Source organism: Streptomyces sp. NPDC001920 (assembly GCF_053594495.1).
In genome coordinates this window covers 286,883-335,669 of record NZ_JBSFEP010000012.1, presented here as the reverse complement: position 1 = coordinate 335,669, position 48,787 = coordinate 286,883, and the positions used below count along the sequence as shown (strand labels likewise).

Below are 48,787 nucleotides of genomic sequence, written 5' to 3'. Positions count from 1 at the left end.
AGCGACCAGCACCCGTGGTTCCAGGAGTCCAGGAAGGACCCCGACGGCCCCTACGGCGACTACTACATGTGGGCCGACGACGACAAGCAGTACGGTGACGCCCGCATCATCTTCGTCGACACCGAGGTCTCCAACTGGACCTTCGACCCGGTCCGCAAGCAGTACTTCTTCCACCGCTTCTTCTCCCATCAGCCGGACCTGAACTACGAGAACCCGGCCGTCCAGGAGGAGATCCTTTCCGCGCTGAGGTTCTGGCTGGACCTGGGAATCGACGGTTTCCGGCTGGACGCCGTGCCCTATCTGTACGCGGAAGAAGGCACGAACTGCGAGAACCTCCCGGCCACGCATGAGTTTTTGAAGCGGGTGCGGAAGGAGATCGACGCCCACTACCCGGACACGGTGCTGCTGGCGGAGGCCAACCAGTGGCCGGAGGACGTCGTCGACTACTTCGGCGATTTCCGAAGCGGCGGCGACGAGTGCCACATGGCGTTCCACTTCCCCGTGATGCCGCGGATCTTCATGGCCGTGCGGCGGGAGTCGCGCTACCCGGTCTCGGAGATCCTCGCCAAGACCCCGGCCATCCCGTCGGGCTGCCAGTGGGGCATCTTCCTGCGCAACCACGACGAGCTGACCCTCGAAATGGTCACCGACGAAGAGCGCGACTACATGTACGCGGAATATGCCAAGGACCCGCGGATGCGGGCCAACATCGGCATCCGCCGCCGGCTCGCCCCCCTGCTGGACAACGACCGCAACCAGATCGAGCTGTTCACCGCCCTGTTGCTGTCGCTGCCCGGCTCGCCGATCCTCTACTACGGCGACGAGATCGGCATGGGCGACAACATCTGGCTCGGCGACCGCGACGCCGTCCGCACGCCCATGCAGTGGACGCCCGACCGCAACGCCGGCTTCTCGTCGAGCGACCCGGGGCGGCTGTTCCTGCCCACGATCATGGACCCGGTCTACGGCTACCAGGTCACCAACGTCGAGGCGTCGATGTCCTCGCCGTCCTCTCTGCTGCACTGGACGCGCCGGATGATCGAGATCCGCAAACAGAATCCGGCGTTCGGACTCGGTTCCTACACGGAACTCCAGTCGTCGAATCCGGCGGTGATCGCATTCCTGCGTGAATACGAGGACGATCTCGTCCTGTGCGTGAACAACTTCTCGCGGTTCGCGCAGCCGACGGAACTGGATCTGCGCCGGTTCACCGGGCGACATCCGGTCGAGCTGTTCGGCGGGGTGCGATTCCCGGCCATCGGTGAACTGCCGTACTTGCTGACCCTTGGCGGGCACGGCTTCTACTGGTTCCGGCTGCGCAAGGAAGCCGCCTGAGACCCCGGGCGGGGCGGTTTCCTCCGCCCCGCCCGGGGCACGCATCAGTAACACCCCGACCGGCCCGGGGAAAGGACGCGACGCCATGTCGGAAGCCGTCACCCGTACCTTTACGACCTCTCCCGGTCTCCTTCCCTCGTTGGAGCCGCTGCTGCGGGAGTGGTTGCCACGACAGCGCTGGTTCGCGGGCAAAGGGCGTCCGGTCACCGGGTTCTCACTGGTGGCGGCCACCGAGCTGCTGCCGCCCGGCGGCAGGCTGGGCCTGTACCACCTCCTGGTGCGCGCCCATCAGCCACTCGCGCCCGTGCCGGGCGCCGCCGAGCAGCCCGCGGACTGCTACCAGCTCCTCATAGGCGAGCGCGAGGCGTTGCCGCCGCGGCTGGCGCCCGCGCTGATCGGACACGTCGCCGACGGCCCGCTCGCCGGACGCACGGTGTACGACGCGCTGTACGACACCCGCCCCGCCGAGCTGCTTCTCGAGGCGCTGCGCTCCGAAGCCCGGATCGGCGGTCTGCGGTTCGAGCGGGACGGGGGTCGGGAGATCCGGTCCGGTCTGGTGCCGCGCCTGGTCACGTCCGAGCAGTCGAACTCGTCGGTCGTGTACGGCGATACGTTCATCCTGAAGCTGCTGCGTCGCGTCGTACCCGGCGTCAACCCCGACCTGGAGCTGCCGCTGGCGCTGGCCCGCGAGAGCTGCGACCGGGTGCCCGCGCCGACGGCGTGGATCCGGGCGGAGCTGGCAGGCGAGCCGTACGTCCTGGGCGTCCTGCAGCCCTTCGTGCAGGGCGCGACGGACGGCTGGGAGCTGGCGCTGCGCGAGCTGGCCAAGGGCGAGGACTTCGCCGCCGCGGCCCGGGCGCTCGGCCGCGCGACGGCGGAGGTGCACATGGCCCTCGCCCGCACGCTGCCGACCGTGACCCTGCAGCACGCGCAGGTGCAGCAGCTGGTCGACGGCATGGTCGAGCGGCTGGACGCGGCCGCGCAGGCGGTGCCCGCGCTGCGGCCGTACGCGCCCGACCTGCGGTCCGCCTTCGCGGCGCTGGCCGACCTCGCCGCCGAGGGCTGCACCTGGACCGCCCAGCGCATCCACGGCGATCTGCACCTCGGGCAGTGCCTGCGCTCGCCCGCCGGACAGTGGTGGCTGATCGACTTCGAGGGCGAGCCGTCGAAGCCGCTGGCCGAGCGCCGGATGCCGCAGCCGCCGGTGCGCGACGTCGCCGGGATGCTGCGCTCCTTCGACTACGCCGCCCACTCGGCCGACCCGCCGGTACCGGGCTGGGCGGACGCCTGCCGGGCCGCGTACTGCTCCGGGTACGCGCAGGTCGGCGGAGTCGATCCGCGGACCGATCCGGTGCTGCTGCGCGCGTACGAGACCGACAAGGCGATCTACGAGGTCGTCTACGAGGCCCGTCACCGGCCCGACTGGCTCCCGGTACCGCTGTCGGCGATACGCCGCCTCGCCGCGGACGACGGTCCCCCGGCGCCCGCGACTCCCACCCCCGTATCCCCACCCTCGCCTAGGAGGCCCCGCCCGTGACCCCCCGCACCACTTCTTCCAGCGGTTCGGATCCGCAGCTGACGGCCGGCGCACCGGCCGTGGAGACGACCGAGGAGAAGGCCGAGAAAAGCGTCGCGAAGAAGGTGACGACAAGGGCCGCCGAGAAGGCCGCGGAGGCCGTGAGGAAGGGGACGGCGAAGAAGGCGGCCACGAAGACCGCCGCGGCCGGGAAGACGACCGCGAAGAAGACGACCGCCAAGAAGGCGGCGGCGAAGAAGGCCACGGCCAAGAAGACCGCCGCCGAGAAGGCACCGGCCAAGAAGACGGCAGCCAAGAAGACGGCAGCCGCGAAGACCCCCGCGCAGAAGACGGCCGCCAAGAAGGCACCGGCCAAGAAGGCGACCGCGAAGAAGACCGTCGCGAAGAGCACGGCTGCCGAGAAGGCCGCACCCGCGGGCAAGGACGCCAAGAAGATCCCCGCTCAGAAGGCCACCGCCAAGAAGATCCCCGCGCAGAAGGCCACGGCGGGCAAGGCCGCCGCGCCGTACTCCGCCCCGCCGCCGAAGACGCCCGTCGCCGTCTCTGCCGCCCTCGGCGCCTGCGCCCTCGACGCATCCGACCGCGACCGCCTCCTCGGCGGCACGCATCACGACCCGCACTCCGTCCTGGGCGCGCATCCGGCACCCGGTGGTGTCGCCTTCCGTGCCTTCCGGCCGTACGCCCTGTCGGTGACCGTCGTCGCCGGAAGCCTGCGGGCGGAACTGCACGACGACGGGGAGGGCTTCTTCTCGGGGCTGTTGCCGCTGCGGGAGGTGCCGGACGGCTACCGGCTGCTCGTGGCGTACGAGGGGACGGTCCAGGAGGCCGAGGACGCGTACCGCTTCCTGCCCGCGCTGGGCGACCTCGACCTCCATCTGATCGGCGAGGGCCGGCACGAGCAGCTGTGGCGGGCGCTCGGCGCCGAGCCGATGACCCACCAGGGCGTGACCGGAACCCGCTTCACGGTGTGGGCGCCGAACGCACGTGGCGTGTCCCTCGCCGGCACCTTCAACTACTGGGACGGCACGGGGTACCCGATGCGCTCGCTCGGCGGCACCGGCGTCTGGGAGCTGTTCGTGCCCGGCATCGGCGAGGGCGAGCTGTACAAGTTCGAGATCACCCGGCCGGACGGCTCGAAGACCCTGCGCGCCGACCCGATGGCCCGTCGTACGCAGGCCCCGCCCGAGACGTCGTCCATCGTGCACGCCTCGCACCACGAGTGGGGGGACGACGAGTGGCTGGCGCGACGCGCGGAGCGGCCCGCGCACGAGGCGCCGTTCTCGGTCTACGAGGTCCACCTCGCCTCCTGGCGACCCGGGCTGACATACCGTCAACTCGCCGAGCAGCTGCCCGCGTACGTCAAGGACCTGGGCTTCACCCACGTCGAGCTGATGCCGGTCGCCGAGCACCCCTTCGGCGGTTCCTGGGGCTACCAGGTCACCGGCTTCTACGCGCCCACGGCCCGCCTCGGCACCCCCGACGACTTCAAGTACCTGGTCGACTCCCTGCACCGGGCCGGCATCGGCGTGCTGATGGACTGGGTGCCGGCGCACTTCCCGCGCGACGAGTGGGCGCTGGCTCAGTTCGACGGGCGTCCGCTGTACGAGCACGAGGATCCGCTGCGGTCCGCGCACCCGGACTGGGGCACGCTGGAGTTCGACTTCGGCCGCACGGAGGTGCGCAACTTCCTGGTCGCCAACGCCCTGTACTGGTGCGAGGAGTTCCACATCGACGGCCTGCGCGTGGACGCGGTCGCCTCCATGCTCTACCTGGACTACTCGCGTGAGCCGGGACAGTGGGTGCCGAACGAGCACGGTGGGCGGGAGAACCTGGACGCGGTGGCATTCCTGCAGGAGATGAACGCCACGGTGTACCGGCGGGTGCCGGGGGTCGTCACCATCGCGGAGGAGTCCACGGCCTGGGACGGCGTGACCCGCCCGACGCATGTGACCGGGCCTGGCGGCTTCGGGGGCCTCGGCTTCGGGCTGAAGTGGAACATGGGCTGGATGCACGACTCGCTTCAGTACATGGCCAAGGAGCCGGTGCACCGCAAGTACCACCACAACGAGATGACGTTCTCGATGGTGTACGCCTACAGCGAGAACTACGTCCTGCCCATCTCCCACGACGAGGTGGTGCACGGCAAGCGGTCACTGGTCTCCAAGATGCCCGGCGACTGGTGGCAGCAGCGCGCCAACCACCGCGCCTACCTGGGCTTCATGTGGGCCCACCCGGGCAAGCAACTGCTGTTCATGGGGCAGGAGTTCGCGCAGGGCGCCGAGTGGTCCGAGGCGCACGGCCCGGACTGGTGGCTGCTGGATCCGGCGTACGGGGCGGAGGCGGACCACCGGGGGGTGCGGGACCTGGTCCGCGACCTCAACACGGTCTACCGGCACACGCCGGCGCTCTGGCAGCGGGACACCGACGCGTCCGGGTTCGAGTGGGTGGTCGGGGACGCGGCCGACGACAACGTCTTCGCGTTCCTGCGCTACGACGCGGAAGGGGCTCCGCTGCTGGCGGTGTCGAACCTGTCTCCGGTCGTCCGGCACGACTACCGGCTGGGCGTTCCCGACGACGTGCCTGCCTGGCACGAGGCGCTGAACACCGATGCGGCGAAGTACGGGGGCAGTGACGTCACCCATCCCGACCCCATCAAGCCGGAGGCCCAGCCTTGGCACGGCCGCACGGCCAGCATCACGCTGACCCTGCCGCCGCTGGCCACGGTCTGGTTGCGGCCGGCCTAGCGCAGTCGTTCGCCCATCCTGAAGGGGCTGCCGCCCTTTCGACCCCCGTTCCTCGAACGCCGGGCGGGCTGGCTTCCAGCCCGTCCGGCGTTTCGAGGACGAGGCCCCTTCAAGGGCCGAAGCGGCGCGTCCGGGGGCGACAGCCCCCGTCGACGGGAAGGGGCAGGGGCGGCGGGGGCGAAACCCGGTTCAGGTGGTGACCAGCGCCTTCGGCAACCGTCCCGTGTGCAACACCCCCAGCCGTTGCGTGGCCCGTGTCAACGCCACGTACAGATCACTCGTGCCGTACAACCCCGGCTCCACCACCAGCACCGAGTCGAACTCCAGCCCCTTCGACTGACGCGGGTCGAGCAGCACGACGGTCCGTGTGAGGTCGGGCTGCTCCCCCGCCGTCACCCCGTCCAACCCCGCCGCCAGCCTGCGGTGCAGATGGCGCGGCGCGATGACCGCGAGCCGGCCCTCGGCCGGGGTCAGTTCCCCGACCGCCTCGGCCACGGCGCCGGGCAGGTCGTCGGTGGCCCGTACCCACGGCCGTACACCGGTCGAGCGCACCGAGCTCGGCGGCTCGAAGTCGGGGTCCTCGGCGCGCACCACGGCCGCCGCGAGCTCCATGATCTCGGCCGGGGTGCGGTAGTTGACGCCGAGGCGGGTGTGGTCCCAGCGGTCCTCGACGTAGGGCGCGAGGATCTTCGACCACGAGCCGACGCCCGCGGCTTCCGCCGTCTGGGCCGGGTCGCCGACCAGCGTCATGGAGCGGGTCGGGCAGCGCCGCATGAGCAGCCGCCAGGCCATCGGCGACAGCTCCTGCGCCTCGTCGACGATGATGTGCCCGAACGCCCAGGTCCGGTCGGCCGCGGCCCGCTCGGCGGCGCTGCGGTGGTCGTCCTCCTCCTGGCGTTCGGCGAAGCGCTCGGCATCGATGATGTCGTGCGCGGAGAGGACCTCGGAGCCGTCGGGGTCGCCGTCCTCCTTGTCCTCGAACTCGTACGTCCGGGAGGCGTACGACACGTCCAGCACGCCCTGCGCGTAGGCGATCTGCGTCTGGCGCTCGCGCTCGGCCCGTGCCCGCGCCACCCGGTCGTCCTCGCCGAGCAGCTCGGCGGCCTCGTCGAGCAGCGGCACGTCGGCCACGGTCCACTGCCGCGTGACCGGGCGGCGGACGGCGGCCGCGTCCTCGTCGGGGAGGTAGCCCACGGGGTCGGCGAGGAAGTCGGCGACCAGCCGCTGCGGCGTCAGGCGCGGCCACAACTGGTCGATGGCGGCCCAGACCTCGGGGTTCTCGGCGATCTCGTCCCGGATCTGGGTGATGTCACTGGCGTCCAGCAGGTTGGTGCCGTCGTAGGGGTCGGTGCCGACGCGTTCGGCGTACAGCTCGGTGAGCGTGTTGAGGATGTGGCCCTCGAAGTGCTCGCGGGCGACGTTGTGCGGCAGCTTGGCGGCGCGGGTGCGCTCACGGGCCACTCGTACGAGGTCGTCGTCGAGCATCAGCACCTCGCGGTCGTGCTCGATCGCGATCACCGGGTCGGGCAGCGCCTGCCAGTCGCGGACGACCTCGGCGAGGACGTCCGCCATGTCGGCACGGCCCTTCACCGCGGCCGCCTCCCGGGTGTCGGTCGCCGTGGCCCGTACGCCGGGGAACAGTTCGCCGACCGTGGCCAGCAGCACGCCGGTCTCGCCGAGCGAGGGCAGCACCTCGCCGATGTAGCCGAGGAAGGCGGGGTTGGGTCCGACGATGAGGACCGCCCGTTTGGCCAGCAGTTCCCGGTACTCGTACAGCAGGTAGGCGGCGCGGTGCAGGGCGACGGCCGTCTTGCCGGTGCCGGGGCCGCCCTCGACGACCAGGACACCGCGGTGGGGTGCCCGGATGATCTCGTCCTGCTCGGCCTGGATGGTCTGCACGATGTCGGTCATCCGGCCGGTGCGCGCCGAGTTGAGCGCGGCGAGCAGGACGGCGTCGCCGGTCGGGTCCTCGTGGCCGGTCCTCTCCTGGTCGCCCAGGTCGAGGATCTCGTCGTGCAGAGCGGTGACCGTACGGCCGCTGGTGGTGATGTGCCGCCTGCGCCTGATGCCCATCGGGGTGTGGCCGGTGGCCAGGTAGAAGGGGCGGGCGACGTCGGCGCGCCAGTCGATCAGGATCGGCGTGCGCTCGGCGTCGTCGGTGCGCAGGCCGATTCGGCCGATGTGGTGGTGGACGCCCGAGGACAGGTCGATCCGGCCGAAGCAGAGCGAACCGTCCACCGCGTTCAGCGCGGCGAGCAGCCCGGACCGCTCGGCGACCAGGATGTCCCGCTCCAGCCGGGCCTGCATGGGCTTGTCACCCTGGGCGAGCGCGTCCGTGACACCGGCCTCGGTGTCACCGCGCAGGGCGTCCACGCGCGCGTACAGGCCGTCGATGAATTCCTGCTCGCGCCGCATTTCACCGTCTTGGAATTCGGTGTTTGACAATTCCGCTCCCGCCCGGATATACTGTGCTCACTGAACTTTTCCGCGACCGGCCATCGCGAAGTCGCGAACCATTGAATATACCTAAAGAAATCCCCCGAGCGCAATTGCTCGGGGGATTTTCTGTATTCCGGTTCCGGTGGGTCGAGAGCGCGTCGGATCAGACCACGTCGGACAGTTCCTCCAGCAGCCGCCGCTTGGACCGCGCCCCCACCATCGACAGCACGGGCTCACCGCCGCGGAAGACCATGAACGTCGGCATCGACAGCACCTTGTACGCGTTGGTGGTCAGCGGGTTGGTGTCCACGTCCAGCTGGACCACCTTGAGCCGCTCCCCCTCCTCCTCCGCGAGTGCGCTGAGCACCGGCCCCATCTGCCGGCACGGCGGGCACCAGTCCGCGGTGAACTCCACCAGTACCGGCAGCTCCGCCCCGATCACCTCCGCCCCGAAATCCGCGTCCGTCACCTCGGCCACACCCGCCGCCCTGATCACAGCTCCCGCCCTCCCAGTTCGCACAACGGCTCCGGACCACCCGGAACCAGCGCGTCGGCGGCCAGTTCGTCCCGCGCCGCCTCCGCGCGCGCCAGCTGCGCCCGGACCTTCGTCCGCACCGTCTGCAACTCACCGATCAGCGCGTCGAGTTCGTCCAGCTTGCGCCGGTAGACAGCGAGCGACGCCGGGCAGGAGTCGCCCTCCGGATGCCCGGCCCGCAGGCACTCCACGAACGGCCGTGTCTCCTCCAGCTCGAACCCGAAGTCCTGGAGCGTCCGGATCTGGCGGAGCAGTTCGAGATCGCTCTCGTCGTAGGTCCGGTATCCGTTCTCCCCGCGCCGCGCGGGCAGCAGCCCGCGCGCCTCGTAGTACCGCAGCGCCCGCGTCGTGGTCCCGGCCCGTGCGGCCAGCTCGCCGATTCGCATACGTCGAACGTAAGCCTTGACGCCGACGTCAGGGCAACAGCGGTTTTCGCTCCACCGGGGAGGTGAGCACGATCGAGGTCGTCGTACGCCCGAGCGCGGAGATCTCCTCCAGGACATGCTCCAGGTGGACGGTGTCCCGGACGGCGACCTTGAGGATCCAGCAGTCCTCGCCGACCACATGGTGCACCTCGGTGATCTCCGGGCGCTCGATGAGCTCCAGGGTCCTCGGGTGCTTGAGGTTGTAACCGCCGTGCGGATTGACCCGGATGAAGGCCTGGATGCCGTAGCCCAGCCGGGCCGGGACGACATGGGCGCCGTAGCCGGTGATCGCACCGGACGCCTCCAGTCTGCGCACCCGCTCGGTGACGGCGGCCGGGCTGAGCCGCACCCGGCGGCCCAGCTCGCTCAGCTTGATCCGGCCGTCGGTCTGGAGCAGCTCCAGGATCTGCCGGTCCAGCGCATCGAAGGCCGCCGATGTTTCGCTGGCGGTGGCCCGAAGATGCCGTGGTTCTTTCGGTGCGGTGGCCTGAACTCCCATGGTTCCCCCTTCAGGACGCCGTGGTGCGCCAGGAAGATTATGGTCATGGAAAAGGCACGGGAAGTACTGGTCATCGGCGGCAACCGCTATTTCGGCAAGCGGCTCATCGCGCGTCTGCTCGCCGCCGGGGACCGGGTGACGGTCCTGAACCGGGGGTCGTCGCCGCCACCGCCGGGGACGGTGCATCTGGTCGCCGACCGCGACGACGAGAAGTCCCTGACGGACGCCCTCGGTTCGCGCGTCTTCGACGTCATCGTCGACCAGGTCTGCTACACCCCGCGGCAGGCGGACGTCGCCCGCCGGATCTTCACCGGCCGCACCGGCCGCTACGTCATGACCTCGACCGTCGAGGTGTACGAGTACGAGGACGCGACCACGCTCGTGGGCGAGGGGGCCGTCGACGCGCGCACGGTCCACGTCGACCTCGACCTCCCCTGGACGGAACCGGAGTTCCTCGCGGCCCACTACGGCGAGGGCAAGCGCCAGGCGGAGGCGGTGCTCGCCGCGGACCCCGCGTTCCCGTACACGGCCGTGCGCGTCGCCCACGTCATGGGCGGGGACGACGACTTCACCGGCCGGCTGGACCACTACGCCGAACGGATCGGCAGCGGCACGCCGATCTCCGTGCCCGTCGACAACCGGCCGGCCACCTACATCCACGTCGAGGAGATCGCCGACTTCCTGTTCTGGGCCGCGGGCGAGGACTTCACGGGCCCGGTCAACGCGGCCTCCCACGGGCTGCTGACCACTCAGGAGCTGTGCGACGCGGTGGCCGCGCACGTCCCCGGCGGCAAGGCGGTGTTCCGGGCCGTCGAGGTCGGCGAGGTCTCCCCGTTCTCCTTCCGCCGCTCCTACGGCATGGACAACTCCCGGGCCGCCCGGCTCGGCTTCCCCTTCGGCCGGACCCGGCAGTGGCTGCCGCGGGCCGTCGCCGAGACCCTCGGAAAGGGCGACTGACATGCGGTACCGCACACTCGGCGACGTACCGGTGAGCGCCGTCGGGCTCGGCGCGATGCCGCTGTCCATCGAGGGCCGGCCGGACGAGGAACGCGCCCTGGCCACCGTGCGCGCCGCCCTGGACGCGGGCGTGACGCTGCTGGACACGGCGGACTCTTACCACCTGCCCGGGGCCGGGCCCGGCCACAACGAACGCCTCGTGGCGCGCGCGCTCAAGGGTGCCGCCGCCGGCGTACTGGTGGCCACGAAGGGTGGCCGCGGCCGTCACGCCGACGGCGGCTGGACGGTGAACGGCGATCCACGCCATCTGAAGTCGGCCGCCGAGGGCTCCCTCAGGCGGCTCGGCGTCGACACCATCGACCTCTACCAGCTGCACAAGCCCGACCCTGCCGTGCCCTTCGAGGAATCGGTGGGCGCGCTGCGCGAGCTGCTCGACGAGGGCAAGATCCGACGCGCCGGCATCTCCAACGCGGACGTGGGGCAGATCCTGGTGGCCCGCGAGATCCTGGGCGACCGACTGGTCTCGGTGCAGAACCGGTACTCACCCGCCGTGCGCGACAGCGAGCCGGAACTGCGGCTGTGCGCCGAACTGGGGCTCGCGTTCCTGCCGTGGAGCCCGCTGGGCGGCATCTCCCGCAGCTCCCTGGACGGACCGGCACCGGCCGAGGGCGAGGTGCGCTTCGGCGCCTTCCACGCGGTGGCGGCCGCACATGGCGTCAGCCCTCAACAGGTCTGCCTCGCCTGGTTGTCGGCGAAGTCACCCACCGTCATCCCGATCCCGGGCGCTAGCCGGCCCGAGACGATCCGGGACTCGGCCGGCGCGACGGAGCTGGAGCTGAGCCCGGCGGAGCTGACACTGCTGGACGGCGACGGGACCACTCGGACGAGCTGAACACCCGACCAGGGCGGACCCCGCACCCGGACCCGCCCCTGTCACTCCCCCGGCGCGGCAGCACCGTGCGCCTGAGGCGCGGTCCTGGGATGCGGGGCGACGAACGCCGACCGGGCGGCTGCGCGACGGGGGAGCGTCTCAGCCGCCCGGAGGGCGATGGCCGGGTGCCCGGCCCCGGTTCAGGCGGGGCCGGGCACCCGGAGCGGGCGGGGCCGGAGGTCAGGCCTCAGGCCTTGGCGAGTTCCTTCTCGCCGCCCTGTTCGGGCACCTCGGCCGGGGCGCCGTGACCGTGGTCGTCGTCCAGGAGCGTCGTCTCGTCGAACGGCAGCTGCCCGGCGAGCACCTGGTTGACCTTCTCCTTGTCGATCTCCTTCGTCCACGTGCCGATCAGGACCGTGGCCACCGCGTTACCCGCGAAGTTCGTCAGGGCGCGGGCCTCGCTCATGAAGCGGTCGATGCCGACGATGAGGCCGATGCCGTCCACGAGGGCGGGCTTGTGCGACTGGAGACCGCCGGCCAGCGTGGCCAGGCCCGCGCCGGTGACACCGGCGGCGCCCTTCGAGGCGACCAGCAGGAACAGCAGCAGCGGGATCTGCTCGCCCACCGACATCGGCGTGCCCATGGCGTCGGCGATGAACAGGGACGCCATGGTCATGTAGATCATGGTGCCGTCGAGGTTGAAGGAGTAGCCGGTCGGGACGGTGATGCCGACCACCGGCTTGCTGACGCCGAGGTGCTCCATCTTCGCGATGAGGCGCGGCAGCGCGGACTCCGAGGAGGACGTCGACAGGATCAGCAGGAACTCACGGCCCAGGTACTTGAAGAGCGTGAGGATGTTCAGGCCGGCGACGAGCCTCAGCAGCGCGCCGAGCACGATGAAGACGAAGAGGAAGCAGGTGACGTAGAAACCGAGCATCAGGATGGCGAGCTGCTTGAGCGCGTCCAGTCCGGCCGACCCGGTGACGGCGGCGATGGCACCGAAGGCGCCGATCGGGGCGGCCCACATCACCATGCCGAGGATGCGGAAGACGAGGCGCTGGATGTGCTCGATCCCGCGCAGGATCGGCTCCCCGGCCGAGCCCATGGCCTGCAGCGCGAAGCCGGCGAGCAGGGCGACGAGCAGGGTCTGCAGGACCGACTCCGAGGTGAAGGCGGAGACGATCGTGGTCGGGATGATGCCGAGCAGGAACTCGGTGGTGTCCTTGGCCTCGGCGTCGACCTGCGCGTGCCCGGCGTCCTTGACGGCGTCGGTGACGGCGAGCCCGGTGCCCGGCTCCAGGATGTTGCCGACGACAAGACCGATACCGAGTGCGACCAGCGACATCGCCAGGAAGTAGACCATCGCGATACCGCCGACGGCGCCGACCTTGGCGGCCTTCCGTACCGAGCCGATACCCAGCACGATCGTGCAGAAGATGATCGGCGAGATCATCATCTTGATCAGGTTCACGAAGCCCGTACCGATGGGCTTCAGCTCCACCGCGAAGTCGGGTGCGACCAGACCCACGGTGATACCGAGGGCCACCGCGATGATCACGGCGATGTAGAGGTAGTGCGTGCGGTCCCGCTTGGCGACGGGTGCGGCAGGTGCCGTATCGGGGGAACTGGCGGCGGCCACGGCTGCCCTCCTTGACGTCTTCGTCGGCATCACCGGCGTGCGGCTCACGTCCGGGGTGGGGGTTCGCTGAGCGGGTGCCGCGCCCCGGTCCGGGGACGACGCCCTGGGGACGGGGGTCGTATTCAGCGATGCGGTGACTATCTCCCGCTGTGTGAGGGCGGTCACCCTTCCGTTCATTTAGTTCACAATCGGCCAGGGAGGCAGACTGACGGCATGCGCATCCCCGTCCCGAGACCCCGCAGCCTGGCCGGCCAGCTCTTCGCCATGCAGGCGGTGCTGATAGCGGTGCTCGTCGCCGGGTACGCGGTGTTCACGTACGTCAGCGACCGCGGCCAGGCCGAGGACGCCGCCGGAAGGCAGGCCATGGCCGTGGCCCAGTCGATCGCGGACGCCCCGTCCGTGCGGGAGGCGATCCGCACCCCCGATCCGACGGCCGAGCTCCAGCCGTACGCCCTGCGGGTCCAGCGCGACGCCGAGGTCGACTTCGTCACGATCATGAACCCGGAGGGCATCCGCTGGACGCACCCCGACCCGAAGCAGATCGGCCAGCACTTCCGCGGGCACACGGAGCGCGCCCTGCGCGGGGACCCCTTCACCGAGACGTACACCGGCACGCTCGGCTCGTCCGTGCGCGCCGTGGTGCCGATCTACGACGGCGACACGGCACCGAGGAGCATCGTCGGGCTGGTCAGCGCGGGCATCCGGGTCGAGGAGATCAGCAAGCGGGTGCAGGACCAGCTGACGGCGCTGCTCGGGGTGGCGGCGGGCGCGCTGGCGCTGGGCGCGATCGGCACGTACGTCATCAACGCCCGGCTGCGGCGGCACACCCACGGCATGAACGCCGCCGAGCTGAGCCGGATGCACGACTACCACCAGGCCGCGTTGCACGCCGTGCGCGAGGGGCTGCTGATGCTGGACGGGCAGTACCGGGTGGCGTTGATCAACGACGGCGGGCGCGAGCTCCTCGGGGTGCCCGCCGACGTGGTGGGGCGGTCGGTCGCGGAGCTGGGGCTGCCGGCGCCGCTGACGGGGGCCCTGCTGGCCTCGGAGCCACGGGTCGACGAGGTGCATCTGGCGGCGGAACGGGTGCTGGTGGTCAACACCTCGCCGGTCTCCGGCGGTGAGCGGCGGGGCACGGTCGTGACCTTGCGGGACGTGACCGAACTCCAGTCGCTCATGGGAGAGTTGGACTCGGAGCGGGGTTTCACCCAGGCGCTGCGGTCGCAGGCGCACGAGGCGGCGAACCGGCTGCACACGGTGGTCTCGCTGATCGAGCTCGGACGGGCCGACGAGGCGGTGGAGTTCGCCACCGCCGAACTGGAGCTGGCGCAGGCCCTGACGGACCAGGTCGTCGCGGCGGTCAGCGAGCCGGTGCTGGCGGCGCTGCTGCTGGGCAAGACGGCCCAGGCCAACGAGCGGGGCGTGGAACTCGTCGTGTCGCAGGACAGCCGGCTGGACGACCGGCTGCTGCCGCCGTCGCTGCCCGCCCGGGACCTGGTGACGATCCTCGGCAACCTCATCGACAACGCGGTGGACGCGGCGCAGGGGAGCGTGCGGGCGCGGGTGACGGTGACGGTGTACACCGAGGACGCGGAGCTGGTGCTGCGGGTCTGCGACACGGGGGCCGGGGTGGACCCCGCACACGCGGACGCGGTGTTCGAGCGCGGCTTCTCCACGAAGCCGGCGGGGCCGGGCGGGCGCGGGCTGGGGCTGGCGCTGGTGCGGCAGGCGGTGCATCGGCACGACGGTGCCCTGGCGGTCGCCGGGGCCGCCGAGGGCGGGGCGGAGTTCGAGGCGCGGTTGCCGTTGGGCGAGGGCGGCCGTGGTGCCGTGAGTGACGGCCCGGAGGGCGACGGCGCTGTGAGTGAGGACGCGGGGCGCCCGTCGGCGGGCGAGCCCGTGCCGGGCGGCCGGGGTGCGCGGCGGGCGGGGTCCGCGCCGGGCGCCGAGGGCGCGGCGGTTTCGAGAGGTGACGTATGACGGCGGCCGAGCAGGCGATTCGCGTCCTGGTCGTGGAGGACGACCCGGTGGCGGCGGACGCGCATGTGATGTACGTGGGGCGGGTGCCGGGATTCGTCGCGGTCGGCAAGGCGCACACGGGGGCGGAGGCTCGGCGCGCCCTGGAGCGGACGCCGGTGGACCTGCTGCTGCTCGATCTGCATCTGCCGGATGTGCACGGACTGCAACTGGCCCGGTCGTTGCGGGCGGCCGGGCATCACGCGGACGTGATAGCGGTGACGTCGGCGCGGGATCTGGCCGTGGTGCGCGAGGGGGTGTCGCTGGGCGTCGTGCAGTACGTCCTCAAGCCCTTCACCTTCGCAACGCTGCGCGACCGGCTGGTGCGGTACGCCGAGTTCCACGCGGCCGTGGGGGAGGCGAGCGGACAGGACGAGGTGGACCGGGCGCTGGCGGCACTGCGCGCCCCCGGACCGGCGGCGCTTCCCAAGGGGCTCAGCGCACCCACGCTGGAACGGGTGACCGGGGCGCTGCGGGAGGCCGAGGAAGGGCTCACGGCGGCCGGGGTGGCCGAGGCGGTGGGCATCTCCCGGATCACGGCCCGGCGCTATCTGGAGCATCTGGTGGAGGCGGGCAGGGCCGAGCGCAAGCCGGTCTACGGGCAGGTGGGAAGGCCGGAGTTGGTGTACCGGTGGGTTCCGGGCACGGGTGCTGGCCGGTAGCCGGCACCCGCGTCCCGTCCTTGCGCGCGGACTCCTTGACCTGACCAGCCCAATCCTTCGCAGACGCATTGACCTGACCTGACCACCCAACCTACGTTCACCAGGCAGCCATCCCCGCGCCACAACGACGTGCGCCCGCAGGAGGTCATGCCCGTGCGCCCCACCGCCGCCCTCCCCACACTCCTCGCCCTCACCCTTGCCGCCGCAGCCACCCTCACCGCCTGCGGCAGCGGATCGGGAAGTGATCCGGACACCCTCAAGGTCTCCTTCAAGCAGTCCACGGACAACTCCATCAAGGTGATGGACACCTACCTCGCGGACATCAGGAAGCAGTTCGAGGAGGCGAACCCCGGCAAGAAGGTCGAGTTCGTACCCATCAAGGCCCCGGACTCGGAGTACTACACCAAGCTCCAGCAGATGATGCGCTCCCCCAAGACCGCCCCCGACCTGGTCTACGAGGACACCTTCCTCATCAACTCGGACATCACCAGCGGGTACTTGAAGCCCCTCGACCCCTATCTCGCCCGGTGGAAGGACTGGGGGCGGTTCATCGACACGGCGAAGGCCGCGGCCAAGGGCGAGGACGGCAGGACGTACGGCGTCCCGGACGGTACCGACACCCGGGGCCTGTGGTTCAGCAAGGACGTCTTCGCGAAGGCCGGTCTGCCCGCCGACTGGCAGCCGAAGACCTGGGAGGACGTCCTCGACGCCGCCCGTGCCGTCAAGCAGAAGGTCCCGGACGTCATCCCCCTGAACATCTACACCGGCAAGCCCGTCGGTGAGGCCGCCACCATGCAGACGTTCGAGATGCTGCTGTACGGCACGAACGACGGCACCTCGGATCCGCTGTACGACAAGGGCAGCAAGAAGTGGATCGCCGGCAGTCAGGGCTTCGAGGACGCCCTGGCCTTCGTGGAGACCGTCTACAAGGAGAAGCTCGGCCCCGAGGTCTCCGACGCCCTCGACCCCAACGTCATGACCCGGGTCCGCGGCGAGTGGCTCCCGCAGGGCAAGCTCGCGATCGCCCTCGACGGCTCCTGGCTCCCGCAGGACTGGCTGCCGGGCAGCGGTCACGAGTGGCCCGAGTGGTCGAAGGAACTGGGTCTGGCCGCCATGCCCACCCAGAAGGGCCAGGCACCCGGCAAGGTGAGCATGTCCGGCGGCTGGACCTGGTCGATCCCGGCGAAGGCGGGCAACCCCGACCTGGCCTTCGAGTTCATCAAGACCATGCAGACGAAGGCGAACGCCCAGAAGTGGTACATCGCCAACTCGGGCATCGCGGTCCGCGAGGACGTGGCCTCCGACCCCGCGTACGTGAAGGCCCAGCCCGGCATCGCGTTCTTCACGGACCTCGTCGCCAGCACCCACTACCGGCCCGCCTACCCGGCGTACCCGAAGGTCTCCACCGCCGTCCAGGAGGCGATGGAGGGCGTGACGACGGGGGACATGTCGGTCGAGGAGGCGGCCGCGGGCTACGACGAGGAACTGCGGGCGGCCACGGACGGCCAGGTGACCGAGAAGTGAACCGGGCCGTGGACCGGGACGTGAGCGGCTGCGAGGGCCGCCCATGACCGCCGAAGCACGGCACGCGGTGGACCCGGCGTCCACCAAACCCCCATCCGGTGCGCCGCGTTCGCGCCCCGGTTCCGGCACGCGCGGCGCGGGCCGCCGCGCCCTCGGCCGGGCCCTGCCCCTCTCCCCCGCCCTGGTCCTGCTGCTCCTCTTCCTCGCCGGCCCCATCGCGTACTGCGCCTACATCGCGTTCACCGACCTCCAACTGACCGGTCAGGCCGAGGAGTCGTTCGTCGGCTTCGACAACTTCCGTACCGCCTTCGCCGACGAGGCGTTCCTGAACGCGGTGTGGCTCACCCTCGTGTTCACGGTCGTCTCGGCCCTGATCGGCCAGAACACGCTGGGCCTGGCCCTGGCCGCGATGATGCGGCGGGCGTCGAAGCCCGTGCGCACGGTGGTGGGCGGCATCGTCATCACCGCGTGGGTCCTGCCGGAGGTCGTCGCCGGATTCCTCCTCTACGCCTTCTTCCGCCGTGAGGGCACCCTGAACGCCATCCTGGACTGGCTGCACCTGCCCACCCAGAACTGGCTGTTCACCCTCCCGATCCTGGCGGTGTCCTTCGCCAACGTGTGGCGGGGCACGGCCTTCTCGATGCTGGTCTACTCGGCGGCCCTCGACGAGATCCCGAAGGAGATCACGGAGGCGGCTGAGGTCGACGGCGCGGACGGCCCGCGCCGCCTGTGGCACATCACCCTCCCGATGATCCGCCGTTCCATCGGCACCAACCTCATGCTGATCACCCTCCAGACCCTGTCCGTCTTCGGTCTGATCTGGGTGATGACCAGGGGCGGCCCGGGCGGCAGGAGCCAGACGCTGCCGCTGTTCATGTACGAGGAGGCGTTCCAGAAGAGCATGATCGGCTACGGCACGGCCGTAGCCCTGCTGCTCCTGGTGGTGGGCTCGTTGTTCTCGGTGGTGTACCTGCGGCTTCTGCGAACGGAGGTGTGACGCCATGCCCCGGCCGCTCGCGTCCCGCCGGACGACGCACCGCCTGGCCGCGGACGCGGGCCTGCTGGCTGTGGCCGCCGCGTTCGTGCTCCCCCTGGCATGGGTGATCCTGTCCTCGCTGGACACGGACGCCGACCTCCGGGTGAAGGTCCCCGAGGGAGTGACCCTGGACAACTTCGACGCGGTCCTGACCCCGGACATCACGTTCACCCCGCTGCTCAACAGCCTCCTCCTGTGCGGCGGCGGTACGGCCCTGACGGTGGCGTGCGCGGCCCTGGCCGCCTACCCGCTGTCGCGGTTCCGGTCCCGCTTCAACCGGCCGTTCCTGCTCACGATCCTCTTCGCGACGTGCCTGCCCATAACGGCGATCATGGTGCCGGTGTACGCGCTGTTCGTGCGGGTGAACCTGATCGACACCATGCAGGGCACGGTCTTCTTCTTCGCCGCCTCCCAACTGCCGTTCGCCGTCTGGCTGATGAAGAACTTCATGGACGGAGTACCGAAGGAGCTGGAGGAGGCGGCCTGGACCGACGGGGCGTCGTCGCTGCAGTCGCTGGTGCGGATCGTGCTGCCGCTGATGGGGCCGGGCGTGGCGGTGGTGACGGTGTTCTCGTTCGTGATGATGTGGGGCAACTTCTTCGTCCCGTTCATGCTGCTGCTCACACCGGACCAGATGCCGGCGGCGGTGAGCATCAACGAGTTCTTCGGGAACCGGGGCACGGTGGTCTACGGGCAGCTGGCGGCGTTCTCGATCATCTACTCGACGCCGGTGATCCTGCTGTACGTGATGGTGGCGCGGCGGCTGGGCGGGGGGTTCGCGTTGGGCGGGGCGGTCAAGGGGTGAGGGCTCGCGGGACGCCGGAGCGTCGGGATCGAGCCGCACCCCGCCCGCTCCGGCACCCCGATCCGCGGCCCCGGGTGCCGCACTCGTCTTCGACGACCGGTCGTGCGGGCGATCCCCGCGCGAGCCGTTCGGCGTCCGCCCGGACGGGCCGGACCCCGTACCGGAATCGGAAGCCTTCGCGAATATGCTCCGTGACCTTGCCGTTCACCGGACGTGACGAGCAGCCTGAGCCGCCGCACCACCACCCCGGCACCGGCCTCACCTCCGGCCCACCCGGCGGCGCGGGCGATCCCCCTGCCGACGAACCGGCGAGTAGCCGTATCTTCCTACAATCCGTGATCCTGGCCGAACAGACCGTAGTCACCACGCGCCGCTCGCCCTACGTTGTGGCCCGTGCGCCGACCCCCAGCTCAACCGAACCAGCCGAACCGCTCCGGCCGGACCAGCCGGTCCGGTCACCGGACCCCGCCCACTCCCCCGTTCGACGCCCCCGCCGCCCGCCGACTCCGCACCGCGCTCAACATGGGGCCCGAGCACGTCGCCTACGGCATGCGGGCCTCGTACGGACTGCCCTATGTCACCCAGGACCTGATCGTCGCGTGGGAACGTGAGATCGCCGCCCCGACCAGCACCGAACTCACCGCGCTCGCGGGTGTGCTGTGGTGCTCGCCCAGCGAGCTCCTCGGCAAGCCCCGCACCCTGCGTGAACACCGCATCGCCCGCGGCCTGGCGCCCGAGGACGTCGCCCGGACCGTCGGGCACGAGCCGGCCGCCTATCTCCACATGGAGGAGCACGACGACTGGCGCGGCACCGATCGCCAGTCCGCCGCCCTGGCCGAGGTGCTCGGCCTGTCGATCCCCGACCTCATCACCGTCACGGGGCGCGACGGCAGGCTCGCCGAACTGCTGCGCAGTGCCGTGACGACGCGCTGGCAGGCGTACGTCCGCCCGGTCGGCAAGATGGTGCCCCTGGACCGGCGCGTTCTGGAGACCGCTCTGCAGGAGCTGCACCAGGACTACCAGGGGCAGATGACCGCCACTTTGAGCTGGGGCGGCGGCAACAGCGAGACCAGCGCGGCCGGCCGGGAGTTCCTCGACCGGATCGTGGAACGCTTCTGGACCAGGGTCCAGCACGGCACCGGCTAGAAGACCGACTCGGCCTCGTCCATCCGGTCCTTGGGCACCGTCTTCAGTTCGGTGACCGCCTCGGCCAGCGGCACCATCACCACGTCGGTGCCCCGCAGCGCGGTCATCCTGCCGAACTCGCCCCGGTGCGCGGCCTCCACCGCGTGCCAGCCGAAGCGGGTGGCGAGGACGCGGTCGTACGCGGTCGGTACGCCACCGCGCTGGACGTGGCCGAGGATGACCGGCTTGGCCTCCTTGCCGAGGCGGCGCTCCAGCTCGAACGCGAGTGCCGTGCCGATGCCCTGGAAGCGCTCGTGGCCGTACTGGTCGATCTCGCCCTTGCCGTAGTCCATCGTGCCGTCGGCCGGGTGGGCGCCCTCGGCGACGCAGATCACCGCGAACTTCTTGCCGCGCGAGAACCGCTCCTCGACCATCTTCACGAGGTCGGCGGGGTCGAACGGGCGCTCCGGGAGGCAGATTCCGTGTGCGCCGGCCGCCATGCCGGACTCCAGCGCGATCCAGCCCGCGTGCCGGCCCATGACCTCGACCACCATCACACGCTGGTGGGACTCGGCCGTCGTCTTCAGGCGGTCCATGGCCTCCGTGGCGACACCGACCGCGGTGTCGAAGCCGAACGTGCGGTCGGTGGACGAGATGTCGTTGTCGATCGTCTTGGGGACGCCCACCACCGGCAGGCCCGCGTCCGACAGCATGCGCGCCGCCGTCAGGGTGCCCTCGCCGCCGATCGGGATCAGCGCGTCGATACCGAAGTCCGCGACCATGTCCTCGGCCCGGTCACAGGCCTCGCGCAGGCGGTCGCGCTCCAGCCGGGAGGAACCGAGGATGGTGCCGCCACGGGCCAGGATGCCGCTCACGCTGTCCAGGTCCAGGGCGCGGTAGCGGCCGTCCAGCAGGCCCGAGTAACCGTCCTCGAAGCCGATGACCTCGTCGTCGTAGTTGTCCACCGCCCGGTGCACGACCGACCGGATCACGGCGTTCAGGCCGGGACAGTCGCCGCCTGCGGTGAGAACTCCGATACGCATCGTGCTGTGTCTCCTGCTCGCTGTTGATACCGGTGAGCCAGTCCGATTGTTTCATGTCCGCACGGACGCTGTCGCTCCCCTACTGACGGGCGCCTTATCCACAGCCGGGGGTATTGTCAAGAGGGTTTCGCTCACCTCACTGGGCGATTTTGCGGCCCCGGTGACGACGGCGGACGAAGACGACGGACATCAGACGAAACGGAGAGCACGCGTGACGCGCAGCGTGTACGTGACCGGCATCGACCGCGGCGACGGCCGCCAGATCGTCGAACTGGGGGTCATGGAGCTGCTGACCCGGCAGGTCGACCGGGTCGGGGTGTTCCGGCCGCTGGTGCACCACTCCCCGGACCGCTTGTTCGAACTGCTGCGCGCCCGTTATCGCCTCTCCCAGGAGCCGTCCACGGTCTACGGCATGGACTACCACGAGGCGTCCGCCCTGCAGGCCGAGCGCGGGACCGACGAGTTGGTGTCCACGCTGGTCGACCGGTTCCTCGTCGTCGCCCGTGACTACGACGTCGTCCTCGTCCTCGGCACCGACTACGCCGACACCCAGCTCCCGGACGAGCTGTCCCTCAACGCCCGGCTCGCCAACGAGTTCGGCGCCTCCGTGATCCCGGTCGTGGGCGGCCGCAAGCAGCCCGCCGAGTCCGTCCTCGCCGAGACCCGCAACGCCTACCGGGCGTACGACGGGCTGGGCTGCGACGTGCTCGCCATGGTCAGCAACCGGGTCGCCCGGGAGGACCGGGACGAGATCGCCGAGGCGCTCCGCTCCCGGCTGCCCGTGCCCTGCTACGTCGTCCCCGACGAGCCCGCCCTGTCCGCGCCGACCGTCGCGCAGATAGCTCAGTCCCTGGACGCCGAGGTCCTGCTCGGCGACGACTCCGGGCTCGCGCGCGACGCCCTCGGCTTCGTGTTCGGCGGTGCGATGCTGCCGAACTTCCTGACCGCGCTGACCCCGGGCTGCCTGGTCGTCACCCCGGGCGACCGGGCCGACCTGGTCGTCGGGTCGCTGGCCGCGCACAGCGCCGGCACCCCGCCGATCGCGGGTCTGCTGCTCACCCTGAACGAGCGTCCCGGCGACGAGATCCTCACCCTCGCCTCCCGCCTCGCCCCGGGCACCCCGGTGCTCTCGGTGCCGGGCTACAGCTTCCCCACCGCCGAACAACTCTTCGCCCTGGAGGGGAAGCTGAACGCGGCGACGCCCCGCAAGGCGGAGACCGCCCTCGGCCTGTTCGAGCGTTACGTCGACACCGGCGACCTGCTGAAGCGGGTCTCGGCGCCGAGCAGCGACCGGGTCACGCCGATGATGTTCGAGCACAAGCTGCTGGAGCGGGCCCGCTCGGACATGCGCCGCATCGTGCTGCCCGAGGGCACCGAGCCCCGCGTCCTGCACGCCGCCGAGGTGCTGCTGCGCCGCAACGTCTGCGACCTCACCCTGCTCGGGCCGGTCGACCGGATCCGCAAGCAGGCCGCCGATCTCGGCATCGACCTGGGCGACAGCGAGCTGATCGACCCGGCGACCAGCGAGCTGCGCGACTCCTTCGCCGAGAAGTACGCCAAGCTGCGCGCCCACAAGGGGGTCACGGTGGAGCTGGCGTACGACGTCGTCTCCGACGTGAACTACTTCGGCACGCTGATGGTGCAGGAGGGGCTCGCCGACGGCATGGTGTCCGGCTCCGTGCACTCCACCGCCGCGACCATCCGGCCGGGGTTCGAGATCATCAAGACCAAGCCTGGGGGTCCCCCCTCCGGGGGAGCCTCCATCGTGTCGTCCGTCTTCTTCATGTGCCTCGCCGACCGGGTCCTCGTCTACGGCGACTGCGCCGTGAACCCCGACCCGAACGCCGAGCAACTGGCCGACATCGCCATCCAGTCGGCGGCGACCGCCGCGCAGTTCGGCGTGGAGCCGCGGATCGCGATGCTGTCGTACTCGACGGGTACGTCCGGTTCGGGCGCCGATGTCGACAAGGTGCGCGAGGCGACCGAGCTGGTGCGGGTGCGGCGGCCCGACCTGAAGATCGAGGGGCCCATCCAGTACGACGCCGCCGTGGAGCCGTCCGTCGCGGCGACCAAGCTGCCGGGGTCGGAGGTCGCCGGGCAGGCGACGGTTCTGATCTTCCCGGACCTCAACACCGGTAACAACACCTACAAGGCCGTGCAGCGCTCGGCCGGCGCGATCGCCGTCGGACCCGTCCTGCAGGGCCTGCGCAAGCCGGTCAACGACCTGTCCCGCGGCGCCCTCGTCCAGGACATCGTCAACACCGTCGCCATCACGGCGATCCAGGCCCAGTCCCCCGCCCCGTCCCTCAACGAGAAGGCCAGCGCCCAGTGAGCCCGACCCGTGTCCTCGTCCTCAACTCCGGCTCCTCGTCGGTGAAGTACCAGCTGCTCGACATGCGCGACAGCAGCCGCCTGGCCGCGGGCCTCGTCGAGCGCATCGGCGAGGAGACCTCCCGGCTCAAGCACACGCCGCTCGCCGGCGGCGGCGGCGGCGAGAGCCGGGAGTGGACCGGGGCGATCGCCGACCACGAGGCCGCCCTGAAGGCCGTGTCGGCGGAACTCGCCCGGGACGGCCTCGGCCTCGACTCGCCCGAACTGGCCGCCATCGGCCACCGGGTGGTGCACGGCGGCAAGCACTTCACCGAGCCGACCGTCATCGACGACGCCGTCCTCGCCGAGATCGAGCGGCTGATCCCGGTCGCCCCGCTGCACAACCCGGCCAACCTCACCGGCATCCGCACCGCCCGCGCGCTGCGCCCGGACCTGCCCCAGGTCGCCGTCTTCGACACCGCGTTCCACACGACGATGCCGGAGTCGGCCGCCCGCTACGCGATCGACGTCGAGACCGCCGACCGCCACCGCATCCGCCGCTACGGCTTCCACGGCACCTCGCACGCGTACGTCTCCCGGGCCACCGCGAAGCTGCTGGGCAAGGCGCCCGAGGACGTGAACGTCATCGTGCTGCACCTGGGCAACGGCGCGTCCGCGTCCGCCGTGCGAGGCGGTCGGTGCGTGGACACCTCCATGGGGCTGACGCCTTTGGAGGGGCTCGTGATGGGTACGCGATCCGGTGACATGGACCCGGCCGTCATCTTCCATTTGATGCGTGTCGGCGGAATGTCCACGGACGAGATCGACACTCTTCTCAACAAGAAGAGCGGGCTGATCGGACTGTGCGGGGACAACGACATGCGGGAGATCCGCCGCCGGATCGAGGAGGGTGATCAGCAGGCCGCTCTCGCGTTCGACATCTACATTCACCGCCTGAAGAAGTACATAGGCGCCTATTACGCGGTGCTCGGCAAGGTGGACGCGATCGCCTTCACCGCCGGGGTCGGTGAGAACGCGGCGCCGGTGCGGGAGGCGGCCGTGGCGGGCCTGGAGGAGCTGGGCCTGCTGGTGGACGGCGGGCTGAACGCCGTACGCAGTGACGAGCCGCGGCTGATCTCGCCGGCGCACGCGCGGGTTGCGGTGGCCGTGGTGCCTACGGATGAAGAACTGGAAATCGCGACACAGACGTATGCGCTGGTCGAGGAAAGCAACTGAGCGGTAACCAGAACTGAGCAGTAACCGCAACTGAGCGAGGTTCCGCCCATTTGTATCTTCCGCCAGACGGAATATTCCGTAGCGAAACAAACCGATAGGATCGCCCCATGCGCCGTTCGAAAATCGTTTGCACTCTCGGCCCCGCGGTCGACTCCCATGAACAGCTTGTCGCACTGATCGAGGCGGGCATGAATGTCGCCCGCTTCAACTTCAGCCATGGCACGCACGAAGAGCACCAGGGGCGGTACGACCGCGTCCGGGCCGCCGCCGCCGAGACCGGCCGCGCGATCGGCGTCCTCGCCGACCTCCAGGGCCCCAAGATCCGTCTGGAGACCTTCGCCGAAGGCCCGGTGGAGCTGGAGCGCGGTGACGAGTTCGTCATCACGACCGAGGACGTCCCGGGTGACAAGTCCATCTGCGGGACCACCTACAAGGGCCTGCCGGGCGATGTCACGCGCGGCGACCAGATCCTCATCAACGACGGCAACGTCGAGCTGAAGGTCCTGGACGTCGAGGGTCCGCGGGTGAGGACGATCGTCATCGAGGGCGGCGTCGTCTCCGACCACAAGGGCATCAACCTGCCCGGCGCGGCCGTGAACGTGCCGGCGCTGTCGGAGAAGGACGTCGAGGACCTGCGGTTCGCGCTGCGCATGGGCTGCGACCTGGTCGCCCTGTCCTTCGTGCGGGACGCGAACGACGTGCAGGACGTGCACAAGGTCATGGACGAGGTCGGCCGCCGCGTCCCGGTCATCGCCAAGGTGGAGAAGCCGCAGGCGGTCGCCAACATGGAGGACGTCGTGATGGCGTTCGACGGCGTGATGGTGGCCCGTGGCGACCTGGCCGTCGAGTACCCGCTCGAAAAGGTCCCGATGGTGCAGAAGCGGCTCATCGAGCTGTGCCGCCGCAACGCCAAGCCGGTGATCGTGGCGACCCAGATGATGGAGTCGATGATCACCAACTCCCGCCCGACCCGCGCCGAGGCCTCCGACGTGGCCAACGCGATCCTGGACGGCGCGGACGCCGTCATGCTGTCGGCGGAGTCCTCGGTCGGCGCGTACCCCGTCGAGACCGTCAAGACGATGTCGAAGATCGTCACCGCGGCCGAGCAGGAGCTGCTGAGCAAGGGCCTGCAGCCGCTCGTCCCCGGCAAGAAGCCCCGCACCCAGGGTGGTTCGGTCGCCCGCGCCGCCTGCGAGATCGCCGACTTCCTCGGCGGCAAGGGCCTGGTCGCCTTCACCCAGTCCGGCGACACCGCCCGCCGTCTGTGCCGCTATCGCGCCGCCCAGCAGATCATCGCGTTCACCACGGACGAGGAAACCCGCAACCAGATGACGCTCAGCTGGGGCGTGGAGCCGCACGTGGTGCCGTTCGTGGGCAGCACCGACGAGATGGTCGAGCTGGTGGACCAGGAGATCGTCAAGCTCGGCCTGTTCAACGAGGGCGACATCGTGGTCATCACGGCCGGCTCCCCGCCCGGGGTCCCCGGCACGACCAACATGGTCCGGGTGCACCACCTGGGCGGAGGCGCGCGGGACTGACCGCAGCGCCGCGACGAAAGGGCTGTGGCCCGGCCCCTCGATCACGAGGGACCGGGCCACAGCCGTGTGCGGCTCCCGGACGGGCTCTTGGCCGGGCTCAGTCGGTGATGTACTGACGCAGCCCCGGCACCGTCAGCGTGCCGCCGAACTGGCCGGCCTGCGTGACCTTCACCTTGGTGAAGTGGATGAACGGGATGTTCAGCGGCGGCGGGTGCTCCGGGTCGAACGTCACCGGGATCAGACCGAGCAGGTTGCCGGAGATGCTCTCGGTGTACATCACCGTCTTGCCGTCGGTGATGGTGGACTTGGAGCCCTTGGCCGCCTGCACGTGGTGCGTCTTGCCGGACTGCTTGTCCTTGACGAGCTGGTGCAGGTCGCCGATCTCGGTGCCGTCGGAGATGACGTACTTCAGCACCTTCTTGGTCTTGCCGCCGGCGGTCTTCACCTCGACGATGCCCTGGTAGTCGGCACCCCTCAGGGTCAGCGAGCTGGCCTCCAGGAACCAGGGGTCGTCGGGCACCAGGATCTTGTTGTCGATCCCGCCCTCGTCGTCCGTGGCGGCGGGGCAGTCCTCGGGGTCCGGTGTGGCGCTCTCGGACGGGCTCGGCGAGGCAGTGGCCTCGTCGGCCGCCTCCTCGGCCGCCTCGGAAGCGCCCTCGGCCGCCTCGGACACCGTCCCGGTCGTGTCCCTCACGGTGTCCTCCACCGTGTCGGTGACCTTGCCGGCGGCGTCGTCGGCGGTCTCCTGGGCGGTGTCGGAGGTGTCCTCGCCGTCCTCGGACGGCGACGGCTCGCTCGCGCTCTCGGACGCCGAGGCGGACGGCGTCGGGCTCGGGCTCTCCGTCTCCTGCTCACCGCCGGTGAAGATGCCCGTGATCGCGTCGCCGATGTCCTCCAGCAGGTTGCCGCCGCTCTCGGACGCCGACGGCGCCGGAGTGGCCGCGTCGCCGGACTGTGCCTCGCTCGACTTGCTCGGGGAGGGTGCGGGCGCGGGCTCCGCCGCGTCGTCGGAACCTGAATCCGACGAGGAGGAGTCACCCGAAGCGCCCGAGGAACCCGAAGTGCCCGTGGAGTCCGAGGAGTCCGAGGAGTCCGAGGAGTCCGAGGATCCGGACGAATCCGAGGATCCGGACGAATCCGAGGATCCCGCGGAGGCCGACGGTGACGGGGTCGGCCCCGCCGCTTCGTCTGCGGACTCGTCGGCCTCCGGAGACGGTGACGCGGACGCGTCGCCCTCCAGAGCCGCCACGCAGTCCTTGTACTCGTCGGCCGTCAGGCTGTTGGCGAGCGGCGTCGGCTGCTCGTCGGCCAGGGCCAGCGTCGGCGTGAACCCCATGCCCATGAGAACCGCGGTCGGCATCGCCGCCATGGCTATCGCTTTGCCGGCCGGCATCTGCAGTCTGGTGAACAGCGGCTTCTTGGGCGCCGCGTGGCGGGGGCCCGTTCTCGCCCGTGCCGGGGCCGCAGGGATCTGCTCGCGGTCCGCTTCAGCCGACACGGTTCCCTCCGATACGGTCCTCGACCCGCAGGCCGTCCCCCTCGCCGTCGTGGCCGGGGCCGGAGTCGGCGGGCGTGTGGTGCGGCGGGAACGGCTGTCCCGGCTCCACGGCGGTGCCCTCGGCACCGGGGAAGGGGGCGCCCTCGCCCGTCGGGCCCTCTTCGGCGTCCTGCGGCCCGGTCGCCCCGGGCAGGCCCTTGGCCGGCACCCACGAGACGGCGAGCGCGCCCCCGATCATCGACAGCAGGAAGCCGATGAGGAAGCCTCCGATGTTGGAGACCACCAGCGACACCAGAGCGAGGATGATCGCCGCGACACCGGCGAAGACCCGCGTGACCTGCTGGAACCACATGGTCAGGCCCAGCGTGATCAGCAGGACCCCGATGATGAGGGAGCCGGCACCCGCGGTGGTCGCCATGGTGAGCGACATGGTTCCCAGCTTCAGGGTGGCGTAGGGGAAGTAGGCGATCGGCACCCCGCCGAGGATGGTGAACAGCCCTGCCCAGAACGGCCGACTGCCCCGCCAGTCACGGAATCGCCGACGCAGCCGGGTGAAGGTCCCGGCGCTCTGGACCGGAGTCTCGGCACTCATGGAAAACAGCTCCCTCGGTCCGGTGGAGGTACGTACCGGCTCGGCCGTAGGCGTTCAGAAGCCGGAAGGTGTGAGTCTGTGATGATGGGCCCGGCAAAAACGGCCGGGCCGGGACCGCGGGGCGGGGAAACCGTGACTTCCCCGCCCCTGCGGGACGGCTCAACCGCCCCGCGGTACCCGTGACAGGGAGGCTGTCAGAAGCACTCCATGTCCTTGTCCGTGCCAAGACGCATCGACAGGCCGTTGAGCGTGAAGGTGCCCGCCGTGGTCGCCCACGCCGTCTGCTCCACGTTCGTGAGCGTCGCCTTCCTGGCCTGCTGGGCGAAGCCGCCCGGCAGCACGCTCTCGCCCTGCTTGACCTCGGGGCCACGGGTCTTGTCCTTGACCGCGACGCCGATGTCGATGTCCTCGAACTTCGCGTCGGCGTCGAGCTGGGCGACGTCGATGTAGAGGTTCTCCGCCGTGACCGGCTTGCTCTTCCCCGCCTCAAGGCGGAGATAGATGGTGCCTATGCCGGGGATCGGCGTCGCCACCGACTGGCACATGTTGGTGATCTTCGCGTCCTTGAACGACGAGATCGCGACCGGGACCTTCTTCTGCTTCTTGCCCTCGACCGTCTCGTAGGCGGTGTCGATGCCGCCGTACTGGGCGAAGCCCGTACCTTCGAGGTGACCGGCCTTCACCTTGAACTGCTGGCCGGAGACACTGAACGACGCGGCCAGCGCACCCTGCGCGAGCCCGACACCCACCGCCGCGGCCGCGGCGACGCTGGGCACCATGACCACAGCGAACCGCTTCCATCTGGTCCCGCCACGCACCTGGGACTCCATATTTCCTCCTTCTCGGACGTACATCTCCTGGTCCCGGCTGCCGCAGAACGCTCGACGGCTCAGCCGGGCAGGGATGGGAGAAGTGCTACGTCCTCGGGAAGGAGAGCGCCCGCGCTCGGTGGCGCGCACCGCGCCCGAATCACCGGCGATCACCCCCGAGCGACAACCACTGGTCGCGCCTGACACGCATCACGCACAACCTTGCTGGACAGGCTTCGCCGGATGAGCGAAGACCCCCCTGCCCAAGAGCCGGCGCCACTGCCGCCGACTCTGCTCGGTGGGGACCCAGGAACTCCCGTGACCCGACCGGCTGTCGGGGTGCGGGAATGGACCGAGCGTGGCCGATCGTGGTGCATTCTCGCCGCCCGCACAAGGGGCTTCGTTACTCGGTAGTAACGGCCGGATAACCGAACAACGACCCGCCGGTCTCGAACCACGACGCAGGGTTGCGTCTAGCGACCGGATAAATCCAGGTTTCAACGGACAGAATCCGGCAGAACGACGCCCATGACTTACCCGCAGTAACTGCGGCCGCGATTACCAAGATTTGGTAAAGCGCGGCCGCAGAGACACTCTTTCGGAAGGTTCTTTCACTCGGGTAACACGCGCGATCGCGTTTAGTGACTGGTCAGAACAGTGCTCGGGCCAGTGCCCTGCGTGCCGCCGCCACCCGCGGATCCTCGGCGCCCACGACCTCGAACAGCTCCAGCAGCCTCAGTCGTACGGTGTCCCGGTCGTCACCCACCGTGCGCTGCACGGTCTCGATGAGCCGCCCGAAGGCGTCCTCGACATGCCCGCCCACCAGATCCAGGTCGGCGGCGGCGATCTGCGCCTGCACGTCGGCGGGCTTCTCGGCGGCGTCCCTGCGCGCCTGTTGAGGGTCGAGCCCCTGCACCCGCTGGAGCAACTCGGCCTGGGCGAGCCCGAGTTTGGCCTCGCTGTTCGCCGGGTCCTCACTCAGTACGTTCTTGTAGGCCTGGACGGCGCCGCCCAAGTCGCCCGCGTCCAGGGCCTGTACGGCGGCCTCCAGCAGCGCGTCGTACGGCCCGGCCGGCGTGGCCGGAGCGGGCTGGGCGCCACCCGGCTCGGCGTCCGGATCGACGGCGAGACCGGTGAGGCCGAAGCGCTGTTCGGCGACGGTGACGAGCTGGTCGAGCGTCTGACGGATCTGCGCCTCGCTCGCCGCCCCCTGGAAGAGCGGCAGCGCCTGCCCGGCGACGACGGCGAACACGGCGGGGATGCCCTGCACGCCGAACTGCTGCATCAGCATCTGGTTGGCGTCGACGTCGATCTTGGCGAGGAGGAACCGGCCGTTGTACTCGACGGCCAGGCGCTCCAGCACCGGGCTCAGCTGCTTGCAGGGCTGGCACCACTCGGCCCAGAAGTCGATGACGACCGGCACCTCGGCGGAGCGCTGCAGGACCTCCCGCTCGAACCCGGCCTCATCCACATCGATGACGAGGTCCGCGGGCGACACCGCCCCTCCCCCGCCCTGCCGGGCGGTCTCGGCACGCGCCTGCTCCGCCTTCGCCTTGGCCTCCTGGGCCGCCTTCACCGCGGCGAGGTCGACGACTCCGCTCATGGACATGTTCCGTGGCTGCATGCGTCTATCCTCCCCCGTTCGGTGCGCACTGTGAAAAGCGGTGTGGAAGCCGGGTCGGTCATGTGTGGTTCGACGCCGGGTCCCCACCCCGCGTCAGTGGTCATCGCTTTCGCTACGAGTCGTAGCGTAATGGCAGCGCGGGTCCCGGGGACACCCCCCTCCCGTGATCTCCCTCACGGCGCCGCACAAACCCCACGCGCTTATGGTCGGGGCATGCAGAGCCGTCCCGCCGTCACCCGCCCCGGACGCCCGCGCAGCGCCGCCGCGGACGCCGCGATCCTGGCCGCGACACGGCAGGCGCTGGTCGAACTGGGCTGGTCCAAGCTCACGCTGGGAGACGTGGCCACCCGCGCCGGGGTTGCGAAGACGACGCTCTATCGCCGCTGGTCGGGCAAGAACGAGTTGGTCGTCGACGCGGTGGCCGAACTCTTCGACGAACTCCGGCTGCCCGACCGGGGCACCCTCGCCGCCGACATCGAGGGCGTCGTCCTGCAGTTCGCGGCGATCCTGGCGCGCCCGGAGGCGAAGAGCGGTCTGATGGCGGTGGTCTCGGAGTCGACGCGGGACGACGCCCTGCGTCAGCGCATCCGCGAGTCGATCGTGAACCGCCAGAAGGGCCTGGTCCTGGAGGGCCGGAGCAGAGCCCAGGCCCGCGGTGAGCTGCCGCCCGAGTCGGACCCGTCGGAGTCGGCGCGCACGGTCGACCTGATCTTCGACGTGATCGCGGGCGCGGTGGTGCACCGGGCTCTGGTGAGCGCCGAGCCGGTCGACACCGACTGGGTCACCGCCTTCACCCGGCTCCTGCTCAACGGCCTCACGGCATCAGCGGCCAGCTGACGGCTGTCCAGGGTCACGGCCGTCCCGAGTCACGGCCGGCGCAGGTCACCGAACCGCACGCGCCGCGCACAGCATTGCGGGCGCGGGGAGGAAAGGCCTCCTCCCCGCCTGATGTCACCCGGTCGGCTCAGAACCCCGCCGGCTCCGTGTACACCCCCCACTCCTCGCGCAGCACCCCGCAGATCTCACCCAGCGTCGCCTCGGCGCGTACGGCGTCCAGCATCGGCTCGATCATGTTGGCGCCCTCGCGCGCCGCGACGAGCATCGCGTCCAGCGCGGCCCGTACGGCTCGGTCGTCCCGGGCCTCCTTGCGCGCGCCCAGCACCCGTACCTGCTCGCGCTCCACCTCGTGGCTCACCCGCAGGATCTCCAGGTCGCCGGTGACGGAACCGGTGTGGGCGTTGACCCCGACGACCTTCTTGTCGCCCTTCTCCAGCGCCTGCTGGTAGCGGAACGCCGACTCGGCGATCTCCCCGGTGAACCACCCGTCCTCGATCCCGCGCAGGATTCCGGAGGTGATCGGCCCGATCGGGTGCTGCCCGTCGGGGTGTGCCCGCAGCCCGCGTTCCTTTATCTGCTCGAAGATCTTCTCGGCGTCCGCCTCGATCCGGTCCGTCAGCTGCTCGACGTACCAGGAACCGCCCAGCGGGTCGGCCACGTTGGCGACGCCGGTCTCCTCCATGAGGACCTGCTGGGTGCGCAGGGCGATCTCGGCGGCCTGTTCGGAGGGGAGCGCGAGGGTCTCGTCGAGGGCGTTGGTGTGCAGCGAGTTCGTCCCGCCGAGCACCGCCGCCAGCGCCTCCACCGCCGTACGCACCACGTTGTTGTACGGCTGCTGGGCGGTCAGCGAGACGCCCGCGGTCTGCGTGTGGAAGCGCAACCACTGCGCCTTCTCGCTCTTCGCCCCGTACACCTCCCGCATCCACCGTGCCCAGATCCGGCGCGCTGCGCGGAACTTGGCGATCTCCTCGAAGAAGTCGACGTGCGCGTCGAAGAAGAAGGACAGGCCGGGGGCGAACACGTCCACGTCCAGCCCGCGCGACAGGCCCAGCTCGACGTACCCGAACCCGTCCGCCAGCGTGTACGCCAGCTCCTGCGCGGCCGTCGAACCGGCCTCGCGGATGTGGTAGCCGGAGACGGACAGCGGCTTGTAGGCGGGGATGCCGGCCGCGCAGTACTCCATGAGGTCACCGATGAGGCGCAGGTGCGGCTCGGGCTGGAAGAGCCACTCCTTCTGGGCGATGTACTCCTTGAAGATGTCGGTCTGCAGCGTGCCGTTGAGCACACCCGGGTCGACGCCCTGACGCTCCGCCGCCACCAGGTACATGCAGAAGACGGGTACGGCCGGGCCGCTGATGGTCATGGACGTGGTCACATCGCCGAGCGGGATGTCCTTGAACAGGACCTCCATGTCGGCGGCCGAGTCGATGGCGACACCGCAGTGCCCGACCTCGCCGAGCGAGCGCGGGTCGTCGGAGTCGCGGCCCATGAGCGTGGGCATGTCGAAGGCGACGGAGAGACCGCCTCCGCCGTTGCGGAGGATCATCTTGTAGCGCTCGTTGGTCTGCTCGGCGTTCCCGAACCCGGCGAACTGCCGGATGGTCCACGTCCGCCCCCGGTAGCCGGTGGGATACAGCCCGCGGGTGTAGGGATACTCGCCGGGCCACCCGATCCGCTCGAAGCCCTCGTACCTGTCTCCCGGCCGGGGCCCGTACACCGGCTCCACGGGATCCCCGGAGAGCGTCGTGAAGTCCGCGTCGCGCTTGCGTGCGGAGTCGTACCGGGCCTGCCAGCGGCGGCGGCCCTCCTCGATGGCGTCAGCGTCCATACCCTCGAATTTACTAGGACGTCCTAGTAAATGTCGATGGGAGAACCGCCGTACGCGTGCGTACGGCGGTTTCGTCAGGCCTTGGCGACGGCCGGGGCCGGCTCACCGATCAGCGGTTCGACGCTGCGCGTGACCTTGCGCTCGACGAAGAAGGCGGCGAAGGGGATCGTCCCGGACAGCAGCACCCACAGCAGCTTGCCGAACGACCACTTGGCCTTGGAGCCGAGGTCGAAGGCGAAGATCAGGTAGATGATGTAGAGGAAGCCGTGCACCTGGGAGACGGCGAAGGTGACGTCCTCGCCCGTGTCGAAGCCGTACTTGAACACCATGCAGGTGCACAGCACGAGCAGCATGACGGCGGTGACGTAGGCCATCACCCGGTAGCGGGTCAGGACGCTCTTCTTCATGCGTACGAGCGTAACCACCCGTTCCGGAAGATCTTGCCCCGGCCCCGGGTCAGCCCTCGTCGAAGTCGTGGGCCGCGATCCTGAGCGGTCGCAGCATCGCGAAGATCTCCGCGCACTCCTCGGCGTCGTACACGCCGAGGCCGAAGTCCATCGCCATCAGGTCCCGGGTGGCCGCCTCGACGACCTCGCGGCCCTTGTCGGTGATGGAGGCGAGGGTGCCGCGCCCGTCGTTGGGGTTGGGCCGCTTGTCGACCAGGCCCGATCTGACCAGCCGGTCGACGGTGTTCGTCACCGAGGTGGGGTGCACCATGAGACGCTCGCCGATCTTGGACATCGGCAGTTCGCCGGCCTTCGAGAAGTTGAGCAGCACCAGGGCCTCGTACCGCGCGAACGTCAGCCCGTACGGCTTGACCACCGCGTCGACCTCGGCGAGCAGGATCTGGTGTGCGCGCATGATCGAGGTGATGGCGGCCATGGACGGCACATTGCCCCAGCGCTGCTTCCAGAGTTCGTCGGCGCGGGCGATGGGATCGAAGGGAAGACTGAGCGGCTTCGGCACGGGACTGACCTTACCGGCCGGTCACATGGTGGTCAGCCCCGTCTCGCCCATCGGTCGCACCCTTACCCCGGCACCGTCTCCCGCACCTCGAAGACCGCGGTCCACCGGTCGTCGTGCAGACAGGCGTTCATCGGCTCGACCAGGGCCGAGTGGTCGGGGTCCGTCCGCCACCGCTTGACGGCCTCCAGGCTTTCCCACTCGCTGGTCAGCAGCCACCGGGCCGGGTCGTCCAGCGAGCGGCACAGCTGCTCACCGAGGTGGCCGGGAAAGCGCAGGGCGCGCCGGAGCACGCCCTGATAGGACTCGACGAAGTCCGCCTCCCTGCCGTCCCGCACCCGCAGCAGCCGCACTACACGCACGCGTTCCATGGCGCTCCCGTCAGGACGGGTCGAGGACGACGGGGAGTTCCGCGAGGCCGCGGAAGGCGGGGAACGGCACCGTCAGCCACCGCGCGTCCTCGGGCGCCACGTCCAGGGTCATGCGGGGGAAGCGTCCGAACAGCGAGCTGAGGGCGGTGTGCATCTCCAGGCGGGCCAGCGGCGCGCCGATGCAGTAGTGCGGGCCGTACCCGAAGGCCAGGTGCGTGGCCTGGACGTTCTTGCGCCGCACGTCCATCTCGTCGGGCGCGGCGAACATCTCCGGGTCGCGGTTGGCCCCGGTGATGGAGATCTGCACCAGCGCACCCTTGGGGATGAGCTGGTCGCGGAGCACGATGTCCTCCTTCGCCCAGCGGAAGGTGGAGTTCTCCACGGAGGTCTCGAAACGGAAGATCTCCTCGATCGCCGAGGTCAGGGATGTCGCGTCGCGGAGCGCCAGTTCCTTCTGGTCGGGGCGGCTGAGCAGGTGGTAGACGGCGTTGCCGATCTGGTACGCCGTCGACTTGTGGCCCGCGAAGAGCAGCACCCACGCCGTGGACACGAGCTCGTGGTCGGTGAGGGCGCCCTCCTGGTCCTGGGCGGTGACGAGCGCGCTGAGCAGGCCGCCGTCGGGCTCGCTCCTCTTGCGTGCGCACAGCCCCACCAGATAATCGCGCAGGTTTCCCTCCGCGATTTCCAGCGCCTTTCTCGCTTCCGGTCCGAATCCGGTCTGAGCGACGGTTGCCGACCATTCCTGAGCCTGTTTGCGCTCGTTTTCCGGGACGCCCAGGAGCTCGCAGATCACATGCATCGGGAGCGGGAAGCAGAACTCCGGGAGCAGGTTCACCGGGCCCGATGTCGGGCATTGGTCCAGGAGATCGTCGGTGATCTGCTGGATACGCGTCCGCAGTGATTCCACCCTTTTCGGCGTGAAGGTGCTTCCGACGATCCTGCGGAGCCTGGTGTGTTTCGGCGGATCCGAGAACAGCATGTTGTCGTCCAGCGCGATCGACGAGTCACCGAAGATGCGGTGGTAGGCGTCGATGGCCCCGTACATGTCCTTGCTGAGCCTGGGGTCGGCCAGGGCCGCGCGGGCGTCGTCGTACCGCGTGATCAGGTACGTATCGACGCCGTGGGGCGGTGACAGCGGGCAGACGGGCGCCTTTTCCCTGAGCGTGGCGTACACGGGGTGCGGGTTGGCGCGGAACTCCCGGCTGCAGGACGAGGCCGCGGCCGCGGCCTCCTCGGGCGACAGTGCCTCGGATTCCTCGGATGCGAACGCTTGCGTCATTACCTGTCCCGGGGTAGGCGTGGTTTCCGGCGGTCGGATTCCGTCGGTCATGCCACGGTTTCCCGGGCGGCACCGCGGCGCAAACGGCACTGCGCCATACGGGTCGGCTCGTCTCTCGACGTGTGGGCCGGAGTCCGAACTGGTAAACATCGTCGACGTGAGTGGACACGAAGCGGAATCGGTACCAGTTCTCATTGTCGGCGGATCCCTGGTGGGTCTTTCCACTTCGGTTTTCCTGGGGCGCCTCGGAATCGAGCACATGCTCGTGGAGCGGCATGCCGCCACGTCGACGCACCCGCGTGGGCGCGGCAACAACGTGCGCACCATGGAGATCTACCGGACCGCCGGCCTGGAGTCACGTATCCGGCAGGCGGCCGGTGTGCTCGCCGGGAACGACGGAATCCTCCAGGTCGACACCCTCACCGGAAAGCAGCGCCGCTGGATCATCGGGGACATCGCCGGCGGCATGGACGTCACCCGGGTCAGCTCCTCGGACTGGTGCCTGTGCAGCCAGAACGACCTGGAGCCCGTGCTGCTGGACTACGCCCGTCAGCAGTGCGCCGACATCCGCTTCGGTGCCGAGATGCTCTCCTTCACGCAGGACGCGAACGGGGTACGGGCCCAGGTCATGAGCCGGGACACCGGTGAGACGTACACCGTGGACGCCGGCTTCCTGGTGGCCGCCGACGGCCCCCGGAGCCCCGTCCGCGGCGCGCTGGGGATCAGCCAGTCGGGGCCGGGCGAGCTGTTCCACAACGTCAGCGTCACCTTCCGGAGCCGGACGCTGAGGAACCACGTCGGAGAGAAACGATTCGTCGTCTGCTACGTCACCGACCCCGCGGGTGAGGGTGCCCTGCTGCCGGTGGACAACGAGGAGCGCTGGGTGATCCACGTTCCCTGGTATCCCGACCGGAACGAGGAGCTGGAGGACTTCACCGACGAGCGGCTGGCGGCCCACATCCGCGCCGCGGTCGGGGTGGCCGACATCGACGTCGAGATCACCGGCAGGGCCCCCTGGCACGCCTCGAAGCGGGTCGCCGACAGCTACGGCGAGGGCCGGGTCTTCCTGGCCGGTGACTCGGCCCACGAGATGCCGCCCACCGGGGCGTTCGGCTCCAACACCGGCATCCAGGACGCCCACAACCTCGCCTGGAAGCTGGCCGCGGTGCTGCGCGGCTGGGCCGGGCCGCGGCTGCTCGACTCCTACGGCGGTGAGCGGCGCCCCGTCGCCCTCGCGACCGGCACCCGCGCGTGCGTCCAGGCGGCCGACGAACAGCACCCGGGGTTCAGTCCCGCCGCGGGCCGCAACAACGACCCGGCGGACCTGATGACCGTCGCCCTGTGCTACCGGTACGCCTCCGACGCCGTGGTGGGCGCCCCGTCCGAGCGGCCGATCGTCCCCGACGCCTTCCACCTGGGCGGCGAGCCGGGCAGCCGCGCCCCCCACATGTGGGTCATGAGGGACGGGGAGCGGATCTCCACGCTCGACCTGTACGAGCGCACCTTCGTGCTGGTCACCGGGTCCGGGGGGCACAAGTGGCGGACCGCGGCGGAGAAGGCCGCCTCGAACCTCGGCGTCCCGGTCGAGGTGTACCTCGTGGGCACGGGGCCCGACCACGACCTCTGCCCCGAGGCCGACGCCGACTGGGCCGAACTGCACGGCACGGCCGAGGACGGTGCGGTCCTCGTACGCCCGGACGGCTTCGTCGCCTGGCGGGCGGACGCGGCGATGCCGGACGCCGACCGTGTCCTGACGCAGGTGCTGCAGACGGTGCTCTGCCGCGACTGACCTCCCTGCCGGACTGCGCGGACCGCGCTTCGGGCGGGCCGCACCTTCCGGCCTGCCTCCACCCCACTCACCCCGAGGACGTTGTTATGAGCCTTGCCGGACGCGTCGACGTCCATCACCACTTCACCGCTCCCGCCTGGCTGGACTGGGCCGAGGAACGAGGCGTGGTCGACCGCGAGAAGCTGCCCTGGTGGACCCGCTGGGACCTGGGCACGGCCCTGGAGGTCATGGACAAGACGGGCATCGAGACCTCCGTGATGACCGTCGCGATGCTCGGCCGGTTCCGGGAGCGCGCCGAGCGCAAGGAGAGCGCACGCATCGCCCTGCGGGCCGCGGCCGAGGTCGTCGAGAGCCACCCCCGGCGCTTCGCCTTCTTCACGCCCGTGTTCCTCGACGACCTCGAACTCTCCGAGTGGAGCGTGCGGCACGGGCTCGACGAGCTCGGCGCCGTCGGGGTGAGCACCCGCACCAGCGTGGACGGCGCGGTCCTCGGGGACGAGTCGCACGACCGCCTCCTGCGGGAGCTGGACGAACGTTCCGCGGTCATCAGCACGCACCCCATGGAGGTGCCCGCCGGAGGCAGGGACGGCGGTGCGGCACTGCCGGGGATGCCGCCCTTCGTGTGCGACTTCCTGATGGACACCACCCGCGCGGCCGTCAACCTCATCAGGAACGGCACCCTGGACCGCTATCCGAACCTCAGCTTCGTCCTCCCGCACGGCGGTGGCTTCCTGCCGTACATGGCCACCCGGCTGGAACTCTTCGGCGGGCGCATCACCCCGGCCATCGAGCCCGGCCGGGTCCGTGACTACCTGCACCGGTTCTACTTCGACACGGCCGGCCCCATGTCCCCCTCGGCGACGCCCACGCTGCTGGCCACGGTGGACCCGGGCCGCATCCTGTTCGGCACGGACTGGCCGCCCACCCCGGCGCATGTCATCGCCGACAGCGTGGCGCCCGCGCTGGACAGCGATCCCTTCCTGACGGAGCAGCAGCTGCAGGACATCAACCGGGAGAACGCGCTGCGGCTGATGCCGGCGCTCGCGCGCTGAGCGAACGCGGCACGCAGGCCGCCGCCCGCACCGATCCGGCGCGGGCGGCGGCCTGCCTGGTTCAGTCGCGCTGCCAGTGGTAGAAGCGCCGCGCCATCGCGTCCCTGGGACCCCGCCAGGTCTGCGGGTCGTACGGACTGACGAACGCTTCGAGCCTCCTGCTGATGTCGACGAACTCGGGGTGCCCGGCGACCTTCGCGATGGCGGGGCCCGGGTCCTGTTCGGCTTCGATGAAGTGCATGTACACATCGCCGAACTGGAAGAGGGAACGCTGGGTCACACCGACGAGGTGCGGGAGTTCGCCGCGGTCGGAGTCCGCGAAGACGCCGGCGATGTCCGGTGCCGACTGCGGGGCCATCCTGGCGACGATCAGGGCGTGGTGCATGAGTTCTCCTCGGGCGACGGTGTCGCTCAGGCCGGGGTGCTGGAGGGGGACCGCTGCTCGCCCGCGGCCTGCTCGACCCGGTCGCGGATGAGGGCCATCTGGATGGGCGAGTTGCGGTTGATGATGTCCGTCATCCCGGCGTCGTCGACCGGGGCATCGGGCTTCATGGCGAAGTCCTGCGTCCAGTGCATCCGGGTGCCGGCGGGAGTCTCCTCGTACTCCCACACGATGTTCATGTACTCGAACGGGCCGGTCTCGACCCGCCGGGCCCGCACGACGAGCTTCTCGCGGTCGGCGACCCGCTCCGAGACCCAGCTCCACACCTTGCCGTTCTCGTCCGGGTGCATGGTCAGACGGAAGGTGACCGTGTCGCCCTCGCGGGACAGCACCTCGCAGGAGGCGTACTCGCTGAACAGCTGCGGCCACCGCTCCAGGTCGTTCGTCATGTCCCAGACGAGGTCGACGGGTGCGGCGATGGTGATCTCGTTCTCGGTGTGTCCAGGCACGTCAGGCTCCTGTCGTGAGTGCGCCGTTGACGAGGTCGAGGAAGGCGCGGGGGCTCTTGCTGCGCTCCGCGTCGGTGGGCAGCGCCCGGCCGTGCCGGTTCTCCAGCTCGCCCACGATGCCGAGGAGACCGAGCGAGTCCAGGCCGAAGTCGGCGAAGGGGGCGTCCGCGCGGGCCCGGAGGTCCTGCGGGTCGACGCTCACGCCGGCGGCCTTCTTCATCAGCGCGGCCAGTTCCTCGACGGTCAGTCGGGTCGCTTCGGTGGTCATGTCCGTTCTCCTTGTCGTACCGGTGGTGAGGGTGGGTGCCGCCGGGCCGGTGCTCGTCCACGGCGCCGGCCGGGCGGCAGCCGTTCTAGAGGGGGACCCCGGGGCCCTTGCGCAGCACCAGCGCCGCGTTGGAGCCCATCAGGCCCCTGCTGAGGATCAGCGCGGTGCGCAGTTCGGCGGGACGGGCCGTGCCGGTCACCAGGTCGATGTCGTGGCAGATGTCGAAGACGCCCGGTGTCGGGGGGATCTGCCCGTGCTCCATGGCCAGCACCGCGGCCACGATGTCGAGCAGGGGCGCCCCGCAGTAGGACCGTCCGATGCCGGTCTTGGGGGCCGTGACCGGCACCCGGGTGCCGTGCGGGCCGAGGGCGTCGGCGAGGGCGAGCGCCTCGGCGCGGTCCGCCTCGGGTACGCCCAGGGCGTCGGCGAAGACCACGTCGATCTCCTCCGGGGCGCAGCCGGCCTCGTCGAGGGCGCCGCGGACGGCCTGCGCGAGCCCTTCCCGGGACCGGTCCCAGCGCGAGGCCCCGGTGAAGGTGGCGGCGTGTCCCGCCACGGTGGCCCGTACGGGCGTGGCGCGGCGCCGCGCCCGGTCCAGGTCCTCGACGATCAGTACGGCACCGCCCTCGGCGGGTACGAAGCCGCAGGCCGCGGAGGTGAAGGGGCGGTAGGCGCGGGCCGGGTCCTCGACGGTGCTGAGCTCGCGATAGCCGAGCTGGCAGACCCCGGAGTACGGGGCGAGCGGCGCCTCGGCCGCCCCGACGACGACCACGTCCGTGCCCCGCTGCACGGCCCGGGCGGCGTACGCGACGGCGTCCAGGCCGCCCGCCTCGTCGCTGGCCACCACCCCGCAGGGTCCCTTGAAGCCGCTGCGGATGGAGATCTGCCCGGTGCTGGCCGCGTAGAACCAGGCGATCGACTGGTAGGGCCCGACGAACCGGGACCCCTGCCCCCAGAGTTTCTGCAGTTCCCGCTGGCCGAACTCGCCGCCGCCGGATCCGGCCGCGGTCACCACGCCGACGGAGTACGGCGAGTCGGCGGCGGTGGTGCTCAGTCCCGCGTCCTTGAGGGCGGCGTCGGCGGCGGCCAGGGCGTAGTGGGTGAAACGGTCGGTCTGGACGAGGAAGGTCTCCTCGATGAGCGCCGACGGGTCGAATCCGCGGACCTCGCCGGCGACGCGGAGGGGGAGGTGCTCGCAGCCCTCCCTGGTTATTCGGTCGAGGACGCTCGCGCCCTCCTTGACGGACTTCCAGTAGGTGTCGGGGTGCAGGCCGTTGGGCGCGACCACGCCCATGCCGGTGACGGCGGTCTGCCGGGTGCGTATGCCACTACCACTCATCGTTTCCTCCCAGCCGGCCCCGTCAGGAGCACCGCGGACTGGAACCCGCCGAAGCCGCTGCCCACGGAGAGCACGTTGTCGAGCCTGCGGGAGCGTGCGGTGCGCGGGACGTAGTCCAGGTCGCACTCCGGGTCCGGGGTCTCGTAGTTGGCCGTCGGCGGGACCACCTGCCGGGCCAGGGCGAGGACGCAGGCGACGACCTCGATCGCGCCGATCGCGCCCAGCGAGTGGCCCACCATGGACTTGATCGAGCTCATGGGGGTGTCGTAGGCGTGGGCGCCCAGGGACTTCTTGACCGCGGCGGTCTCGTGCCGGTCGTTCTGGCGGGTGCCGGAGCCGTGCGCGTTGACGTAGTCGATCTCGGTGGGGTCCACGCGGGCGTGGGCGAGCGCCTCGTCGATGGCGCGGGCCATCTCCAGGCCCTCACTGGTCAGACCGGTCATGTGGTACGCGTTGCCGAAGGTGGCGTAGCCGCCGATCTCGCAGTAGACGTGCGCGCCGCGTGCCCGTGCGTGCTCCAGTTCCTCCAGGACGAGGACGGCGGCGCCCTCGCCCATGACGAACCCGTCGCGGCGGGCGTCGAAGGGCCGGGAGGCGTGTTCCGGGTCGTCGTTGTTGGGCGACGTGGCCTTGATGGCGTCGAAGCAGGCCATGGTGATCGGGGAGATCGGGGAGTCCGAGGCCCCGGCGATGCAGAGGTCGGCGCGGCCCTCCTCGATGGTCTGGAAGGCGTAGCCCACCGCGTCGAGTCCGGAGGTGCAGCCGGTGGAGACGGTCTGCACCGGCCCCTGGGCGCCGAAGCGTTCGGCGACGTCGGCCGCGAGGGTGCTGGGCGAGAAGGCCCGGTGCAGCTCGGGTTCGGCGGCGCGGTGGTCGACGTCCCAGCGTCGGCCGCGCTCGCTGACCAGGACGTAGTCGTGCTCCAGGCGGGTCGTGCCGCCCACCGCGCTGCCCAGGGACACGGCCACGCGCCAGGGGTTCTCCGCGGCGAAGTCGACGCCGCTGTCGGCCACGGCCTCGGCGGCGGCGACCTGGGCGAACTGGATGTACCGGTCTGAGCGTTCCACCAGCTCGGGGTCCAGGCCGTGGGCGAGGGGGTCGAAGTCGCACTCGGCGGCGATGCGGGAGCGCAGTCCCTTGGGGTCGAACAGGGTGATGCCACGTGTCGCGGTACGGCCGCTCGCGAGGAGGTCCCAGAACGCGGGGACCCCGATGCCTCCCGGAGCGACCACACCTATGCCGGTGACCGCCACCCGCCGGGTCACGACAGGACCCCCGGTCGTTCGGGCTGCCCGTCCTCCTCCTGGACGAGGGGGTACGCCTTGATGTCGTCGCTGATCTCCGGGGCCTCGGTGTCGACGTGGCCGAGGCTCGGCTTGGGCGCGAGCGGGCCCAGATGGAAGACCATGCGGGCTTCCTCGTCGCCGACGTTGCGGAACCGGTGCCGCATGTTGATGGGGATCATGAGGCCCTGGTCGGAGCGGAGAGGAAACGTTTCGCCATCCAGGTCGACCTCCAGCCGGCCCTCGACGACGTACACGAACTCCTCGGAGTAGGGGTGGTAGTGCTCGCTGATGCGTTCGCCGGGCCGCATGATGGCCAGGCCCATGAAGCCGCTCGTGGCGCCCACCGTGACAGGGGTGAGCAGGGTGCGCAGGTCACCGCCGCGCTTGCGGTTGGGCTCGATCTCTCTCACGTCCACGACGCGCGGGCGCATCTTCTCCATGCTTGTGTCTCCAGGTCGTTCGATGGGGTGTCGGTCCCTGCGCGGTCAGGACTGCGCAGCCCTGCGGTCGGTGATGAGCCTCATGTCGGCGTGCGTCAGGAGACGGGTCGCGTCCCGCTCGCCCGTGGGCGGTTCGGTCACGCCGAGGGCGGCGCCGTCGAGCAGCCGTGCCAGTACCGCGGCCTTCCTGGGGCCGTGGACGCCGAGCGCCCGGACCGGGTCGGTCTCGGGGTCGCCCGTCACGTCGATGAGGCGGACGACGATGTCCTCGCGCTGGAAGACGGTGCTGCGGTGCACGGGGCTCGCGGGGTCGGCCGCCGCGGTCTCGTCCTGCCGGGAGAGCAGCCGGGCCAGGGCCATCCCGCAGCCCTCACGGGCGGGGTAGTAGAGGGCGTGCCGGGTGATGCCGTCCGGTTCGGGGCCGCCGCGGGCCACGTGGTGGACGGCCGGCATGGCGGCGCGGACGAAGAAGGCCCGCGCGGACTCGGGGTCGGTCAGATCCCGGTGCTGCTCCAGATGCGGGTTGAGGGCCTCCTCGACGGCCCGCACCTCGGGCTGCCGCGAGACGTGGCGCAGCGCCGCCGTCAGGTCGCCCTCCACCTCGACGGTGCGCACGACCCGGTTGCCGTGCATGAAGAGGGTGGTGCGGCGCAGCCGTGTGGAGTCGTCGACGCGGGACTCGGGCGGCGCGTAGCCGGCGAGGATCTCGGCGACCTTGGACTCGGAGCCGGGCTTGACGGTGAAGGTCAGGGCGTGGCGCGTGACGCCGTCGCCGAGTCGTGCGGATGGCTGGAGGCCGCCGATGCCCGGGCGGGCGCCGCCGGTCTCACGGACGATGCCGTAACGCATCGACCTCAGTTCTCGGACGCAGTTCTGCAGGGGCTTGACCGTTTCGAGGTGCTCTTCACTGTTCACCCAGGCGAGGTACGGCGGGGCGGTCGCCCATTCGCTCGTGATGAGCCACTGGGACGGGTTCTCCAGCGACTGGCACAGCTGGTCACCGAGGTGGCCGGGGACCGAGGCGACTCGGTCGCGCATCTGCTCGTACGCGTCGAGGAACTCCTCCTGGGCGCCTTCGTGGAGGTCGACCAGAAGGGTGACGCGCATCCTGGAGCCGTCGAACGCCGACTGGGAGGTGTAGGGCGAAGTGGTCATCCGGCAGACCCTTCCTTCGCGGGAGCAAGCGGCGGCCGTCCGTGTCCCACCAGCGCGAACTCCGGTCGGCCCTGAGCCTTCATCGTGTGTGAGCGGCACGGGGGGCGCGAGCCATGCGGGCCAATTGAGGGAACTGCCCGCCGTTCGCCGGTGGTCCGTTCGCAGCTGCGGCCGGACGGCGGAAGGCGCGGGCGCACCTGCCGACACGGCGTCAGGCGCTCGGCACGAACCCGAAGGGGCGGTCGGCGACGTGCTGTTCGCGCGGCGCCGGGCGGCGGCGGGCGTCCGGCGGGACGGCAAGTGCCGTCAGAGGCGGAGCGGTTGAAGGGCGCGGCCAAAAAAAGAGAACCCCGGCCCGTGGGGCCAGGGTTCTCACTGCGCTGCGGCGGCCGGCGGCTACGGCGCGAGGTACCGCTCCACCGTCTCCACCTTGGACGTCAGGCCGTCCGTCACGCCGGGTCGGATGTCCGCCTTGAGCACGAGCGACACGCGCGGCGCCCGAGCCTCTACGGCGGCCACGGCACTCCTGACGACGTCCATGACCTCGTCCCACTCACCTTCGACGGAGGTGAACATCGCGTCGGTGCGGTGGGGAAGGCCGGACTCGCGGACGACGCGCACGGCGTCGGCGACGTACTCCCCCACGTCCTCGCCGACACCGAGCGGGGTCACGGAGAACGCGACGATCATGCGTTGACGATCCCTTCCTTGCGGGCGCGGGAGGCGATGACCGCGTTCTCGGCCTCGCGCCTGAGCTTGCGCTCGGCGAAGAAGCCGCCCGCCGGGAGGACGGAGAGGACGAAGTAGAGCGCCGCGATCTCCAGCGGCCACTTGGTGCGGTTCCAGGCGTCCGCCCAGAAGACCACGTACAGGACGAAGAGGATGCCGTGGACCGCGCCCATCACCGGCACCGCGTTGAAGTCGGTGGTCCGCTTCAGCACCGAGCAGACGAGCAGGACGAGGAACGACACCGCCTCGGGGGCCGAGACGAGGCGGAGGCGGCGGAGGGCGGTGGCGGTCTTGATGTCCACGGGTCACCTTCGGGGGGAGAGAAGCGGGTCGGCTCGAAACAGCTTGTGAACACAAGCACAAGCGCTCGCCCATTGTGGCAAACCCTGATGAACGACTCTGGCCCGGGGTGGCGGTCGGACGGGTGACACACCTCACGCCGGACGGCACCCGCGAAAGATCCGCAAGGACGGGCCCTCAGGGTGTGGTCAGGGACGAAGTCCACCCACGGGATCTGTCGGCGGCAGCGACCTGCGGCTACCTTCACTCCGTGGCGATGTTCCGACTCCAGGGCAGCAAGGTGCTCGCCGTCGACATGACCGGGGACGCCGTGAAGGCGAAGAACGGCTCCATGGTCGCGTACGACGGTCAGATGGCCTTCAAGAAGATGAGCGGCGGCGGTGAGGGCATCCGGGGGATGGTGACCCGACGCCTGACCGGTGAGCAGATGACGATGATGGAGGTGAAGGGGCACGGCACCTGCTGGTTCGCGGACCGCGCCTCCGAGATCAACCTGGTGAACCTCCAGGGCGACAAGCTGTACGTCGAGTCGAGCAACCTGCTCGCGACGGACGCGGGCCTGCGGACCGGCACGTCGTTCACGGGGCTGCGCGGTGCCTCGCAGGGCAACGGGGTGTTCACGACCACCGTCGAGGGGCACGGCCAGGCGGCGATCATGTCGGACGGGCCGGCCGTGGTGCTGCGGGTCAGCGCGCAGTACCCGCTGACCGTCGATCCGGGGGCGTACGTCGCCCACCAGGGGAATCTGCGGCAGTCCTTCCAGTCCGGCGTGACCTTCCGCACCCTCTTGGGCGAGGGCGGTGGGGAGGCCTTCCAGATCCGGTTCGAGGGGGACGGCCTGGTGTACGTACAGCCGAGCGAGCGCAACACGATCGCGGGGGACGTCTGACATGGCCTTCCGCGAGATCAACTCCAAGATGGTCGAGGCGACGCTCGTGCCCGGCCAGCGGCTGTTCAGCCAGCGCGGCGCGATGCTCGCCTACAAGGGCGAGGTGTCCTTCACCCCCAACACGGCGGGCGGCCAGGGCGGCATCATGTCGATGATCGGGCGCAGGGTCGCGAACGAGGACACGCCGCTGATGACGGTCGAGGGCAGCGGCACCGTGCTCTTCGGGCACGGCGGCCACCACGTCCAGGTGATCAACCTCACCGGCGACACCCTGTGCGTCGAGGCGGACCGTCTGCTCGCCTTCGAGGGCACCCTCCAGCAGGGCACGATGTTCCTCGGCTCGCAGGGCGGGGTCATGGGCATGGTCCGGGGCCAGGTCAGCGGGCAGGGGCTGTTCACGACCACGCTCAAGGGGCATGGCGCCGTCGCCGTGATGGCGCACGGCGGTGTCTTCGAGGTCCCGATCACCCCCCAGCGCCCGGTCCACGTCGACCCCCAGGCCTACGTAGCCCACCACGGCGACGTCCGCAACAAGCTGTCCACCGCCCTGGGCTGGCGAGACATGGTGGGCCGCGGCTCCGGCGAGGCCTTCCAGCTGGAGCTGAGCGGCAACGGTGCGGTGTACGTCCAGGCGTCGGAGGAGAAGCTGTGAGCCACTACCCGGCCGGGGGTCCCGCCGTGTACGACCCCATGACCCTGCCCTGCGACGACAACGTCAACCCGTACACCTTCTGTGTGGAGCTCAAGGGGAGCCAGTGGTTCCTGCAGAAGGGGAAGATGATCGCCTACTACGGCTCGATGGAGTTCAACGGCGTCGGGCACGGCCGACTGGACCGTCTGGTCCGTACGTCCTTCCATTCGCCTCTGCACGCGAGCGACTGGGTCGTGGCGGAGGGCTCGGGGAAGATGCTGCTGGCCGACCGGGCCTTCGATGTGAACTCGTACGACCTCGAAGACGGCAATCTGACCATTCGCTCCGGCAACCTGCTCGCTTTTCAGCCAACTCTTGCCCTCAAGCAGTCGATCGTGCCGGGATTTCTGACACTCATCGGAACCGGAAAGTTCGTGGCCGCATCTAACGGTCCAGTGGTGTTCATGGAACCCCCGATCCGGGTGGACCCGCAGGCGCTCGTCGGCTGGGCCGACTGCCCCTCGCCGTGCCACCACTTCGACCATGGCTACATGACCGGCGTAATGGGCGGTCTACGTGCACTGACAGGCCTCGGAGGGGCCTCCGGAGAGGAGCACCAGTTCGAGTTCGTCGGAGCCGGCACCGTGCTGCTCCAGTCCTCCGAGACCCTCATGGCCGAGCACGCCACGGGGGCCGTTCCGCCGGAGGCCGGAGTGCCCGGCGGCGGGACGCACACAGGCCCTTCACATCAGGCCGGGGCACCGCGCCTTCCCGGACAGCTGGGGGACCTCCAGCGTCGCTTCGGGCTGTGAGCGGTAGTCTGCGGAGTGTGACATCGAACGTGTGCGCACACGGTCATGTCACAGAAAACCCTCACTAGTTCGCCTTTCAACTTCTTAGGTAGACTTCATTCATGGAGACCGAGACGGCCACTCGCTGGCTGACCGATGCGGAGCAGTGCGCCTGGCGCACCCACCTGGAGGTCAACAGGCTGTTGACGTACCAGCTCGAAAAAGACCTGCAGCCGTTCGGCCTGACAATGAACGACTACGAGATCCTGGTGAATCTCTCCGAGTCGGAGGACGTACGGATGCGGATGAGCGACCTCGCTTCCGCCACCCTGCAGTCCAAGAGCCGCCTCTCCCACCAGATCACCCGGATGGAGAACGCGAACCTGGTCCGGCGCGAGAACTGCGAGTCCGACCGTCGCGGGCTCTACGCAGTGCTCACCGAACACGGCATGGAGACGATGCAGAAGGTCGCCCCGCACCACGTGGGGTCCGTGCGCCGGCACTTCATCGACCTGCTGTCCCCCGAGTCCCTGACCGAACTCGACAAGGCCCTGAAGCCGATCGCGGAGCACCTGCGCGGTCAGCGCGGGCGTCCGTGACCCGAGCCGACCCGGCGGCGCCTTCCGGCACCTACTGAACCGACGGCAGGCGGAGTTCGAACAGGGCTCCGCCCGTCGGTGCGCGGTCCACGGTGAGCGTGCCACCGTGCCGTACGGCGACGTCGCGGGCGATGGCCAGGCCCAGCCCGGCACCGCCCTCGTCCCGGCTGCGGGCCTCGTCCAGCCGCACGAACCGCTCGAAGATCCGCTCCCGGTCGGCCTCGGCCACCCCGTCCCCGTCGTCGGAGACGGCCACGACGGCCCACGCCCCCTCCCGGCACACGGTCACGGCGACCGTCGAACGGGCGTGCCGCTCCGCGTTGTCCAGCAGGTTGGTGAGCACCCGACCCACCTGCCCCCGCGACCCGGCGACCTCCACCGGCCGCGCCCGCACCGTCACCCCGGCCCGCCCCTCGGCCTGCTCGCGGGCCAGCGCGCCCAGGTCGAACCGCTTCTCCTGGGGCCGCTCCCCCGCGTCCAGGCGGGCCAGCAGCAGCAGGTCGGCCGCCAGGTCCTGCAGGCGTACGGTGTCCTGCACCGCGCCGTCCAGG

The 48,787-nt window shown here is 70.3% G+C and carries 46 protein-coding genes (1 of these 46 only partly in view); 21 read left to right on the top strand and 25 right to left on the bottom strand.

Annotated elements, in window-relative coordinates; translation table 11 throughout:
• The 3 genes from treS to glgB form a co-directional block, all read left to right on the top strand.
• On the top strand, positions 1–1,335 hold a 1,335-nt coding region (gene treS / locus ACWCPI_RS22615; protein WP_451039791.1), incomplete at its 5' end, for a maltose alpha-D-glucosyltransferase.
• Positions 1,336–1,420: 85 nt separating this feature from the next.
• Complete coding sequence (locus ACWCPI_RS22610; RefSeq protein WP_451039790.1) at positions 1,421–2,872, top strand: maltokinase N-terminal cap-like domain-containing protein; 1,452 nt, start codon at positions 1,421–1,423, stop codon at positions 2,870–2,872.
• The gene (gene glgB, locus ACWCPI_RS22605) at positions 2,869–5,616 is read left to right on the top strand and encodes a 1,4-alpha-glucan branching enzyme (protein ID WP_451039789.1); all 2,748 of its coding nucleotides are present in this window, start codon (positions 2,869–2,871) and stop codon (positions 5,614–5,616) included. The genes ACWCPI_RS22610 and glgB overlap by 4 nt, the downstream gene beginning before the upstream one ends.
• A gap of 189 nt (positions 5,617–5,805) precedes the next feature.
• On the opposite strand, the gene ACWCPI_RS22600 is transcribed toward glgB, so the two are convergent.
• The 4 genes from ACWCPI_RS22600 to ACWCPI_RS22585 form a co-directional block, all read right to left on the bottom strand.
• Positions 5,806–8,031 carry a HelD family protein gene (locus ACWCPI_RS22600; protein WP_451039805.1) on the bottom strand — a complete coding sequence of 742 codons (2,226 nt, stop codon included), beginning with the start codon at positions 8,029–8,031 and terminating at the stop codon, positions 5,806–5,808.
• A 187-nt stretch (positions 8,032–8,218) separates the two neighbouring features.
• Positions 8,219–8,533, bottom strand: a complete 315-nt coding sequence (locus ACWCPI_RS22595) for a thioredoxin family protein (protein WP_451039804.1) — start codon at positions 8,531–8,533, stop codon at positions 8,219–8,221.
• A 14-nt stretch (positions 8,534–8,547) separates the two neighbouring features.
• A complete protein-coding gene (locus tag ACWCPI_RS22590) occupies positions 8,548–8,976 on the bottom strand; it encodes a MerR family transcriptional regulator (protein ID WP_451039788.1) in 429 nt (142 codons plus the stop codon).
• 28 nt (positions 8,977–9,004) lie between these two features.
• Positions 9,005–9,514: an Lrp/AsnC family transcriptional regulator gene (locus ACWCPI_RS22585; RefSeq protein WP_451039787.1), complete on the bottom strand. Its 510-nt coding sequence runs from the start codon at positions 9,512–9,514 to the stop codon at positions 9,005–9,007.
• A gap of 45 nt (positions 9,515–9,559) precedes the next feature.
• Here ACWCPI_RS22585 and ACWCPI_RS22580 point away from each other — a divergent pair, with 45 nt between their 5' ends.
• Both ACWCPI_RS22580 and ACWCPI_RS22575 read left to right on the top strand, forming a co-directional pair.
• Positions 9,560–10,471 (top strand): NAD-dependent epimerase/dehydratase family protein, encoded by a 912-nt coding sequence (locus ACWCPI_RS22580; RefSeq protein WP_451039786.1) that lies wholly within the window; start codon positions 9,560–9,562, stop codon positions 10,469–10,471.
• Between the two features lies 1 nt (position 10,472).
• Entirely contained in the window at positions 10,473–11,363 is an 891-nt protein-coding gene (locus ACWCPI_RS22575) for an aldo/keto reductase (protein WP_451039785.1), read from the top strand.
• Between the two features lie 226 nt (positions 11,364–11,589).
• On the opposite strand, the gene ACWCPI_RS22570 is transcribed toward ACWCPI_RS22575, so the two are convergent.
• On the bottom strand, positions 11,590–13,011 hold the full coding sequence (locus ACWCPI_RS22570) for a cation:dicarboxylate symporter family transporter (RefSeq protein ID WP_451039803.1): 1,422 nt from the start codon (positions 13,009–13,011) through the stop codon (positions 11,590–11,592).
• Positions 13,012–13,194: 183 nt separating this feature from the next.
• On the opposite strand from ACWCPI_RS22570, the gene ACWCPI_RS22565 reads away from it, so the two are divergent.
• The 6 genes from ACWCPI_RS22565 to ACWCPI_RS22540 all read left to right on the top strand — a co-directional run bounded on the left by ACWCPI_RS22565 (position 13,195) and on the right by ACWCPI_RS22540 (position 20,170).
• Positions 13,195–14,961, top strand: coding sequence for a sensor histidine kinase (locus tag ACWCPI_RS22565; protein WP_451039784.1), 1,767 nt, complete (start codon positions 13,195–13,197; stop codon positions 14,959–14,961).
• A complete protein-coding gene (locus ACWCPI_RS22560) occupies positions 14,958–15,659 on the top strand; it encodes a response regulator (protein ID WP_451039783.1) in 702 nt (233 codons plus the stop codon). The genes ACWCPI_RS22565 and ACWCPI_RS22560 overlap by 4 nt, the downstream gene beginning before the upstream one ends.
• A gap of 147 nt (positions 15,660–15,806) precedes the next feature.
• Positions 15,807–17,183: an extracellular solute-binding protein gene (locus ACWCPI_RS22555; RefSeq protein WP_451039782.1), complete on the top strand. Its 1,377-nt coding sequence runs from the start codon at positions 15,807–15,809 to the stop codon at positions 17,181–17,183.
• Between the two features lie 43 nt (positions 17,184–17,226).
• Positions 17,227–18,180 carry a carbohydrate ABC transporter permease gene (locus ACWCPI_RS22550; RefSeq protein WP_451039781.1) on the top strand — a complete coding sequence of 318 codons (954 nt, stop codon included), beginning with the start codon at positions 17,227–17,229 and terminating at the stop codon, positions 18,178–18,180.
• A gap of 4 nt (positions 18,181–18,184) precedes the next feature.
• Complete coding sequence (locus tag ACWCPI_RS22545) at positions 18,185–19,024, top strand: carbohydrate ABC transporter permease (RefSeq protein WP_451039780.1); 840 nt, start codon at positions 18,185–18,187, stop codon at positions 19,022–19,024.
• A 384-nt stretch (positions 19,025–19,408) separates the two neighbouring features.
• The gene (locus ACWCPI_RS22540) at positions 19,409–20,170 is read left to right on the top strand and encodes a helix-turn-helix domain-containing protein (protein WP_451039779.1); all 762 of its coding nucleotides are present in this window, start codon (positions 19,409–19,411) and stop codon (positions 20,168–20,170) included.
• Here ACWCPI_RS22540 and ACWCPI_RS22535 read toward each other — a convergent pair.
• Positions 20,167–21,192, bottom strand: a complete 1,026-nt coding sequence (locus tag ACWCPI_RS22535) for an ATP-dependent 6-phosphofructokinase (RefSeq protein WP_388801368.1) — start codon at positions 21,190–21,192, stop codon at positions 20,167–20,169. The genes ACWCPI_RS22540 and ACWCPI_RS22535 overlap by 4 nt on opposite strands.
• Positions 21,193–21,403: 211 nt before the next feature.
• On the opposite strand from ACWCPI_RS22535, the gene pta reads away from it, so the two are divergent.
• The 3 genes from pta to pyk all read left to right on the top strand — a co-directional run bounded on the left by pta (position 21,404) and on the right by pyk (position 26,276).
• Positions 21,404–23,524: a phosphate acetyltransferase gene (gene pta / locus ACWCPI_RS22530; protein ID WP_451039778.1), complete on the top strand. Its 2,121-nt coding sequence runs from the start codon at positions 21,404–21,406 to the stop codon at positions 23,522–23,524.
• A complete protein-coding gene (locus tag ACWCPI_RS22525) occupies positions 23,521–24,738 on the top strand; it encodes an acetate kinase (protein ID WP_451039777.1) in 1,218 nt (405 codons plus the stop codon). The genes pta and ACWCPI_RS22525 overlap by 4 nt, the downstream gene beginning before the upstream one ends.
• Before the next feature lie 107 nt (positions 24,739–24,845).
• Entirely contained in the window at positions 24,846–26,276 is a 1,431-nt protein-coding gene (gene pyk, locus ACWCPI_RS22520; RefSeq protein WP_451039776.1) for a pyruvate kinase, read from the top strand.
• Positions 26,277–26,373: 97 nt separating this feature from the next.
• On the opposite strand, the gene ACWCPI_RS22515 is transcribed toward pyk, so the two are convergent.
• From ACWCPI_RS22515 to ACWCPI_RS22500, 4 genes are all read right to left on the bottom strand, one after another.
• On the bottom strand, positions 26,374–27,774 hold the full coding sequence (locus ACWCPI_RS22515; RefSeq protein ID WP_451039775.1) for a hypothetical protein: 1,401 nt from the start codon (positions 27,772–27,774) through the stop codon (positions 26,374–26,376).
• A complete protein-coding gene (locus tag ACWCPI_RS22510; RefSeq protein ID WP_451039774.1) occupies positions 27,764–28,366 on the bottom strand; it encodes a DUF6114 domain-containing protein in 603 nt (200 codons plus the stop codon). Before ACWCPI_RS22510 ends, ACWCPI_RS22515 begins: the two co-directional genes overlap by 11 nt.
• A gap of 194 nt (positions 28,367–28,560) precedes the next feature.
• Positions 28,561–29,196, bottom strand: a complete 636-nt coding sequence (locus ACWCPI_RS22505) for a DUF6230 family protein (protein ID WP_451039773.1) — start codon at positions 29,194–29,196, stop codon at positions 28,561–28,563.
• A gap of 628 nt (positions 29,197–29,824) precedes the next feature.
• On the bottom strand, positions 29,825–30,799 hold the full coding sequence (locus tag ACWCPI_RS22500) for a tetratricopeptide repeat protein (RefSeq protein ID WP_451039772.1): 975 nt from the start codon (positions 30,797–30,799) through the stop codon (positions 29,825–29,827).
• 213 nt (positions 30,800–31,012) lie between these two features.
• Between ACWCPI_RS22500 and ACWCPI_RS22495 the strand changes: the two genes are divergently transcribed.
• Complete coding sequence (locus ACWCPI_RS22495) at positions 31,013–31,636, top strand: TetR/AcrR family transcriptional regulator (protein WP_451039771.1); 624 nt, start codon at positions 31,013–31,015, stop codon at positions 31,634–31,636.
• Positions 31,637–31,763: 127 nt separating this feature from the next.
• Here ACWCPI_RS22495 and ACWCPI_RS22490 read toward each other — a convergent pair whose 3' ends face one another.
• From ACWCPI_RS22490 to ACWCPI_RS22470, 5 genes are all read right to left on the bottom strand, one after another.
• Positions 31,764–33,464 carry an acyl-CoA mutase large subunit family protein gene (locus ACWCPI_RS22490; protein ID WP_451039770.1) on the bottom strand — a complete coding sequence of 567 codons (1,701 nt, stop codon included), beginning with the start codon at positions 33,462–33,464 and terminating at the stop codon, positions 31,764–31,766.
• A 74-nt stretch (positions 33,465–33,538) separates the two neighbouring features.
• Positions 33,539–33,871: a DUF3817 domain-containing protein gene (locus tag ACWCPI_RS22485; protein WP_451039769.1), complete on the bottom strand. Its 333-nt coding sequence runs from the start codon at positions 33,869–33,871 to the stop codon at positions 33,539–33,541.
• 49 nt (positions 33,872–33,920) lie between these two features.
• Positions 33,921–34,430, bottom strand: a complete 510-nt coding sequence (locus ACWCPI_RS22480) for a MarR family winged helix-turn-helix transcriptional regulator (RefSeq protein WP_388801400.1) — start codon at positions 34,428–34,430, stop codon at positions 33,921–33,923.
• Between the two features lie 62 nt (positions 34,431–34,492).
• Positions 34,493–34,798 carry an antibiotic biosynthesis monooxygenase gene (locus tag ACWCPI_RS22475; RefSeq protein ID WP_019758394.1) on the bottom strand — a complete coding sequence of 102 codons (306 nt, stop codon included), beginning with the start codon at positions 34,796–34,798 and terminating at the stop codon, positions 34,493–34,495.
• Positions 34,799–34,808: 10 nt separating this feature from the next.
• Entirely contained in the window at positions 34,809–36,077 is a 1,269-nt protein-coding gene (locus ACWCPI_RS22470; RefSeq protein WP_451039768.1) for a cytochrome P450 family protein, read from the bottom strand.
• A gap of 157 nt (positions 36,078–36,234) precedes the next feature.
• On the opposite strand from ACWCPI_RS22470, the gene ACWCPI_RS22465 reads away from it, so the two are divergent.
• Together ACWCPI_RS22465 and ACWCPI_RS22460 are read left to right on the top strand one after the other, a co-directional pair.
• Positions 36,235–37,866, top strand: coding sequence for an FAD-dependent oxidoreductase (locus ACWCPI_RS22465; protein ID WP_451039767.1), 1,632 nt, complete (start codon positions 36,235–36,237; stop codon positions 37,864–37,866).
• A gap of 86 nt (positions 37,867–37,952) precedes the next feature.
• The gene (locus ACWCPI_RS22460) at positions 37,953–38,918 is read left to right on the top strand and encodes an amidohydrolase family protein (RefSeq protein WP_451039766.1); all 966 of its coding nucleotides are present in this window, start codon (positions 37,953–37,955) and stop codon (positions 38,916–38,918) included.
• A gap of 61 nt (positions 38,919–38,979) precedes the next feature.
• Here ACWCPI_RS22460 and ACWCPI_RS22455 read toward each other — a convergent pair whose 3' ends face one another.
• The 9 genes from ACWCPI_RS22455 to ACWCPI_RS22415 form a co-directional block, all read right to left on the bottom strand.
• Entirely contained in the window at positions 38,980–39,303 is a 324-nt protein-coding gene (locus ACWCPI_RS22455) for a TcmI family type II polyketide cyclase (RefSeq protein ID WP_388801414.1), read from the bottom strand.
• A 26-nt stretch (positions 39,304–39,329) separates the two neighbouring features.
• Positions 39,330–39,809 (bottom strand): SRPBCC family protein, encoded by a 480-nt coding sequence (locus ACWCPI_RS22450; RefSeq protein ID WP_019754342.1) that lies wholly within the window; start codon positions 39,807–39,809, stop codon positions 39,330–39,332.
• A gap of 1 nt (position 39,810) precedes the next feature.
• A complete protein-coding gene (locus ACWCPI_RS22445) occupies positions 39,811–40,077 on the bottom strand; it encodes an acyl carrier protein (RefSeq protein WP_451039765.1) in 267 nt (88 codons plus the stop codon).
• An 85-nt stretch (positions 40,078–40,162) separates the two neighbouring features.
• Complete coding sequence (locus ACWCPI_RS22440; protein ID WP_451039764.1) at positions 40,163–41,416, bottom strand: ketosynthase chain-length factor; 1,254 nt, start codon at positions 41,414–41,416, stop codon at positions 40,163–40,165.
• Positions 41,413–42,681 carry a beta-ketoacyl-[acyl-carrier-protein] synthase family protein gene (locus tag ACWCPI_RS22435; RefSeq protein ID WP_451039763.1) on the bottom strand — a complete coding sequence of 423 codons (1,269 nt, stop codon included), beginning with the start codon at positions 42,679–42,681 and terminating at the stop codon, positions 41,413–41,415. The genes ACWCPI_RS22440 and ACWCPI_RS22435 overlap by 4 nt, the downstream gene beginning before the upstream one ends.
• Positions 42,678–43,142 carry a cupin domain-containing protein gene (locus tag ACWCPI_RS22430; protein WP_451039762.1) on the bottom strand — a complete coding sequence of 155 codons (465 nt, stop codon included), beginning with the start codon at positions 43,140–43,142 and terminating at the stop codon, positions 42,678–42,680. Before ACWCPI_RS22430 ends, ACWCPI_RS22435 begins: the two co-directional genes overlap by 4 nt.
• 45 nt (positions 43,143–43,187) lie before the next feature.
• Complete coding sequence (locus tag ACWCPI_RS22425; protein ID WP_451039761.1) at positions 43,188–44,297, bottom strand: SchA/CurD-like domain-containing protein; 1,110 nt, start codon at positions 44,295–44,297, stop codon at positions 43,188–43,190.
• Positions 44,298–44,693: 396 nt separating this feature from the next.
• Positions 44,694–44,987 carry an MTH1187 family thiamine-binding protein gene (locus ACWCPI_RS22420; RefSeq protein WP_451039760.1) on the bottom strand — a complete coding sequence of 98 codons (294 nt, stop codon included), beginning with the start codon at positions 44,985–44,987 and terminating at the stop codon, positions 44,694–44,696.
• Positions 44,984–45,328, bottom strand: a complete 345-nt coding sequence (locus tag ACWCPI_RS22415; protein ID WP_451039759.1) for a DUF3817 domain-containing protein — start codon at positions 45,326–45,328, stop codon at positions 44,984–44,986. Before ACWCPI_RS22415 ends, ACWCPI_RS22420 begins: the two co-directional genes overlap by 4 nt.
• Before the next feature lie 254 nt (positions 45,329–45,582).
• Between ACWCPI_RS22415 and ACWCPI_RS22410 the strand changes: the two genes are divergently transcribed.
• The 4 genes from ACWCPI_RS22410 to ACWCPI_RS22395 all read left to right on the top strand — a co-directional run bounded on the left by ACWCPI_RS22410 (position 45,583) and on the right by ACWCPI_RS22395 (position 48,236).
• Positions 45,583–46,215: an AIM24 family protein gene (locus tag ACWCPI_RS22410; RefSeq protein WP_451039802.1), complete on the top strand. Its 633-nt coding sequence runs from the start codon at positions 45,583–45,585 to the stop codon at positions 46,213–46,215.
• A 1-nt stretch (position 46,216) separates the two neighbouring features.
• Positions 46,217–46,867, top strand: a complete 651-nt coding sequence (locus tag ACWCPI_RS22405; RefSeq protein ID WP_451039758.1) for an AIM24 family protein — start codon at positions 46,217–46,219, stop codon at positions 46,865–46,867.
• Entirely contained in the window at positions 46,864–47,658 is a 795-nt protein-coding gene (locus tag ACWCPI_RS22400; RefSeq protein ID WP_451039757.1) for an AIM24 family protein, read from the top strand. Before ACWCPI_RS22405 ends, ACWCPI_RS22400 begins: the two co-directional genes overlap by 4 nt.
• A gap of 101 nt (positions 47,659–47,759) precedes the next feature.
• Positions 47,760–48,236, top strand: a complete 477-nt coding sequence (locus tag ACWCPI_RS22395) for a MarR family winged helix-turn-helix transcriptional regulator (RefSeq protein WP_451039756.1) — start codon at positions 47,760–47,762, stop codon at positions 48,234–48,236.
• A 31-nt stretch (positions 48,237–48,267) separates the two neighbouring features.
• Here ACWCPI_RS22395 and ACWCPI_RS22390 read toward each other — a convergent pair whose 3' ends face one another.
• Positions 48,268–48,787, bottom strand: the end of a protein-coding gene (locus ACWCPI_RS22390) for a sensor histidine kinase (protein ID WP_451039755.1). 947 nt of this gene lie beyond the right edge of the window; only the last 520 of its 1,467 coding nucleotides appear in the window; its start codon lies beyond the right edge, outside the window; its stop codon occupies positions 48,268–48,270.

Coding starts and splice junctions, on each gene's coding strand:
- ACWCPI_RS22610 (WP_451039790.1), top strand. CDS start 1,421: ATGTCGGAAGCCGTCACCCGTACCTTTACGACCTCTCCCGGTCTCCTT.
- ACWCPI_RS22410 (WP_451039802.1), top strand. CDS start 45,583: ATGTTCCGACTCCAGGGCAGCAAGGTGCTCGCCGTCGACATGACCGGG.
- ACWCPI_RS22555 (WP_451039782.1), top strand. CDS start 15,807: ATGCCCGTGCGCCCCACCGCCGCCCTCCCCACACTCCTCGCCCTCACC.
- ACWCPI_RS22440 (WP_451039764.1), bottom strand. CDS start 41,416: ATGAGTGGTAGTGGCATACGCACCCGGCAGACCGCCGTCACCGGCATG.
- ACWCPI_RS22420 (WP_451039760.1), bottom strand. CDS start 44,987: ATGATCGTCGCGTTCTCCGTGACCCCGCTCGGTGTCGGCGAGGACGTG.
- ACWCPI_RS22580 (WP_451039786.1), top strand. CDS start 9,560: ATGGAAAAGGCACGGGAAGTACTGGTCATCGGCGGCAACCGCTATTTC.
- ACWCPI_RS22490 (WP_451039770.1), bottom strand. CDS start 33,464: ATGGACGCTGACGCCATCGAGGAGGGCCGCCGCCGCTGGCAGGCCCGG.
- ACWCPI_RS22565 (WP_451039784.1), top strand. CDS start 13,195: ATGCGCATCCCCGTCCCGAGACCCCGCAGCCTGGCCGGCCAGCTCTTC.
- ACWCPI_RS22425 (WP_451039761.1), bottom strand. CDS start 44,297: ATGACCACTTCGCCCTACACCTCCCAGTCGGCGTTCGACGGCTCCAGG.
- ACWCPI_RS22495 (WP_451039771.1), top strand. CDS start 31,013: ATGCAGAGCCGTCCCGCCGTCACCCGCCCCGGACGCCCGCGCAGCGCC.
- ACWCPI_RS22600 (WP_451039805.1), bottom strand. CDS start 8,031: ATGCGGCGCGAGCAGGAATTCATCGACGGCCTGTACGCGCGCGTGGAC.
- ACWCPI_RS22405 (WP_451039758.1), top strand. CDS start 46,217: ATGGCCTTCCGCGAGATCAACTCCAAGATGGTCGAGGCGACGCTCGTG.
- ACWCPI_RS22585 (WP_451039787.1), bottom strand. CDS start 9,514: ATGGGAGTTCAGGCCACCGCACCGAAAGAACCACGGCATCTTCGGGCC.
- ACWCPI_RS22575 (WP_451039785.1), top strand. CDS start 10,473: ATGCGGTACCGCACACTCGGCGACGTACCGGTGAGCGCCGTCGGGCTC.
- ACWCPI_RS22455 (WP_388801414.1), bottom strand. CDS start 39,303: ATGCACCACGCCCTGATCGTCGCCAGGATGGCCCCGCAGTCGGCACCG.
- ACWCPI_RS22505 (WP_451039773.1), bottom strand. CDS start 29,196: ATGGAGTCCCAGGTGCGTGGCGGGACCAGATGGAAGCGGTTCGCTGTG.
- ACWCPI_RS22590 (WP_451039788.1), bottom strand. CDS start 8,976: ATGCGAATCGGCGAGCTGGCCGCACGGGCCGGGACCACGACGCGGGCG.
- ACWCPI_RS22560 (WP_451039783.1), top strand. CDS start 14,958: ATGACGGCGGCCGAGCAGGCGATTCGCGTCCTGGTCGTGGAGGACGAC.
- ACWCPI_RS22545 (WP_451039780.1), top strand. CDS start 18,185: ATGCCCCGGCCGCTCGCGTCCCGCCGGACGACGCACCGCCTGGCCGCG.
- ACWCPI_RS22485 (WP_451039769.1), bottom strand. CDS start 33,871: ATGAAGAAGAGCGTCCTGACCCGCTACCGGGTGATGGCCTACGTCACC.
- ACWCPI_RS22535 (WP_388801368.1), bottom strand. CDS start 21,192: ATGCGTATCGGAGTTCTCACCGCAGGCGGCGACTGTCCCGGCCTGAAC.
- ACWCPI_RS22470 (WP_451039768.1), bottom strand. CDS start 36,077: ATGACGCAAGCGTTCGCATCCGAGGAATCCGAGGCACTGTCGCCCGAG.
- ACWCPI_RS22550 (WP_451039781.1), top strand. CDS start 17,227: ATGACCGCCGAAGCACGGCACGCGGTGGACCCGGCGTCCACCAAACCC.
- pyk (WP_451039776.1), top strand. CDS start 24,846: ATGCGCCGTTCGAAAATCGTTTGCACTCTCGGCCCCGCGGTCGACTCC.
- ACWCPI_RS22430 (WP_451039762.1), bottom strand. CDS start 43,142: ATGGAGAAGATGCGCCCGCGCGTCGTGGACGTGAGAGAGATCGAGCCC.
- ACWCPI_RS22460 (WP_451039766.1), top strand. CDS start 37,953: ATGAGCCTTGCCGGACGCGTCGACGTCCATCACCACTTCACCGCTCCC.
- ACWCPI_RS22570 (WP_451039803.1), bottom strand. CDS start 13,011: ATGCCGACGAAGACGTCAAGGAGGGCAGCCGTGGCCGCCGCCAGTTCC.
- ACWCPI_RS22395 (WP_451039756.1), top strand. CDS start 47,760: ATGGAGACCGAGACGGCCACTCGCTGGCTGACCGATGCGGAGCAGTGC.
- ACWCPI_RS22500 (WP_451039772.1), bottom strand. CDS start 30,799: ATGCAGCCACGGAACATGTCCATGAGCGGAGTCGTCGACCTCGCCGCG.
- ACWCPI_RS22510 (WP_451039774.1), bottom strand. CDS start 28,366: ATGAGTGCCGAGACTCCGGTCCAGAGCGCCGGGACCTTCACCCGGCTG.
- ACWCPI_RS22475 (WP_019758394.1), bottom strand. CDS start 34,798: ATGGAACGCGTGCGTGTAGTGCGGCTGCTGCGGGTGCGGGACGGCAGG.
- ACWCPI_RS22445 (WP_451039765.1), bottom strand. CDS start 40,077: ATGACCACCGAAGCGACCCGACTGACCGTCGAGGAACTGGCCGCGCTG.